At 65.1% G+C, this 57,671-nt stretch carries 39 protein-coding genes and 1 pseudogene (1 of these 40 running past the window's edge); 7 read left to right on the plus strand and 33 right to left on the minus strand.

From position 1 onward, the window contains the following. The 5 genes and pseudogenes from NFE57_RS13575 to cysD form a co-directional block, all read right to left on the minus strand. Positions 1–1,382 (minus strand): O-antigen ligase family protein (locus NFE57_RS13575; protein WP_252136132.1); only part of this gene is annotated, 1,382 nt, incomplete at its 3' end. Between the two features lie 106 nt (positions 1,383–1,488). Next, positions 1,489–1,827, minus strand: coding sequence for a hypothetical protein (locus tag NFE57_RS13580; RefSeq protein WP_252136133.1), 339 nt, complete (start codon positions 1,825–1,827; stop codon positions 1,489–1,491). A gap of 109 nt (positions 1,828–1,936) precedes the next feature. Continuing rightward, the gene (locus NFE57_RS13585; RefSeq protein ID WP_252136134.1) at positions 1,937–2,683 is read right to left on the minus strand and encodes a 3'(2'),5'-bisphosphate nucleotidase CysQ; all 747 of its coding nucleotides are present in this window, start codon (positions 2,681–2,683) and stop codon (positions 1,937–1,939) included. Further along, positions 2,680–4,605, minus strand: a complete 1,926-nt coding sequence (cysN, locus tag NFE57_RS13590; RefSeq protein WP_252136135.1) for a sulfate adenylyltransferase subunit CysN — start codon at positions 4,603–4,605, stop codon at positions 2,680–2,682. The genes NFE57_RS13585 and cysN overlap by 4 nt, the downstream gene beginning before the upstream one ends. Further along, positions 4,605–5,516 (minus strand): annotated as a pseudogene (gene cysD / locus NFE57_RS13595) (sulfate adenylyltransferase subunit CysD); the annotation flags it as partial. The pseudogene cysD and the gene cysN, both read right to left, overlap by 1 nt. A 319-nt stretch (positions 5,517–5,835) precedes the next feature. On the opposite strand from cysD, the gene NFE57_RS13600 reads away from it, so the two are divergent. Beyond that, positions 5,836–7,140, plus strand: coding sequence for an exopolysaccharide biosynthesis polyprenyl glycosylphosphotransferase (locus tag NFE57_RS13600; protein ID WP_252136137.1), 1,305 nt, complete (start codon positions 5,836–5,838; stop codon positions 7,138–7,140). A gap of 70 nt (positions 7,141–7,210) precedes the next feature. On the opposite strand, the gene NFE57_RS13605 is transcribed toward NFE57_RS13600, so the two are convergent. Then, entirely contained in the window at positions 7,211–8,521 is a 1,311-nt protein-coding gene (locus tag NFE57_RS13605) for an SLC13 family permease (RefSeq protein ID WP_252136138.1), read from the minus strand. 160 nt (positions 8,522–8,681) lie between these two features. Between NFE57_RS13605 and NFE57_RS13610 the strand changes: the two genes are divergently transcribed. Continuing rightward, on the plus strand, positions 8,682–9,545 hold the full coding sequence (locus NFE57_RS13610; RefSeq protein WP_252136139.1) for a hypothetical protein: 864 nt from the start codon (positions 8,682–8,684) through the stop codon (positions 9,543–9,545). Positions 9,546–9,737: 192 nt separating this feature from the next. Here the strand turns inward: NFE57_RS13610 and NFE57_RS13615 are convergent, their stop codons facing one another. Both NFE57_RS13615 and NFE57_RS13620 read right to left on the minus strand, forming a co-directional pair. Next, positions 9,738–10,376 carry a hydrolase gene (locus NFE57_RS13615; protein ID WP_252136140.1) on the minus strand — a complete coding sequence of 213 codons (639 nt, stop codon included), beginning with the start codon at positions 10,374–10,376 and terminating at the stop codon, positions 9,738–9,740. A gap of 136 nt (positions 10,377–10,512) precedes the next feature. Continuing rightward, positions 10,513–11,382, minus strand: coding sequence for a pirin family protein (locus tag NFE57_RS13620; protein ID WP_252136141.1), 870 nt, complete (start codon positions 11,380–11,382; stop codon positions 10,513–10,515). Between the two features lie 118 nt (positions 11,383–11,500). On the opposite strand from NFE57_RS13620, the gene NFE57_RS13625 reads away from it, so the two are divergent. Beyond that, positions 11,501–12,448 (plus strand): LysR substrate-binding domain-containing protein, encoded by a 948-nt coding sequence (locus NFE57_RS13625; protein WP_252136142.1) that lies wholly within the window; start codon positions 11,501–11,503, stop codon positions 12,446–12,448. A gap of 42 nt (positions 12,449–12,490) precedes the next feature. Here the strand turns inward: NFE57_RS13625 and NFE57_RS13630 are convergent, their stop codons facing one another. Together NFE57_RS13630 and NFE57_RS13635 are read right to left on the minus strand one after the other, a co-directional pair. Beyond that, entirely contained in the window at positions 12,491–15,127 is a 2,637-nt protein-coding gene (locus tag NFE57_RS13630) for a glycoside hydrolase family 3 C-terminal domain-containing protein (RefSeq protein WP_252136143.1), read from the minus strand. A 138-nt stretch (positions 15,128–15,265) separates the two neighbouring features. Further along, positions 15,266–18,127: a TonB-dependent receptor gene (locus NFE57_RS13635; RefSeq protein WP_252136144.1), complete on the minus strand. Its 2,862-nt coding sequence runs from the start codon at positions 18,125–18,127 to the stop codon at positions 15,266–15,268. A gap of 106 nt (positions 18,128–18,233) precedes the next feature. Here NFE57_RS13635 and NFE57_RS13640 point away from each other — a divergent pair, with 106 nt between their 5' ends. Next, positions 18,234–19,526, plus strand: a complete 1,293-nt coding sequence (locus NFE57_RS13640) for an MFS transporter (protein WP_252136145.1) — start codon at positions 18,234–18,236, stop codon at positions 19,524–19,526. Between the two features lie 12 nt (positions 19,527–19,538). On the opposite strand, the gene NFE57_RS13645 is transcribed toward NFE57_RS13640, so the two are convergent. The 9 genes from NFE57_RS13645 to NFE57_RS13685 all read right to left on the minus strand — a co-directional run bounded on the left by NFE57_RS13645 (position 19,539) and on the right by NFE57_RS13685 (position 36,692). Continuing rightward, positions 19,539–20,558, minus strand: a complete 1,020-nt coding sequence (locus NFE57_RS13645; protein WP_252136146.1) for an SMP-30/gluconolactonase/LRE family protein — start codon at positions 20,556–20,558, stop codon at positions 19,539–19,541. 264 nt (positions 20,559–20,822) lie between these two features. Continuing rightward, positions 20,823–25,904 carry a beta strand repeat-containing protein gene (locus NFE57_RS13650; protein WP_252136147.1) on the minus strand — a complete coding sequence of 1,694 codons (5,082 nt, stop codon included), beginning with the start codon at positions 25,902–25,904 and terminating at the stop codon, positions 20,823–20,825. A gap of 105 nt (positions 25,905–26,009) precedes the next feature. Continuing rightward, positions 26,010–27,359 carry an Ig-like domain-containing protein gene (locus NFE57_RS13655; RefSeq protein ID WP_252136148.1) on the minus strand — a complete coding sequence of 450 codons (1,350 nt, stop codon included), beginning with the start codon at positions 27,357–27,359 and terminating at the stop codon, positions 26,010–26,012. A gap of 237 nt (positions 27,360–27,596) precedes the next feature. Beyond that, positions 27,597–28,796, minus strand: coding sequence for an HlyD family type I secretion periplasmic adaptor subunit (locus NFE57_RS13660; RefSeq protein WP_252136149.1), 1,200 nt, complete (start codon positions 28,794–28,796; stop codon positions 27,597–27,599). Next, positions 28,793–30,895, minus strand: a complete 2,103-nt coding sequence (locus NFE57_RS13665; RefSeq protein ID WP_252136150.1) for an ATP-binding cassette domain-containing protein — start codon at positions 30,893–30,895, stop codon at positions 28,793–28,795. The genes NFE57_RS13660 and NFE57_RS13665 overlap by 4 nt, the downstream gene beginning before the upstream one ends. Then, positions 30,892–32,280 carry a TolC family protein gene (locus NFE57_RS13670; protein ID WP_252136151.1) on the minus strand — a complete coding sequence of 463 codons (1,389 nt, stop codon included), beginning with the start codon at positions 32,278–32,280 and terminating at the stop codon, positions 30,892–30,894. The genes NFE57_RS13665 and NFE57_RS13670 overlap by 4 nt, the downstream gene beginning before the upstream one ends. Next, the gene (locus NFE57_RS13675; protein ID WP_252136152.1) at positions 32,281–33,582 is read right to left on the minus strand and encodes an HlyD family type I secretion periplasmic adaptor subunit; all 1,302 of its coding nucleotides are present in this window, start codon (positions 33,580–33,582) and stop codon (positions 32,281–32,283) included. Positions 33,583–33,585: 3 nt separating this feature from the next. After that, positions 33,586–35,310: a type I secretion system permease/ATPase gene (locus NFE57_RS13680; protein WP_252136153.1), complete on the minus strand. Its 1,725-nt coding sequence runs from the start codon at positions 35,308–35,310 to the stop codon at positions 33,586–33,588. After that, positions 35,307–36,692: a TolC family protein gene (locus tag NFE57_RS13685; RefSeq protein WP_252136154.1), complete on the minus strand. Its 1,386-nt coding sequence runs from the start codon at positions 36,690–36,692 to the stop codon at positions 35,307–35,309. The genes NFE57_RS13680 and NFE57_RS13685 overlap by 4 nt, the downstream gene beginning before the upstream one ends. A gap of 400 nt (positions 36,693–37,092) precedes the next feature. Between NFE57_RS13685 and NFE57_RS13690 the strand changes: the two genes are divergently transcribed. Together NFE57_RS13690 and NFE57_RS13695 are read left to right on the plus strand one after the other, a co-directional pair. Beyond that, on the plus strand, positions 37,093–39,162 hold the full coding sequence (locus NFE57_RS13690) for an NAD(+) synthase (RefSeq protein ID WP_252136155.1): 2,070 nt from the start codon (positions 37,093–37,095) through the stop codon (positions 39,160–39,162). Between the two features lie 74 nt (positions 39,163–39,236). Beyond that, a complete protein-coding gene (locus tag NFE57_RS13695; protein WP_252136156.1) occupies positions 39,237–40,610 on the plus strand; it encodes a M28 family metallopeptidase in 1,374 nt (457 codons plus the stop codon). Positions 40,611–40,665: 55 nt separating this feature from the next. Here NFE57_RS13695 and NFE57_RS13700 read toward each other — a convergent pair whose 3' ends face one another. Genes NFE57_RS13700 through cyoA form a run of 7 tightly spaced genes read right to left on the minus strand, consistent with a single transcriptional unit; the run spans position 40,666 to position 47,432 of the window. Beyond that, a complete protein-coding gene (locus NFE57_RS13700; protein WP_252136157.1) occupies positions 40,666–41,199 on the minus strand; it encodes a response regulator transcription factor in 534 nt (177 codons plus the stop codon). Further along, complete coding sequence (locus NFE57_RS13705; protein WP_252136158.1) at positions 41,189–42,508, minus strand: ATP-binding protein; 1,320 nt, start codon at positions 42,506–42,508, stop codon at positions 41,189–41,191. The genes NFE57_RS13700 and NFE57_RS13705 overlap by 11 nt, the downstream gene beginning before the upstream one ends. Further along, positions 42,508–43,290, minus strand: a complete 783-nt coding sequence (locus NFE57_RS13710) for an SURF1 family protein (RefSeq protein ID WP_382280701.1) — start codon at positions 43,288–43,290, stop codon at positions 42,508–42,510. Before NFE57_RS13710 ends, NFE57_RS13705 begins: the two co-directional genes overlap by 1 nt. Then, positions 43,287–43,673 carry a cytochrome o ubiquinol oxidase subunit IV gene (cyoD, locus tag NFE57_RS13715; RefSeq protein WP_252136159.1) on the minus strand — a complete coding sequence of 129 codons (387 nt, stop codon included), beginning with the start codon at positions 43,671–43,673 and terminating at the stop codon, positions 43,287–43,289. The genes NFE57_RS13710 and cyoD overlap by 4 nt, the downstream gene beginning before the upstream one ends. Beyond that, the gene (cyoC, locus tag NFE57_RS13720) at positions 43,673–44,302 is read right to left on the minus strand and encodes a cytochrome o ubiquinol oxidase subunit III (RefSeq protein ID WP_252136160.1); all 630 of its coding nucleotides are present in this window, start codon (positions 44,300–44,302) and stop codon (positions 43,673–43,675) included. The genes cyoD and cyoC overlap by 1 nt, the downstream gene beginning before the upstream one ends. A 5-nt stretch (positions 44,303–44,307) precedes the next feature. Continuing rightward, a complete protein-coding gene (gene cyoB, locus NFE57_RS13725) occupies positions 44,308–46,311 on the minus strand; it encodes a cytochrome o ubiquinol oxidase subunit I (RefSeq protein ID WP_252136161.1) in 2,004 nt (667 codons plus the stop codon). A gap of 11 nt (positions 46,312–46,322) precedes the next feature. Then, on the minus strand, positions 46,323–47,432 hold the full coding sequence (gene cyoA / locus NFE57_RS13730; RefSeq protein WP_252136162.1) for a ubiquinol oxidase subunit II: 1,110 nt from the start codon (positions 47,430–47,432) through the stop codon (positions 46,323–46,325). Positions 47,433–47,594: 162 nt separating this feature from the next. On the opposite strand from cyoA, the gene NFE57_RS13735 reads away from it, so the two are divergent. Continuing rightward, positions 47,595–48,935, plus strand: coding sequence for an MFS transporter (locus NFE57_RS13735; RefSeq protein WP_252136163.1), 1,341 nt, complete (start codon positions 47,595–47,597; stop codon positions 48,933–48,935). Positions 48,936–48,938: 3 nt separating this feature from the next. On the opposite strand, the gene NFE57_RS13740 is transcribed toward NFE57_RS13735, so the two are convergent. From NFE57_RS13740 to NFE57_RS13770, 7 genes are all read right to left on the minus strand, one after another. After that, the gene (locus tag NFE57_RS13740; protein WP_252136164.1) at positions 48,939–50,342 is read right to left on the minus strand and encodes an efflux transporter outer membrane subunit; all 1,404 of its coding nucleotides are present in this window, start codon (positions 50,340–50,342) and stop codon (positions 48,939–48,941) included. Between the two features lie 8 nt (positions 50,343–50,350). Continuing rightward, on the minus strand, positions 50,351–53,530 hold the full coding sequence (locus NFE57_RS13745) for an efflux RND transporter permease subunit (RefSeq protein ID WP_252136165.1): 3,180 nt from the start codon (positions 53,528–53,530) through the stop codon (positions 50,351–50,353). Between the two features lie 115 nt (positions 53,531–53,645). After that, a complete protein-coding gene (locus tag NFE57_RS13750; protein ID WP_252136166.1) occupies positions 53,646–54,911 on the minus strand; it encodes an efflux RND transporter periplasmic adaptor subunit in 1,266 nt (421 codons plus the stop codon). Between the two features lie 152 nt (positions 54,912–55,063). Further along, positions 55,064–55,456 (minus strand): hypothetical protein, encoded by a 393-nt coding sequence (locus NFE57_RS13755; protein WP_252136167.1) that lies wholly within the window; start codon positions 55,454–55,456, stop codon positions 55,064–55,066. A gap of 357 nt (positions 55,457–55,813) precedes the next feature. Continuing rightward, entirely contained in the window at positions 55,814–56,413 is a 600-nt protein-coding gene (locus tag NFE57_RS13760) for a TetR/AcrR family transcriptional regulator (protein WP_252136168.1), read from the minus strand. A 93-nt stretch (positions 56,414–56,506) separates the two neighbouring features. After that, complete coding sequence (locus tag NFE57_RS13765; RefSeq protein ID WP_252136169.1) at positions 56,507–57,046, minus strand: DUF4286 family protein; 540 nt, start codon at positions 57,044–57,046, stop codon at positions 56,507–56,509. Positions 57,047–57,059: 13 nt separating this feature from the next. Beyond that, on the minus strand, positions 57,060–57,671 hold the 3' portion of the coding sequence (locus tag NFE57_RS13770) for an amidohydrolase family protein (protein WP_252136170.1). 375 nt of this gene lie beyond the right edge of the window; the window shows 612 of its 987 coding nt (coding positions 376–987); its start codon lies beyond the right edge, outside the window; it ends in the stop codon at positions 57,060–57,062.

Here is a 57,671-nt window from a genome sequence, read left to right on the forward strand (position 1 = left end):
TCCGCAGAGCGCCGTACCCGCAAAGCCCGTCCCCGAACCCCACCCGACAGCAGACCGCCAAACAGCCCGGCCATCACACCCAGCGACAGCGACCGCATCGGATAATCAACCAACGAATGCAACAGCAAGACTGTCAGCACCCCAAGCACACAAAGCGCCTGAACGCGCGCTCGCCGGTCATCATTCCGACGAAGCGTCGTCCAAATACGATAGAGCGCGAAGACGAGAGCGATCGCCAACGCCAGCACGCCCACAACGCCCGCCTCGAGCGAATACTCGAGATAATCATTATGCGCCCGGTTCGCATAACTCGGGCGAACCACTTCGAGGCGTTCGGACGCATCGAAGACGGGTCGAAACGTCCCTACCCCCGTCCCCGCCGGCCAATGCTGCCCGATCGCATACCAAGTATCCGACCAAATTTCTGGCCGCACATCCTTCAAATCGTCGAAGCGCGCCAAAGTGCGCTCCACCCGCACATTGTCATGCAGGACGACGCCGGCGCCCCCCAACAGTAACAATGCACCGACCGCGAGCACCGCCATCCGGCGGCCGGGCAGGCGCACTCGCCGAACTACCATGACAAGACAGGCGATAAGTGCGATGGGAATCATCGCGAAGCCCGAGCGTGATCCCGTGACGACAATCGCCAACCACAGCACGACGAGCACAGAACCCACTGCAATCCAGCCCTGCCGCGATTCCGCGATCCGCCGGCTGGTTGCCGCCCAGGCAGCGAAAGCCATCGACGCGACGAGCAGCACATCGGCCTGCGCATTGCGTGACGCCTGGAACCCCGTTGCGAAACCGTAATTCGTCATATCGTAGAACCGCAACCAATTGCCGTTGCCGCTCGCCAACTGAACCACTCCAACGACGACCGACAGCAGCCCGAGTGCTGCCACCAGACCCAGCAGCCGTGACCGTTCGCGTAGGGTCAGCCTCGTCGTAAAATAGAGCATCGCCATCGGCGGGAGGAGCGATAGCAGCGACGCAAGCGTACGCGTCGGCGATACCGAAAGCGGCATCCACACCTGTTCGGCGCCCACCAAGGCCAGTGCCTGACGCTCCACCTCGCGCCCCGGAAGCTGGTGCCAGATCGCTGGCGGCAGCGGCACGAGTTGGAGCAACGGGATCGCAACGAACAACGCCGCCAGCATAAACAAAGGCCAATCGGTCAGCGCGTGTGCCTCGGCGCGATCGCGATTACCGGGTCGGACCCAAGCCCACACCCAGACGACAATCGCGCTCAGCGCCGCGATCTGCACGACGAGTTCGGCACGAGGGGCTGGTGTCCCGCCGCCCCCGAACACGATCGCAACGATCAGGAGGAAAGCTGCAATCAGCCAACGGGTGCTGACGGGTGCATGTCCGGTTCGCATTATAGCGGCATTCTCCTGAATTAGGGTTCGCCCTGATAGGAGTGATGTCGCCATGCCGTCCAGTTAAGGCTTCCACGCGAGGGCATGGCGGCGGCCAGACGGCAGCTCACACTCGTCGCCAGCGCCGCGTGAAGCGCAGGCAGATGAGGATGACGGTCGGGAGGAACATGGTGTTGAGGATATCGTGCATCGACGCGTGGAGTGAGTTCTCGCCGCCGATGGGGGTACTCAGATCGAGCGCTTCATTGGCGATTTCCAGCACCAGCACGCTTAACCAGGGCAGCGGATGATCCATCCGCCGACGCCACAACACCGCGCCCGTCAACATGGCGAGAATGCTGACGTGAACGTGCAACGCGTCGGGGCTCAACCCCGTCGCATCGGACAGCCAAAGCTTGGCCTGACCCCACGATCGTGCAATATCGGCAAGATACGGAAAAATCATCGTAAAATATCGACTCCGGGAGCGGTCCCGGCGCTGCCGATCGCAACCCGGAGTTCCGCGCTACCGACTGAACCTGCATACGTCACGACTTTTTTGCCCGGCGAGTGACCTAGTCTCGCTCCACTGCCGTCACCGCCCGGATCGCCGCCAATACCGGCCCTGCCCAAGTGGCGCTACAGATCAGGATGTCGGGCAGCAGCGGATTCTCGCAATTATAGACGAGTGAACTACCATCGAGGCGCGAGGCGTGGAGTCCGGCACCGAGCGCGACCGCGGCAGGCGCGCAATTGTCCCATTCATACTGGCCGCCGGCGTGGAGATAAATATCCGCGCGGCCATCGACCACCGCCATCGCCTTGGCACCCGCCGACCCCATCGGCAGCAGGTCGGCCCCGATCGCCTCCGCCACCTTGATCGCGATCTCGGGTGGGCGCGTGCGGCTGACGACCATGACCGGCCGTTCGCGCGGCGCGCGTGGCGTGGCGATCGCGTCACTCACGAATACAGCATCACAATCGGGGATGGCGACCGCGCCCAGCGCGGGCCGGCCGTCGATCGCCAGCCCGACATGCACCGCCCAATCGCCGCGGCATTCGCTATATTCGCGCGTGCCGTCGAGCGGATCGATCACCCAGACGCGTGCCACCGCACACCGCGAGCGATCGTCCTTGGCCTCTTCGGACAGGACCGCATCGTCGGGACGTTCGGCGGCAAGCCGCGCTAGGATCAGCGCATTGGCCTCGCGATCCCCGCGCTGGCCGAGCGCCTTGCCCTCGTCGGTGCCCTCATCGCGGATGCGGCGCAGCAGATCGCCCGCCTCGACCGCGAGCGATCGCGCCAGTTCGGCGTCGGTCATCGGTCGCCATTCCCCAGCGCGAGCACATAATCGACGATCCGCTCGGCTGCTTCTTCAGAGGTGAGCCTGGTGGTGTCGATATGGATGTCAGGCGCTTCGGGCGGTTCGTACGGGCTGTCGATGCCGGTGAAATTCTTGAGCTCACCGCTGCGTGCCTTCTTGTAGAGCCCCTTCACATCGCGCGCCTCGGCGACGCCCAGCGGCGTATCGACGAAGATTTCGACAAACTCGCCGTCGGGGATCATCGCGCGCGCCATCGCGCGTTCGGCGCGGAATGGCGAGATGAACGCGGTGAGCACGATCAGCCCCGCATCGGTCATCAGCTTGGCGACCTCGCCCACACGCCGGATATTCTCGATTCGGTCGGTGTCGGTGAAACCCAGATCCTTGTTGAGCCCGTGGCGAATGTTGTCGCCATCGAGCAGGAAGCTGTGCTTGCCGAGCGTGTGTAGGCGCTTTTCAACCAGATTGGCGATGGTCGACTTGCCCGAGCCCGACAGGCCGGTGAACCACAGCACGCGCGGCCGCTGGCTCTTCTGCGCGGCGTGCGCTTCGCGGCTGATATCGATCGCCTGCCAATGGACATTCTGAGAGCGCCGGAGCGCGAAGTGGATCAACCCCGCCCCGGCGGTGGCATTGGTCGCCTTGTCGATCAGGATGAACCCACCCAGATCGCGATCATCGCCATAAGATTCGAACACGACGCCGCGATCGGTATAGACCTCCGCGACGCCGATATCGTTCAGTTCGAGCGTCTTTGCGGACAGTTCGGCCATCGTGTTGACGTCGATCGTATATTTGGGCGGCTGCACGGTCGCGCTGACATTCTGCGTGCCGAGCTTGAGCCAATAGGCCCGCCCCGGCTGGAGCGCTTCCTCGGCCATCCAGACGATCGTCGCCTCGAACTGGTCGGCGACCTGCGGCGGTGCGTCGGCCGCGGCGAGCACATCGCCGCGCGAACAATCGATCTCGTCAGCGAGGCAGAGTGTCACCGACTGCCCCGCCACCGCCTCGTCGAGATCGCCATCCAGGGTAACGATCCGCGCGATCCTGGACGTGTGCCCCGAGGGCACGACGCGAACCGCATCGCCCGGCCGCACCGATCCACGCGCGATCAGCCCCGAAAAGCCCCGAAAATCGAGATTGGGCCGATTGACCCATTGCACCGGCATCCGAAACGGCCCGCCGCGCGCGCTATCGCTATCGACCTCGACGTTTTCGAGATGTTCGATCAGCGTCGGGCCGGTATACCAGGGCATCGCCTCGGAGCGTTGCGCGATATTATCGCCGCACAGCCCCGACAAGGGAATCGCGGTGAAATCATTGATCCCGATGCTGCTCGCAAAATCGCGATAATCGGCGACAATCGCGTCGAACACCCCGCGATCGTAGCCGATGAGGTCCATCTTGTTCACCGCCAGCACGATGTGGCGAATGCCCAACAATTGCGCGAGGAAACTGTGCCGCCGGGTCTGCGTCAGCATCCCCTTGCGCGCATCGATCAGGATGACCGCGAGATCGGCGGTCGACGCGCCGGTCACCATGTTACGCGTATATTGCTCGTGACCGGGGGTATCGGCGACGATGAACTTGCGCTTTTCGGTGGCGAAGAAGCGATAGGCGACGTCGATCGTGATCCCCTGCTCGCGCTCAGCGGCGAGGCCATCGACGAGCAACGCGAAATCGATCTCCTGCCCTTGCGTGCCCACACGCTTCGAATCGTCCTCGAGCGCGGCAAGCTGATCCTCGAAGATCATCTTCGAATCGTAGAGCAACCGCCCGATCAGCGTCGACTTGCCGTCGTCCACCGAGCCGCAAGTCAGGAACCGCAGCATCGATTTGGTCTGGTGAAGCGCCAGATAGGCGTCGATATCCTCGGCGATCAGCGCATCGGTTTCATACACGGGTGATGTGGCGGTCATCAGAAATAGCCCTCGCGCTTCTTCTTCTCCATGCTCGCGGCGCTGTCATGGTCGATCGCGCGGCCCTGCCGCTCGGACGTCGTCGTCAACAGCATTTCCTGGATCACCTCGGACAAGGTCGCCGCCTCGCTCTCGACCGCCCCGGTCAGCGGGTAGCAGCCAAGCGTGCGGAAGCGGATCGAGCGCGTCACCGGCTTTTCGCCCGGCGCCAGCCGGAAGCGCTCGTCATCGACCATCAGGATCAGCCCGTCGCGCTCCACCGTCGGGCGCGGTGCCGCGAAATAGAGCGGCACGATCTCGATCTGTTCAAGCTGGATATATTGCCAGATGTCGAGCTCGGTCCAATTCGAGAGCGGGAAGACGCGGATGCTCTCGCCCTTCGCCTTGCGCGCATTGTACAACCGCCAGAGTTCGGGGCGCTGGTGCTTGGGATCCCAGCCGTGGCTGGTCGAGCGGAACGAGAAGATGCGCTCCTTGGCGCGGGCCTTCTCCTCGTCGCGCCGCGCGCCGCCGAAGGCGGCATCGAAGCCGTGGAGCGTCAGCGCCTGCTTGAGCCCCTCGGTCTTCCACATATCGGTGTGGCGGCTGCCGTGATCGAACGGATTGATCCCCTGCGCCTTGGCCTCGGGGTTCTGATAGACGAGCAATTCCATGCCCGCGTCACGCGCGGCGCGATCGCGCAACTCGTACATCGCCTGGAACTTCCACGTCGTATCGACATGAAGCAGTGGAAATGGCGGCGGCGCGGGATAGAAAGCCTTGCGCGCCAGATGCAGCATCACGGCTGAATCCTTGCCGACCGAATAGAGCATCACCGGCCGCTCCGCCTCGGCGGCGACCTCGCGCATGATATGGATGCTTTCGGCCTCAAGCCGTTGAAGATGGGTCAGCGTCGTCTTCATGTCCGGCGCGCCCCGGCCAGTGTTCCGGGTAACGTGCCGGCAAGCCGGTTCGTCGCGTTTTGCATTTGAGCGCCTTTACTCCTGCGGCTGCTGACCGTTGTGAAACTAGCGTGTTATCCACCCGCCGCCACAAGTCAGTTCTTGGCTGCTGCAATGCAAAAAGAAGTTGCGCGACGGAATGGATGAACGCTAAGCCGCTCGTCAGGGGCGGGGCATACAACTCCCGCACAGGGTGGGCATGAACCTCCAGCTTGTCAGCTCAGTCACCACATCTACAGCGTCGCCATCCATCAGTGCGCGCCCTCGACCCAAGCGCCTTCGCGTTCGGTTGTTCACCTATCTGATCCTGCTTGACGTCGCGTGCATCCTGGCCGGCTACGGGCTCGTGCCGTTGCTCAACGACATCCCCTATTCGGACAACCGCCTCCAGCTAGTGATCGCGGCACTGTTACCGGTCTATCTTTTCACCGCGGCCAATGCCGGTGCCTACTCACCCGAACTGATCCAGCACCGCCTCCGCGCGATCAGGCTTGCAGTGCAGGCGATGGCACTTGCGGTAGGATTCCTGCTGCTCGTCGCATTCGCGCTCAAGACGAGCGCGCAATTCTCCCGCTTCGCCTTCTTCGTCGGCGCGGTCGTGAGCGTGGCGCTGCTCGCGGCATCGCGTTATTGGTTCATGAAGCATGCGACGCGGATCATCGGGGGCAATCCGTTCGGCGTCGTGCTGCTGGTCGATGGCGATCGACCGTTGCCGCGCGGCGATTATGCAGCGCAAATATCGACCGAAGGCTATTTCGACCCCGATGGCGATGATCCCGACATGTACGATCGCCTCGCGCAGGTACTCGATGGCGCCAACCGCGTCGTCGTTGCGTGCGATCCCAGCCGTCGGCTAAGCTGGGCCAATGCGCTGCGCGGCGCCAACATCCAGGGCGAGATCGTCGCGCCCGAACTCGATCAACTCGTCCCGCTCGGCATCGGGCGGCAAGGCGGGCGCGCGACGGTCATTGTCTCGACCGGGCCGCTGGGTCTGTTCGACCGTGCAGTCAAGCGCGCGTTCGACGTTGCCGTCGCGGCGGTCGTTCTAATCCTGCTCTCACCGCTGCTGCTGCTCATCGCCATCGCAATCAAGCTCGACAGTCCGGGGCCGCTCTTGTTCAGGCAAGTCCGGATCGGCCGCGCCAACAAAATGTTCGAAATGCTCAAATTCCGCAGCATGCGCGCCGACAATTGTGACGCGCTCGGCGATCAATCGACGCAGCGCGGCGATACGCGGATCACGCGCGTCGGCGCCATTATCCGCAAGACCAGTATCGATGAACTGCCGCAGCTCTTCAACGTCCTCAAGGGCGACATGAGCGTCGTCGGCCCACGCCCCCATGCGCTTGGATCACGCGCGGCGGACAAATTGTTCTGGGAAATCGACAGCCGCTATTGGTCGCGCCACGCGATCAAACCGGGGCTGACCGGCCTGGCGCAGGTTCGCGGCTATCGCGGTGCCACGCACCACGAAGACGACCTCCTCAACCGCCTCCATTCGGATCTCGAATATCTCGACCATTGGTCGATCTGGCGCGACATCAAAATCATCCTGCAAACCTTCCGCGTCCTGTTTCACCGCAACGCTTATTAGGCGCGAAACGAGGTTCGCCGCACCGTGACTCGAACAGGCGACGCCGAACCGCCACCTTGTAGCTTGGCGGTCAGAACGGGAACGCCATGTGGATCGCCGCAATCGCCACCGCGAACGTGATGAAGTTGAGCGGCAAGCCGATCCTCACAAAATCGAGATACCGATACCCCGCCATCTGATAAACGATGACGTTGGTCTGATAACCGAACGGTGTGGCGAACGCCGCGCTCGCCGCCATCATCACCGCCACCAGAAAGGGGCGTGGACTGACGCCGAGGCTCTCGGCGAGCGCCACCGCGACCGGCGTCACCAGCACCGCAACGGTCGCGTTGGAGAGCAACTCGGTCAGCACCATCGTGACGATGTAGAGTACCATCATCGCGACGAGCGGGCTGAGCCCGTCCACGCCGACGATCAGCATCCGCGACGCTTCGGTCGCAAGCCCGCTCTGTTCCATCGCAATGCCGATCACCACCATGCCCGCGATCAGGATCAGGATTTCCGGCCGGAGCCCGCTATACGCCTCGTCGGCGCTGATGACGCGCAGCAGGATCAGCACAACCGCGCCGGCAAAGGCAGTCGCCGCGATCGGGGCGACGTGCAGCGTGGCGAGCACGACCGCCCCGACAAAGGTCGCAAGCGCGATCGCCGCCTTGGCCGGCCGAAACCGGCGTGGTTCGGCGAAGACCTGCACATCGCCCACCTGCGCATTGTTGATATGCGCCTGATCGATCGGGCCGGGGCTCCCCTTTCTGGCGTCCCCCTCATACCGTCCGCCGAGCAACCGCCCGCTGACGAGAAACAGATAGAGCCCGCCCGCCAGCGCGATCGGGAGGCCGACCGGCGTGATCTCGAAGATACCGAAACGCGGCTGCCCGGCGATGCTCGCCATGTCATCGACCAGCAAATTGGTCGACGTGCCGATCAGCGTACAGCATCCGGTGAGGATGGTGATGTACGACAAGGGGATCAGAAAGCGTTTGGGCGACAGGTTGAGCCGGGTGGCGACGTCGCGCACCACCGGCGCGCCCAGCACGACGATCGGCGTCGAATTGAGGAAGCACGACAGCAAGCCGATCATCGTCAGGAGCAGCCAGACGCCGGCCGCCCCCAGACGCACGCACATCCGCACCGCCAGCGCGATCGCCCGATCGAGCAGCCCCGACAGTTCGAGCGCATAGGCGATCACGAACAGCGACGCGAGCGCGATGATCGCCGGGCTGGCGAACGCGCCCTGCACGTCGACGGGCCGCACCACGCCGGTCATCAGCAACACCGCCGCGCCGGTCAGCGCGACAACGTCCGACCGGACCTTGTCCCAAATAAGCGCGGCGATTACGGCTGCCAGGACGAGCAGCGTCAGAATCTGGTCGATCGTCATGCTACCCCTGCCTCGAATGCCGGGGCGCGTCTGTCAACGACGCGATGGCGATAAAATATCGATCCGGTCTGGAGGATGGCGCAGGATTTGCTATCACTTCCCCATGCAGGAACCCAGCGTCAGGACGAGCCGGCTTGCCATTGCGGGCGGCCTCGCCGCGGTGATCGTGGTGGGCGGGGCCGGCTTCGTGCTTGGTCGCGGCACGGCACCAGCCGTTCCCGAACCCGTGACACCGGTGGTGATTGCGCCCCCGGCCCCCGCCCCGACACCAAAACCGGAGCCCCCCGGTTCGCTCGATCGCGGCGCCATCATCTCGCTCGCCGATCGGGCGGCCGACGCCTTCGCATCGGGCGACCCGATCCCCGCAGCGGTGACTGACGCCGCCGACCGGCGTTTCGATCTGCTGCTGCCGTTCGGCTGTGCTGGCCCCAGTGCCGAGGACAGCACGCAATCCATGCGCTGGCGCTATGACGAGGCCAAACAGACGCTGCGTGTGCACGTCGCACCAACGACGTGGCAACCGCAAGCGTGGAACGTTGACCCGGCAACCGGCATCGACGCGATCGAAGGGTTCTGGATTGCCCGTCCCTGGTCTTCAACCGTCGCCTGTCCATCGCAGGCCGGCCAGGCGACCGCACGAGGCATCGAGGCGATCACGCTCCCCGGACAGACTCTCGCCATCGGGCAGTTTTTCACCAGCACCGATCGGCGCAACGACCACAATTTTACCGTCGTCCGACGCATACCCGCCGAATCGTTCGACGCGTCGCGCGGCTTTCGCGTCCGGTTGACCGGGCGTATCGCGCGGCGCTCGGGCGGTGATCCGGTTCGATGTGTGCAACCGGGAGGAATCGAACAGCGACCGATCTGCGTGATCGCGGCGTCGGTGGATGAAGTGCGGATCGAAAATGCCGCGACCGGCGCAATTCTGGCGACCTGGAACCAGCGCTCGCAATCGGGCAGCGATGGTGTCGCGCCACCAGACGCCCCCTCCAGCAAGCCATCCGCGCCATCCCCAAACTAGAGTCGATCCGGTTCTAACAGAACCGGATCGACTCTGGATTATCTTTTGTTTACCGCGGCTTCCGAGTCGTCAGACGATTCCATCTGAATCGAAATCACTCTAGAACAAGGCGTCGCCGGTCCGCACGCGAGCGTATCCGGCTCCCGGACGTGCGGCGACTGCCAGCGGCGGCCGCCGTGTCCCGCAGTCGGCTTATCCAGCCTTTTCTGCTGCCTTCTCGGCGTTGAAGCCGTCGAAATTGTCGAAGACGTCCAGAAAGCCCGGAACCGTGCCGGCCCGGTTCCAGTCACGCTGAAGCTCGCAATAAAGCTGGACCCGACTGATCAGCTTGACACCGGCCTGTTCCATGCGCCGCAAGGCCGCTTCATGCGCTGTGACCGACGTGCCGCCGACCGCATCGACCACGACATAGACCTCATAGCCTTCCTTGATCGCGTCGAGCGCGGGGAAGGTCAGACACGCTTCGGTCCAGAGCGCCGTCATGATCAGCTTCTTACGGCCGGTCGCCTCGACAGCCCTGCGGAATTCGACATCCTCCCAACTGTTGATCGTCGTACGATCATAGGTCGGGAAATCCCCGAGTACGTCCTGCAGTTGCTGGATCGGCGGCTTGTTATTGCCGGTCGCGACATTCACGGTCGAATGGACGATCGGCAGGCCGTAGGTGACCGCAGCCTTCGCGGTGCTGACGATGTTGAACACCATTTCCCCGGCGTTCATCGACCGAATGGAGCTGACCTGGACCGGCTGATAGTCGATGATGATAAAGGCTGCATTCTCCGGCGTGAGCAGTTGGTCGGAGACGGGATCGCGCCGTGGTTCGCTGGACATGGTGACATTCCTTTCTATTCACGCGCTCGTCGTGATACCGCGCGGCATCCTGCGCACGGGGAACGATGCGAGCACCTCTCGCTCCCAAATCAATAAAGAGGAAATGGGGTCAGCCCGCGCTGGCCGGCCCCATCCCTCAAGCGGCGGCGTGGATGAAACGGCCGCTGTTGAAATCCGCAATCGCCTGACGGATTTCGGCCTCACTGTTCATCACGAACGGGCCATGGCCGACGATCGGCTCGTCGATGGGCTCGCCGGTCAGCACCAGCAGCGTCGCGTCGCCATCGGCGTGGACGGCGACACGGCTGCCTTCGCGATCCAGCAACACCATCTCCGCCTCACCCGCGGCCTGAACGCCATTGACCGTAATATGGCCGGTGAGCATCACGAGCATCGCATTATGGCCTTCGGGCAGTTCGAGCGTGACATCGGCATCGCGCGTCAACGCCACGTCCCAGACATTGATCGGCGTGAACGTCCGGGCTGGCCCTTTGACGCCGGCGAACGCGCCGGCGATGATCCGCGCCTTGCCTGCCCCATCGCCAAATTCGACGACCGGGATATCGGCGGAAACGATGCTCTGGTAACCACCCGGCGCCATCTTGTCCCTGGCGGGCAGGTTCACCCACAACTGGATCATGCGGAACGGCCCGCCGGTCTTCGCAAAGGCCGGGGAATGATATTCCTCATGGATGATGCCGCCTGCCGCCGTCATCCACTGGACATCGCCGGGGCCGATGACGCCGCCATTGCCGGTGGAATCATGGTGCTCGACCTCGCCGTCATAGACGATCGTGACGGTTTCGAAGCCGCGATGCGGATGCTGGCCGACGCCGCGCCGTTCGTTCGTCGGCTCGAAATAGTGCGGGCCGGCATAATCTAGCAGCAGGAACGGGCTGATGTGCGCGCCCAGATTGTTGTAGGAAAAAAGCGATCGGACGGGAAAGCCGTCGCCCACCCAATGGCCGCGATTATTGCCGTAGCGGCCGAGAATCTGCTTGATCATGGTCTGCCTCCGATAGGATCGGCGAGCTACCGGCCGATCACTGTTGCCATGAAGCTAATATCGGAACGACGACACCGGAAGATTGCGGCACCCGACGCAGCGTCCTATCAGTGGGACGATGCACGATCTCAACGACCTTTATTATTTCGTCGCCGTCGTCGATCATGGTGGTTTTGCCGCCGCTGGCCGCGCGCTCGGCATCCAGAAGTCCAAGCTCAGTCGTCGCCTCCAGAATCTGGAGGACCGGCTCGGCGTCCGGCTGCTCAACCGCTCGTCGCGCCGGTTCTCGGTGACCGAAATCGGGCGGGCGTTCTACGATCGCTGCCGCGCCATGCTGGTCGAGGCCGAGGCCGCCGAGCAGATCATTGCCCAGGTCAGCGCTGAGCCGCGTGGCGTGGTCCGGATCAGTTGCCCGGTCGCGCTCATCAACTTTCAGTTCGGCGCCCTGATCGCGCGGTTCATGTCGGCCAATCCTGCCGTCGAGGTACATCTCGAAGGGACCAACCGCAGCGTCGACGTCATCGCCGAAGGGGTCGACATCGCCATCCGTGTGCGCTTCCCGCCGCTCGCGCCCACCGATCTCGTCATGCGGCGTCTCGACGAAAGCACGCAGACCCTCGTCGCGAGCCCCGGCCTGGTCGGAACCGCGCTTGCATCACCCGCCGATCTGAGTGCGCTGCCCAGCCTCGACCTCGGACCCGCGCATCGCGACCATGCATGGTGCCTTGAAAATCGCGATGGCGAGGAAGCGTTGATTCCGCATCGCCCCCGCCTGGTCAGCGACGATATGGCGGCGCTGCGCGAGGCGGCGCTTGCCGGTGTCGGCTTGGTCCAACTCCCGACCCTGATGATCCGGGATGACATCCGCACCGGCAGGCTGATGCAAATCCTGCCTGCATGGCGGCCACGCAGTGCCATCGTGCACGCCGTGTTTCCGTCGCGCAGGGGCCTGCTGCCATCGGTACGGGCGCTGCTCGATTACCTCGCGCTCGAATGCGGCGCACAGCGCCGGCAAACCGAGCAATTCATGGATGGATCGGGAACGACCGCCGACGACCCGGTGTGAATTCAGCCTTCGATCGGAGCGGGATGGAACCGCCCTGAACGCCTAATTCGGCAACGCTTTGTCCCCCGTCACCCGGAAGCTGCCGGCAATCCCCGGCGCGCCTGTGCTGGGCTGACCGCCACCGACCCAGAGCTTATATTCTGCGGCCGCAACGCGCATCACGCCCTTGTCGTCGGCAAAGGCCAGATCGCGCGGCGCAAGGGCAAAGCTGATCGTCTTCGCTTCGCCGGGTGCGAGATGGACGCGCTCATAGCCCTTCAGCGAACGGATCGGCGTGCCCGCGCGGCCCGGTGTCGCCAGATAGAGTTGTGCAACCTCGTCGCCTGCCCGCGCGCCGGTGTTGCGCACCGTCACCCGCACCGTCTGCCCCTTGCCCGCGGCTACGCTGGCGGCATCGGGCTTGAGATCCGAATAAACGAAACGCGTGTAGCTGAGCCCGTGGCCGAACGCATATTCGGGCTTGCCATCGAAATAGCGATAGGTGCGGTTCGCCATCGTATAATCGGTGAACGGCGGCAACTGATCGGTCGAGGCGTAGAAGGTGACCGGCAGCCGTCCGCTGGGATTGACGGTACCGCGCAGCACCTCGGCGATCGCCTGTCCGCCACGCTCGCCCGGATACCACGCCGCGAGGACCGCGTTCGCTTTCTCCCCGTGGGCGCCCAGCGCCACCGCCGAACCGCTCTGAAGCACGATCGCCACCGGCTTGCCGGTCGCCTCCAGCGCGTCGAGCAAATCGAGTTGCGCCTTGGGCAGCGCGATGCTGGTGCGATCCCCTCCGTCGAACCCCGGCACCTTGAGCGGCATTTCCTCGCCTTCGAGCCAGGCATTGAGCCCGACGAACGCGACGATGACATCGGCATCCGCCGCCGCCTTGACCGCCTGATCGCGCAGCGCCGCGACCGGCGCCTGCCAGGTGAAGGTCACATCACCCGCGCGCGCCGATTGATGCGCCAGTTCGAGCGTAAAGGCTCGCGGGCGCGTATCGTCGAAATGCACACGCATCGGTTCGCGCTTGGTCTCGCGCTCGTTGCAGGGGGCGGAGAAGACCTGATCGGCGCTGCCCTCGATACGGATCGTGTATGTCTCGCTGCCGCCCGCGTCGCAGCCACGCCGCGTTTCGAGCTGGAACAGATAATCGCCCGCCGCGGGCACCGCGAGCGTCCCCGTCCAGCGCACCGAGAAGGTCTTGCGATCGACGCCGGGCGCGGGATCGATCCCCGCCCAATTGGTGTCGATATCCTTCTCGGCGCGCGTCGCCACCACCGGCCCCGAGAAGTCGGCGCTGTTGTAGAAACGCGCGGTCAGCCCGCCGGGAAAGGCGGTGCGCGGGACGGCGACCGGCAGTTCGGCGACGAAGGGCGCGCCTTGTGCATAGGTGACGCGATCGGCACCGAAAACGGTTTCCATCGCGTCGAGCGGTCGCACCGGCGTCGTCGGCGTACCGTTGTAATTGCCTTCGAGCGCGATCAGCGAGGTGGCGCTTGGCCCGATCACCGCGATTTTCTGACCGGTCTTGTCGAGCGGCAGCAGGCCATCGTTCTTGAGCAGCACGATCGATTCACGCGCCGCGCGCAGCGCGATCTGCTGGTGCGCGTCGGAATGATTCTCGCTGATCGGGATCGCCGTGAACGGCACCTGCGCGGGCGGATCGAACATCCCCAACCGGATGCGCGCGGCGAACACCCGTTCGAGCGCGACATCCATCTGCGCCTCGGTGAGATAGCCCTTCTGGACCGCCTCGGGCAGATCGAGCATCTCGTCCTTGAAGTCGCAGCCGGTATCGGTGCCGGCCTTCACCGCCAGCGCGGCGCCCTCGGCATTGGTCCTGGTGTTGTGATGCCCGGTGGTGATGTCGTCGATCGCCCCGCAATCGGAAGTGACGAAACCGGTGAACCCCCAATCGTTGCGCAGGACATCCTGAAGGAGCCATTTGTTGGCGCACGCCGCGGTGCCGAACACCGCATTGTACGCGCACATCAGCGATTCGGCCTTGCCCTCGATGATCGTGCGACGAAACGCAGGCAGATAGGTTTCCGAAAGATCGCGCTGCGACGGATCGACGTTGAAGCCGTGCCTGAGCGGCTCGGGCCCCGAGTGCACGGCATAATGTTTGGGGGTCGCAACCGCCTTCAGATAGCGCGGATCGTCGCCCTGCAGACCGGTGATGAACTCGGTCGCGAGCGTCCCCGTCAGATAGGGGTCTTCGCCCAACGTCTCCTGGCCGCGGCCCCAGCGCGGATCACGGAAGATGTTGATATTGGGGGACCAGAAGGTCAGCCCATAATAACGATCGTAATTTTTCTCACGCTGCGCCTGATTGTATTTGGCCCGCCCCTCGGTGGCGATCACCTGCCCCTCAAGGTGGAACAGCTCGCGGTCGAAGGTCGCGGCCATGCCGATCGCCTGCGGGAAGATCGTCGCTTCACCCGCACGCGCGACGCCGTGCAGCGCCTCGTTCCAATAATCATAGGGCAGGATGCCGAGCCGCTCGATTCCGGGCGCCTCGTTCTGCATCTGCGCGGCTTTCTCGGTGAGCGTCATCCGACCCACGAGATCGGCAGCCCGCTGATCGACCGGCAAATCGGGATTGAGGTAATCCTGCGCCGCCACCGGCCCCGCCGCCACCATCGCCAGCGCCAGCGCCGATGCACCGACCAGCCGAGCCTTGAGACCCATCATTCCTCTCCCAAACCTTCTTCTTGTCGGGCGAGTGTGGCCTGTTCGGCATCACGCTGTCAATGTAGCGCTACCAGCGCGTCGATATAGTGCAAATCCATGGCCAGCCGAACAAGCTGGTAGCGCTACGAAACGCGATCAGTTGAACAGCTTCCGGATACTCAACCGCACCGTGCGCCCCATCGGGTCGAGATAATCGGGCTGGTAACTGATCGGCGTCATCCCGGCGCCGTCACGGACGCGCTGGCGCTGGTCGAGCAGATTGTCGATCGAGAAACTGATACGCATGCCGCGCGCCCAGCGGTGTTTGCGAACGAAATCGCGCTGCTGGCCCAGATCGGCGAACAGCCGGAGGTTGAAGGTCGCGAGCGCCCCGAAATGAAGCTGCTGCGGCGCGCCCGCGGTGCCGGCATTGACGACGGTCGCACTCTTCCAGTCGCTGTTGAGACGCACCCCGAGCCCATTGTTGGTATAGCCCGCGCGCAGTTCGACCTCGTGGCGCGATTGCCCGCCCGAACTTCCCGACGCATCGCCATCGAGCAGATCGAGGATCGGCAAGCCATCGCGGATGTTGACCCGGCTTTCGAGATGCCAGGTGTGATAGACCGAAAACTGGAGGCGCCCGCCGCCCTGCCCGCGACCACCGCCGCCACCGAAGCGCCCGAAACCACCGCCACCGCCGGGACCACGCCCACCCGGCGTGCGCGCCGCTTCCGGCGGGGCGGTCCGTTCGCCGTCGCCCGCAGGCGGTTGTCGATCACCGCGCGCGGCATCGGGCGCGCGGCCTTCCCCGACGGCACGCCGCGCGCCGCGCACGTCTTCGCCGCGCTGGCGCTGCCTCCCCTCGAACGGGTTGGGCCCGGTGCCGTTGCGATATGCTTCCATCTCGCGCTGGATTTTCGACTTGACCGGCAGCGACAGGTTGAACCCCCAGCGGATGCGCTTGTTCTCGCGCCGTGCGAAATTGATCGGACGCGTATCGACGCTGATCAATTCGCCCGCACCGTCGCGCACGAAACGCTGAGGGAACGCCGCCTCGATCGCCGCGGTCGCCGCGGGAAAGCTCGCGATGTCGTTATCGGTGCGCCGGTTGATATAATCCGCACGCAGGTTGAAATCGGTCTCGCCGAACGGCTTGACGTTGAACCCTGCCTTGAAGCCGTGCCGCTTCTGTGCGCCGAGACCGGGGTTGCCGCCGCTGATCTGGGTAACATCCACCGTTTCGCCGCGCACATAATCGAAGATCCGGCTGTTGGGGGTCGAGATCGTCGGATCGCCGAGCTGGTTGGCGCTCGGTGCCTGCTCGGCCTCGTCGAACGAGACTTGCACGCGCAGCGCATCGAACGGGCGCCAATTGGCACCGTAGCCGATCGTGGTCAGCGTGCCGAAATCCGACAGATGATCGATCGCGACATTGGCGTTGACCGACAGATCGCCGGCAAAGGCCAGTACGTGGTTCCGCCTGCTGGTGATCGGCAGGTCGACATTGAGCCGCCCGTTGACGATATCGCGCGAAATATCGCCGTCGCGGATCACCCCGCTTCGGAATGACCGGCTCGAAAAATCATTGGTTTCCGCGCCCAGCTTGAGCGAGGTCGCGATCTCGCCCGCGGGCAGCTTGGCCAGATTGCCGTTGAGCAACGCATCGGCGGCGCCGGTGGTCGAGGTCGACGCGGCGTAATTGCCAGCGATCGGACCGATCAGCGGCGGCAACAACGGGCCGAACGGATTGATGCCGGGATTGCCCGCCGCCAGCGCCGCCTCCAGCCCCGACGGATCGACACCGAGATCGGTGAACGACCGGCTGTCGACGCGGTCGTATTTGCCCGTCACCGTCCACCGCCAATTGGTGCCGATCGACCCGTTGAGCGTTACCCCGGCGTGGCTGGTGATCGAACGACTGGTCTGTTCGAGCGGCATGCCCTCGACATAGCGGCTGAGCGTCACCTCCTCGTCGAACGGCGAAAACGGATTGTCCGCGGGCAGCGTGATGCTGATCCCCGGCAGCCCCTGGAGCGCGCGGCTGTGATTGTATTCAAGACTGCCGTTGATCGTCGCCTGCACGTCGCCCAGCGTGCGCGCATAGACCGCATTCGCCTGGAACTGCCGCGTCTGGGGCCGCAGCGTGCGATACCGGCCCAGATCGCTGACATTCGCGCGGTTGGCGGTACCGGCGAAATCGCCGAGTGACGGCGCACCGCCCGCCGCCGACGTCGGCACCCCCGCGATCATCACCGGCGCCCCCGCGATCGCCGACAGCGCGGGATCGATCTCCCCCGTCACGCCCCCCGGCCCGGCGGTGATATTGCCGGCGAGATCGAACAGCGCGTCGCGCGTTTCGGGAAGGATGTCGCGCTCGCTTTCGAGCAGCGGCGATTGCCGTTCATATTCGAGATTGAGGCTGAACCGGCCGGTGGGGGTAATGGTGACAAGCCCCAATTCGGCCTCGGGTCTGGACGTGCCGCCCGCGGTCGGCATCCGATTGTTCAATTCGACCGAGGTCGAACGGAAGCGCGGGCGCAGCACGATGTTCACCACGCGCTGATCGGCCGCATAGCCGTATTTCAGGGCCACTTCCTCAGGCAGGATATCGACGCGCAGGATCGCCTCGGTCGGCAAATCCCGCAATTCGCGGAAGTCGGCGATCCGGCGCCCGTTGAGCAAGACCACCGGCCGACCACCGCTCGCGCTCTGCGTCTGGGGCCCGAGTTCGGTCAGCAGGTCCGAGATCGAACTGACCCCATAAGCGCGAATGTCGGCCGGGCCCAATTGCTGATCGGGCGGGATATCACCGATCACCGCCCCCGGAAGACTGCGGCTCGCCTGAACGACGATCGCATCGCCCACATCGATGCCGTCCTCGTCCGTCTCGTCGTCGCTCGCGACCTGCCCGGTGACGTCCGAACCGGACGATGCGACCTCCTGCGCCCACGCCATCGCGGGAAACACACTCAACGCCACACCCGCTGCCAACACCGCCAACCGCATCAAACGCCTCATTTACCGAATCAATTCCGGCTAGACGGATATCGGGCAAATGTCGCAAGAATATCCCAGCCGCGACTCTCGGGGCAAAAAATAGTCGAAAATAGACGGGGGGATGCCGATGCCGGGCAGCGACATGGCCGATATCGGCCGGATCACGACGCGACGGATCATGCTCCGGCTCGTGCCCTTGCTCGGCCTCATCTACATGATCGCCTATATCGATCGGCAAAACGTCGCTTATGCCAAGCTGCAGATGGTCGACGCGCTGGGGATGAGCGAGGCGGCCTATGGGCTTGGCGCGGGGTTGTTCTTTCTCGGCTATTTCCTCTTCGAGGTACCGTCGAACCTGATCCTCGAACGCGTCGGCGCGCGCGCCTGGTTCGCGCGGATCATGGCGACCTGGGGCACCGTGACCATCCTGCTCGGCTTCGTCGAGAGCGCGACCTCCTTCTACGTGCTGCGTTTCCTGCTCGGGGCCGCCGAAGCCGGCTTCTTTCCCGGCGTACTCTACGTGCTGACGCTGTGGTTCCCGCAGGAACACCGCGCTCGCGCGGTCGGCGCATTCATGCTGTCGAGCGCGGTCGCCAACGCGATCGGTGCGGCGATCGGCGGCGCGCTGCTCGACGCCGATGGCACGCTGGGGCTCGCCGGCTGGCAATGGGTGTTCGTCGCGACCGGCATTCCCGCGGTCGTGCTCGCGCCCGTCGTCCTGTTCGTGCTGCCGCGCGGCCCCGAAGAAGCACGCTGGCTGACCGCCGAGCAAAAGGCATGGCTGGCCAAGGCGCTCGCCCCGTCCGATACGGATACCGCCGACGAGGGCAGTGCATGGCGCACGCTCGCCGATCCGCGCGTGCTGCTATTGTGCCTCGTCTATATCGGATTCCCGCTCGCGGCGTACGGGCTGAGCTATTGGCTGCCGACGATCGTCGCCGGGTTCGGGGTGTCGAATACGGCTAACGGGATGCTTAATATCATTCCATGGATGTTGGTGGCGGTCGCACTCTGGGCGGTGCCGCGCCATGCCGCGCGTTATGCCAACCAGACCTGGCACGCCGCCGGCCCCGCACTGATCGGCGCGCTGTTCCTCGTGCTCAGCGTGGTCGTGCCGGGGCCGGTGCTCAAATTCACCATGCTCTCGATCGCGGCGGCGGCGATCTTCTCCGGCCAGCCGGTATTCTGGACCCTGCCGCCGCGTTTCCTGTCGGGCGCGCGCGCCGCGGCCGGGTTCGCCGCGATCAATTCGGTCGGCAATCTCGGCGGGCTGATCGCGCAGACGACGGTGCCTGCGATCCACGATTATACGGGGAGTAACCTCGCACCGATGCTGTTCCTCGCGATCTGCCTCGCTGCCGCCGGTCTGGGCGTGCTCGCGATCGAGCGCCGCCTACCGCGTCCCCAGCGACGCCCCTGAGCCGATCGCCGCTTACGCACGCCATCCGTTCAGCCGCAGCGCCACGCGCAGCACGCGATCCGTCGCGGCCATGAACAGCGTGCGCCCATCTTCGCCGAAGCAGCAATTGGCTATCGCCCGCCCCCCGGAGATCAGCCCCAGCATTTCGCCCTCGGGGGTCATGACCAGCACGCCCCCCGGCGCCGAGCAGAACAGCGTGCCATCGGCGGCGACCTTCATCCCGTCGGTCATCCCCGGCGCATCGTCGGCGAGCATCGGCCGCGCGTCGAGCAGCAAGCGTCGTGTGCCGACATCGCCACGCGCGTCGAGCGGATAGGCATAAACGCCCGCGACCTCCTTGTCCGAGACGGTAACATACAAGGTGCGTTCGTCGGGCGAGAGCGCGATCCCGTTGGGGCGGGTCAGCGTGCCGTCGAGCAGCACCGCCTCCCCTCCCGGAGCCCAGCGATAGACGCCGTTGTGGTCGAGTTCCTTGAGCGATGATGTGTCGCCCTGCGCAAGCCCATAGGGCGGATCGGTAAAATAGATCGTGCCTGCGCGCGCGATCGCGAGATCGTTGGGGCTGTTGAAACGCTTGCCGCGATAGCGATCGACCAATGTCGTCCGCTGCTTGCTCGCCAGATCGACCCGCACCAGCGCACGGCTGCCGCTATCGGCGAGCCTGAGCGCGCCATCGACACCCAGCGCAAGGCCGTTCGCTCCCGGCTCGCGGACCAGCGCGGGATCGGTATCGGCGGCCCCCGACGGGTTCAGGAACGGCGCCACGCCCTTCCCGGCCTGCCAGCGCCGGATGATGTTGGCCGGCGGATCGGTGAACAGCAGCGCGTTCTGATCGGGCAGCCATAAGGGGCCTTCCGCCCATTGGATGCCGGTCGCGATCGTCTCGATCGTCGCGTCGGGAGCAATGACGCGATCGAGCCCCGGCGACAGTCGTCGGACCGCGGTCGGCGGCGGCATCCGCGCCATCCCCACTTTCGCCCCGAGCGCCGCCACCAACGCACCGCTTATGACCGTCCGTCGACCGATCGTCATCGCGCTGCCCTCTCTCCCTAGCATCGTTACGCTGTCAGGTTAGCGGTCACACGGGTCGCGATGCAATGGCCCGATGGAAACCGGTGCAAAGCTGCCGGCGCGTTGGTGTGGCGTCCGGTGCCCAGGACGGCTGTTTCCCCGACAGCACACGCGATCATCGCCATACCACCTGGGGTCAGCGTACTTTGCTCAACAAGAAAGGGCCCCGACCTTGCGGTCGGAGCCCTTCTTTTTCGCTACGGCCGAGGCCGTGCCTGTCCGCTTTTACGCCGACAGACCCAGCGACGTCGCGCTGAAGCCGCCATCGAGCACCAGTTCGCTCATGCCGGTCACGCCAGCGAGCTGGACGATATCGGTGAACGACGCTGCGTTGAAGACGCCGCCAGTCCCCGTATCGGTGATCTCACCGATATAGGTGCTGCCGTGCCATTCGAACGCGAGCACACCGCTGTTATCGCCCGTATCCGAGTTGAGCATCTGCTCGACCATCTGAAGCGCCGCCGTAAAGGTGGTCTGCGCTTCGACGTCCACACCGATCGACGACCCCTGCTGGAGGAAGCCATCGACGACCGAGACAGCGGTGGTGGTAAGCACTGCCGACCCGAAATCGATCGAGTCGTTCGCCGTGCCCTGGAGCCCGGCAGCAGCGTCACTATCGACCTGGAAGCCCGAGATGACGTCGAACGCCCCCGTAGTGGAGTCGCCGTCATTGATCACGACCACATCGATATCCTCATCGGCACCGAGGTTGATCGTATCCTTGCCCAGGCCACCTTCGACATAGTCGGCGCCGGCACCGAGGTTGATCGTGTCGTTGCCTGCGCCACCATAGACGGTGTCAGTGCTATCGCCCGTCGTAATGACGTCGTTGCCGGCACCACCGGAGATGTCGCTTTCGCCGAAAGCGCCGGTGTTGACGTAATGCAGCGCATGACCGGCGGTGAATGCCGATGCGTCAATGGTCACATACTCGATGTCTTCGCTGCCGTTATCGCCAGCGTTCACCGTGAGCACGCCCGACGCGCCGACGTTCAGGTCGCCGAAGGTCAGATCGTAATCATGCCAGCCGGCCAGCGCATCCGCGTCGTAGCCCGACGTCAGTTGGATCGTCTCGACATTGGTCAGATTGCCCACCGAGAAGTCGATTGTCGAGGTCGTCATCAAACTATCATTGGCATAGCCGAGCACCAGCGTATCGTTGCCGGCGCCGCCATTGATCACATCCAGGGCGTCAACATTGTTACCGCCGTAGATGATGTCATCGCCATCACCGGCATTGATCGTCTGCAGGCCAGCGGCGCCATCGTCGTTGAGGTGGATGGTGTCGTTTCCGGCACCAGCGTTGACGATGTTGTCGCCTTCACCGGTGTAGAAAATGTCGGCAAAGGCCGAGCCGGTGAAGGTATCGTTGCCATCGGCACCGATCAGCGTCGTCCCATCGTGCGTGAAGTTGATGAGCGAGATGTTGCCGACCGAGCCGGTGTCGATCTCGATGGTCTCGACGCCTGCATCTTCCGAGTAGCTACCCGCCACCCAGTTGAAGGTGCCATTCGACAGCAGCACGTTGGTGACATCGTGATAGCGGCCGTTGAAGCCGACATCCGCGACATCTGCCGCCGCCGATCCACCACCGTCGATCGCGAGCGTGTTGGTGCCCTCGCCGCCGAAGACCTCATCGCGCTCGCTGTTGAACTGGGTGAGCGTGACCGCAAAGGTGTCGTCACCCGCGCCGCCGTACATGATATCCGCGCCGTCGCCGCCGACGATCCAATCGTCGCCGTCGCCGCCGTAGATGGTGTCATCACCCGCGCCGCCGAAGATCACATCATCGCCAGCGCCACCATTGAGCACATCGGCCCGGGCACCGCCCCACATGATGTCGTTGCCGGCACCAGCCGTGATGTCCACGCTGCCGCCCGTAACCGCGCTGGCATCGATCAACATCGCTTCGTGGCCCACCGTGTCGTCGCCGCCACCCAGAACGCCGTCGCCACCGAAGTTGGTAACCACATCGCCCCGCAGTGCCGACCCATCGACCTTCAGCGTACCGCCGGCGGTGACGTTGGCATCAACGAAAGACAGGAAGTAGCTATTGGCGGTCCCCGGCGTGGCATCGACCGCCTTGCCGGCGAGCAAGTCGATCTGCTCGAAGTTCTTGAAGTTGGCGTTTAAGCCGATGCCAACCACGCCGTTGAGCTCGAGCGTATCGTAGCCGGTACCACCATCCAGCTTGTCGGCGGCATCAACCACGGCGCCGCCGTGAATGATATCGTTGCCCGCACCAAGCTCGATCGTGAGCGTCCCCGTCGCCGTCGAAGCGAGATTGACGACATCGTCGCCAGCATTGGTCTTGATCGTCGCGTTGGCATTGCCCCGGAAGTTGACCGTATCGCCGCCCGAACCGGTGGTGATATTGCCCGCACCGCCGACCGTCAGCCCCTCGGTAAAGGCGCTCGCATCAAGGTCTTCAAGGCCCAGGAGTTCGACCGTACGGATCCCCGACGCCTGAGCATTGGCACCAAGCGTGACCTCGACACCCGCACCGGTCGTGACGCTGGCTTCGAGCACCTCGATCCCGCTCTTGTTGGCGAACAAGGCATCGGTCAGCGCCGTCGCGCTCGTGATCCCGACGGTATCGACGTCGTCAGCGCCGGTGCCGCTGTCGTTGATCGTGTCGCCAGCGACAAACTCACCGTTATTGAACAGATAATAGTCGCTGCCTTCACCGCCATCGAGCGTGTCGTTGCCAGCACCGCCGAGGAGCATGTCATCCCCTGCACCGCCGGTCAGCGTATCGTTGCCGGCGCCGCCGATCAGGATATCGTCTCCGGCGCCGCCGGTGCCTACGAGCGACTGCCCTGCACCGAGCGCGCTGCCATCAAGGACCAGCCTCTCATCATCGGTAACGTCGTCGGCCGTGCCCAGCGTGCCATCGGCACCGACATAGGTCACCAACCCGGCCTGAAGCGCGCTGCCATCAACGATCAGCGAACCGCCAGCCGCCACCGATGCCGCGCTGACATTGATGTTGTAGCTTTGCGCGAAACCATCGACATCGCCCCCAGCGGGATCGGCAACCGCCTGGAACCCCGTTTCGAGCACGATCGCTTCGATACCCGTCATGTTGGTGGTGCTGTAGTTCCGCGTAAGCGCCCCGTCATAACCGTTCATCGCAGCCGTTTCGGCGTCGACACCGAGGATCAGCGTATCGTAACCGGCGCCACCGCTGATGACGTCGGCACTCTTGATCTCATTATCGCCGGATTCGGCAATCGTATCGTCGCCGTCACCCAGATCGAAGGTACGAGCGCCTCCGGTCGAATTGATGACCATGACGTGGTCGTCACCGGCGCCGGTCTTGATGTTACCGTAACCGAAAACCGTCAGATCGGTCGTGAACGCGCCCGCATCGAGGCTGGCGCCCGACGCACCGCCCCACCCAAGCTCGACGATGTTGATCCCCGCGGCTTCGGCATTGGCACCAAGCGTAACCAGCGTCATGCCCCACGCATCCAGCGCCTCGAACCCGGATTTGTTCGCGAACTGCGCGTCGGTCAGATTGCTGCTGCTGTAGACCTCAAGCGTATCGATATCGTCCGCGCCGGTCCCCGTATCGGTAATCGCCTCGGCCGCGACGAATTCGCCATTGTCGAAGTAATAGGTATCGGAGCCCTCGCCGCCGTCCATGACGTCGAGCCCGGCACCGCCGTCGAGATAATCGTCGCCGGCACCACCGTAGAGGTGATCGACACCGCCTCTCCCCTCGAGATAATCGTCGCCGGCACCGCCGACGAGCCAATCGTTGCCGCTGCTGCCACTGATGTAATCGTCGCCGTCGCCGCCATTGGCATAGCCGCTGACAGTCACCGAATCATCGAGGGCCGTGCCGAGCACCACCTGGTCGAACGTCCCGATCACGGTATCGCCATCGTTGACGGTGATCCCCGCAGCGGTGACCAGCGCCAGGCCCTCGTCATCGGCATAAGTGATCGCGCCGACCGGATTGCCAGCCGCGTCGAGCGACTGGATCGCTACGCCCAGATTGCCATCGGCATCCGGCGCCACGCCGTCACCAACCGCGTTACCATCGATGGTAACGCTGATGCCGGTTACCTGGTTGGCGAAGTAGATCGCATCGATCGTTCCATAGCCGTAATAGCCACCGCCGACGGCATTGACGCCGGTGTTGATCACATCGCCGCCGATCGCGAGATCGGTGATGACGACATCCGCCTCCTCATCCGACATCTTGACGTTCAGCGAATTCGTCATCCCGGCCGAGCTGATATCGAGGATGGTCCCATTCGATTCGGACGTATCGACCGAGATGATCCCCGCTGCCGCCGCCTTGGCGCCGAGCGTCACGTTGTCATAATTGGTCTTGATCGCCTCGACGTTCGAGACATTCGTCAGATCGACGTCATCAAGCTTGTTGTCGAAGCCGGCGCCCGCGTTGATCAGGATCAACGTATCGATCCCGTCACCGCCATCAATGATGTCGGCCGACGACAGCAGCTTGCCCGGCAGCGTGGTGTTCTGGACGCCGCTGATGCGATCGTTGCCCGCGCCACCGTCAATCGTGTCGGCGCCCGTCGTCAGGATGAACGACTGCGGCGTGACCGGGGGCTCCGCGCCCAGGCTGTCAAGAATGTTGCCCGTGGCGGTCGCGACCGTCGTGGTGCCATCGGCCGACGTCACCTGGAGCACGACCGTCTCGGTCGACTCGCGAATCGCGTCGTTGCTCACCTTGACGATCACGTACTGGGTCGTCTGACCCGCCGCGAAGGTCACCTGCTGCGCGACAGGCGTATAATCCTGACCCGCGGTTGCGGTGCCGCCGACCGTGGCGACATTGAGCGTGATCTCGCCCTGCCCCGCCGGCCGGTCGAACCGGAACACCAGATCGCCCGCACCCTCGACGACATCGGCCACCGCGGCAACGGTGATATTGAAGATGTCGCCATCGCCGCCACTGCTGCTGCCGCCTTCGACCGGCGCCGGCGTGGTCGTGATCACCTGATCACCGATCACGACCTGGCCGCCATCAAGGCCGACATCGAACGTGCCGTCGGCGAAGACCACCTCGGTGCTGCCGGTGAGGCTCACCGGCAGCCGTACCGACGTGCCCGCCGCATCGGTGAAGACGACCGTCGAGCCGTCGCGCACGACGTTGTAATCGTCAGCATTGCCGCTGAACCGGATGGTGTCACCGCCGAGCTCGAAACCGCTCAGAAGCGTAACCTTGGCGCCCGCAAAAATCGTGAGATCTTCGTGACCGCTGGTCCCGAAGACCGACACGGTACCCGCGGCGACATTGGACTCATTGTCCAGAACGAGAATTGCCATGTAATCGTACTCCCCAGATAGTACTTAACGTTGCATTCGATGGTTATGTTAGTTCAGCAGTGAGGCGTCAGCGCCCTCCATTTTCCGAATTTCGACCCAGCACCTTTACGCGTACTGGAAAAAATCAAAGCCGAGCGCAGCTTCAGCCGTCGCCTCGTCACCGACAAACGGGCTATCCGCAGTCAACACATCCTTGAGAACGATGACATTGGTCGCGTTGGCATCACCGGTGAACGACAGGATGATGTCCGTCGTGGTGGACGTGAACGAATATTTCTCGCCCGCATCGACACCGCTGGCGACGATCACATCGCCCGCGCCGAAACCGCTGATCTCGACCGAACTCGCCACGTTGCCGTCATCCGTGAACGTCACATCAGCGCCCGACGCGTCGAAAGCCGTCGGCGTGTTCAGGCTGCTGTCGCTATCGACATCCAGATTGACCGTCACCGATTCGTCGACATCGGTCACACCGACCGTCAGCGCGAGCGAGTCGGTCGCGCCCGCGGAATCGGTGGCAATCACGGTGACGCTGTAGCTGTCCTGCGCTTCGAAATCGGGCGAGTTCACGAAGTGAATCTCACCGGTCGCGCCATCGATCGTGAAGGCCGCGGCATCGTCACCGCCAAGGCTGTACGTGATCGTGTCGCCGGCATCCACGTCGGTAGCGTGAGCGGTGTACACTGCGGTCGCGACATCCGAATTCTCCGCGACGGACACAGTGTGCGTTTCCGCATCGAAGGTCGGCGCATCGTTGACCGGATTGACGGTGATGTTGACCGTCTGCGTCGTGCTCGCCTTGCCGTCGGACGCCGTCACGGTGAAGCTGTCCGCACCGTTGTAATCGGCATTGGGCGTGTAGGTGAACGTACCCGCCGTCTGACCCGCCGCCACGGTGCCGTGCGCGGCGCCCGCGAAGGTGTAGGTCAGCGCATCACCATTGGCGTCGGTCGCGGTCGCGGTAACGGTGATCACCGTATCCTCGTCACCTGCCACCGCCTGCGTCGCACTGGAAAAAGCCGGCGGCGTATTGGTCGGCGTGGGGGTAGGAGTAGGGGTCGGGGTTGGCGTCGGCGTATTACTGTCGTCATCACCACCCGAGAGCGCCGCGACGCCCACGGCGCCCGCGAGCAACAAGCCGCCACCGACATAATAAGGCGTATTGTCGCTGCCGCCATCGCCCGTGTCGGCCGACGCATCGGTCGACCCGCTGTCCTGACCTGCCACGAACATCGCCGGCGCCGCATCCCCAGATGCGACCATCGCCAGCTCGGCAGTAACAACATCGGCATGCGCCGCGTCGGCGAGCACCTTGCCCGCAACAACCGCGGCATCGGCCTGCACCGGCGTCACGACGTGGGCGGCGGAAACCGCGGCCTCAACGGCGTTCGCATCGAGCGCGACCTTAGCCTGGTCAGCATGCGTGACGTTGTTAACGGAGATACGCTTCGTCATGTGGAGCCCCTTCAATTGACGCGTTCTTGAAGCACAGCCTCCCTGCCATACCCCAGATGGCCGCGACCAAAGCGGAATTAGGGCGAGATTGCAATAGCCAAGTGCGGCGGCGCCGCGGATTATTGGCGAAGACACCATCCCGCAGCATCACTGCAACAAAAGCGACGCCACCGGCGATCGACGAAGCACCGGATTTCAGGATATTGGGCGCCTGCGCGCGCGCCACACACCAACCGCTCAACGTTCGCCGAACGACTCGGAGGTCGTCTTGAGGATCGGCTTGGTGAGATAGCGGAACAGCGTGTTCTCGCCGGTCTTGATCTCGGCCACCACGGTCATGCCCGGCTGAATTTCGATCTTTTCACCGGGATGATGCGGACGCATCGTGCTGGTGTCGACCGTCAGATGGACACGGTAGAACACGTTTTCCGCGCCATCGGAGCCGCGTTCTGCCATCGTATCGGGGCTGACGAAGGTCACCGTGCCTTCGCTGGTGCCATAGATCGATGAATCATAGGCGTCGAACTTGACGCTCGCGGTTTGCCCGGTGCGGATGAAGGCGATGTCGCTCGGCGCCACCTTCGCCTCGACGATCAGGTCGTCACCGGTCGGCACGATCTGCATCGCCTCATCGCCCGCCCCCAGCACGCCGCCCACCGTGGTCAGCCGGATATTCTTGACGATGCCGTTCACGGGCGAGACGAGGTTGGTCGCCGACAGCACTTCGCGGCGCTGCGTCAGCTCCTGCTCGGCACCGGTCAAATCCTGCTGCGTCTTGGTGTATTCGGCCTGGAGCTGTTCGAGATATTTGTTGCGCGCACCGATGATCTGGCCCTCGACATCGGCCACGTTGCGCTGCATCCGCAGGACCTCGGACTGGCTGACGTCGCCGCTCTTGACCAGCGGCAGGTTCATGTCGAGTTCCTGCCGCGCGAGCGTCCGCATCTCACCCAGCGTCTTGAGCTGGGCATCGAGCGCCTGCACGCGCTGCTGGTACAGCGACGTCTGGTTGCGCACGATATCGGGATAGGCCCTGACGTCGGCCGGGAACGTCAGCGGCTTGTGGAACAGTTCGGCCTCGATCCGCGTCATCGTGCCCTTCAGGGCCGCAACGCGCGCGCGGGTTTCCTCGACCGCCGATTCAACCTTGACCGAATCGAGCGTCATCAGCAGCTGGCCGCGCGTGACGTGATCGCCCTCGTTGACCGCGATCCGCGAGATGACGCCGCCGTCGCTCGACTGGATCACCTGCACCCGGCCGCTCGGGATCACCTGGCCGCGCGCCCGCGAAATCTGATCGAGCTCGGCCCAGAGCGACCAGATCACGAACAGCACGATCGCCAGAAACGCCACGACGAGGATGACCAGCGCCGGCCGGTTGCGACGGCTGCGCATCACGCTTTTGCCGTCGGCGGGGAGCGATGGCATCACGTTCATGCGACCCCCCGGATCTCGGCTGGCGCATCCGCGCGCTTGATCTGGGCAATCCCCGACGCCTGCAGGCGCTGGAGCACCTCGGCGGTCGGCCCGTCGATCGTCACCCGCCCGTTGGCAAGCACGATGACGCGGTTGACGAGTTTGAGCAGCGACAATTTGTGCGTCACCATCACGAACGTACTGTCGTCGCGCATCTTGGCCTGGATCGCGGCGAGCACGGTTTTCTCGGTGCCGGCATCGAGGTTCGAGGTCGGCTCGTCGAGCAGCCACAATCCCGGATCGCTGAGCAGCAGCCGCGTCAACCCGGTCAGCGTGCGCTGCCCGCCCGAAAGCCCGCGCCCACCCTCGGCGATCGGCAGATCGAGCCCCCAGGGATGGCGCGCGATGAGGTGCGACAAGCCCGTGGTCGCCGCCGCGTCGAGCAGCACCTTGTCGCCCGGATCGGGCAAGCCGAGCAGGATGTTGTCGCGCAGCGATCCGTTGATCAGCCGGAATTCCTGCGGGAGATAGCCGACGTGCTGGCGCAGCAGATCATCCGCAACCTGCGCCATATCGAGCCCGTTGATCGTGACGCTGCCGTGTTGCGGGGCGTAAAGCCCGGCGATGAGGCGCAACAGGGTCGACTTGCCCGAGCCGATCCCCCCGATCACGCCGACGCGCTCGCCGGGGTCGATCCGCAACCGCTCGATATCGAGCCCGTCCTTGGCGCCGGGATAGACGAAGGTCACGCGCTCGAGCCGGATCTGGCCGTCGAGGCTTTCGGGGCGAAGATTGGCGGTCTCCGCGGGGTGATCCTGCGGCAGATCGAGGATCGCATCGAGCTGGATCAGCGACGAGCGCGCATAGCCCCATTGGATGATGAAATTGGGGAGCTGCGCGATCAGCGGCCCGTTGACGCGCCCGGCGATGATCGCACAGGCGACGAGCGCGCCGGTCGTCATCCTGCCGGCCGCAACCTCGACCGCGCCGAACGCGACCAGCACGACATAGGTCATCTGCTGGAGCGTGGTGAACACCGAGCTCGATACCGCCGACCAGCGCTTCACCGGATATTCGTGGGCATGCACTTCCTGGAGCAGCCGGTTCCAGCGACCAAGCATGTACCAGCCGCCGCGATTGGCCTTCACCGTTTCCGCCGAATCGAGCGATTCGACCAGCAGGCCATTCTTGCGGTTGCCGCTGATCTGGGCACGATCGGTGCTGCGCCGGATGCCGCGCGCAAGGATGAACGCGAGCCCGATCGCGATCGGGAAGCTGATCATCGGCACCAGCGCCAGCGGGCCGCCGAGCCAGAAGATCACCAGCACGAACAGCACCGCGAACGGCATATCGGCGATCAGGAACAGCGAGCTTGCCGACATGACGCCGCGCACCTGCTCGAGCCCGCGCAACTGCGAGGCCATCGTCCCCACCCCCATCGACCGGGCATCGAGCCGGACCGACTGCGCGCGGGCAAAGAAGAATTCGGAGGTTTCGGTATCGATCTTCTGCGCCTCGCGCTCGACCAGCAGCGCGCGCGTGATCTTGAGCGCGAGATCGATGAGCAGCGCGACGAACACGCCGATCACGAGCACGATCAGCGTCGAGAAACTCGAGCGCGGGATAACGCGGTCATAGACCTGCATCGAGAAGAGCGAGGTGACGAGCGCGATCGCGTTGGACAGCAGCGTCGCGACCATACCCGCAACGAACAGATCCTTGCGCTGAAGCAACGCGTCGCGAAAAATCGAAATCGCGCTTACCCGACGCCCGCCACGCAGCGGATCGGGAAAGCGGACCTGGAAGAAACTGAGATCGCCGCTGTACGGCAGCACCGCTTCCTGCCCCAGTCCGCGCACGCGGAAGGTGTCGCCGGTTTCCCATTGCTCGGCGATCCACCAACCCGCGGTCGGCGAATGGACAAGCATCGGGAAGGCATGCGCGCGCGGCTTGCCGCGCACCGGCTGGGGCTGATCCCAGCCGAGGCCGGTGCACAGCCGGACGACCGCGTCGCGATCCTCGCCGGTATCGCCGGTCGCGCGGTCGATCCAGTCGGGCGCGAGATCGACCGAATAGATTCGCGCCAGTTCCTTGACGAGTTCGCCGATCCGCTCGCTCATTGCGCCATGCCCCCACTGTCGCCCTGCGGCTGCCAGCGGCAGGTTCGCAGAAGGATCCGTGCTGCCGACGCCATCGCGCTGATTTCAGCATCGGCTTCGGTCAACTCGGCCTGATTGGCTTCACGCACCGCGTTCATCACGTCGAGCCAGGTCCGTCGGCCGGTGATGAACTGGCGCTTGAACGAATCGGTCACTTCAGCCGCCGATCGCGCGGCGGCGAGGCTCGAAGCGATCTGGTCGCGCGCGGCACCGTTTTCGATCAGATCGCCGTTGAGCTGTTCGGTCAGTTCGCGATCCGCCGTGGTAACGTCGATCGCCGCCGAATCCGCGCGCAGACGAGCCGCGTCGGCCGAGGCGAACGCCGATAGCCCGCCCCCCGTCTGTGCCGTCACCGCGAGCCCCGCGCGGGTACCGATGATCTGGTTGTAGCTCATCTGCGCCGAAAGCTGAGGCAAGGCCGATGCCTTGGCAACCTTGGCCTCGGCGCGTGCGGCCTCGGCCTCGGCGAGCAAGCGCTTGCGCCGCGGACTGCACGCAATCGCCTGTTCAAACGCACCGTCCGGACTGGGGTGGTACACCCCGGTTTCATAGACGGGCACATTGCCCGGATCGAAACTGGTGTCGCCGACATATTGGTAGACCCGCATCAGCGCCGACTGACGCTCGGCCCTGGTGGTCGCGAGTTGCTGGCGCACCTGCGCGGCACGCGACCGCGCCAGTTCGAGATCGGAGCGCGGGCTGACTTCCTGCTCGACACGCCGCTGGATCGATTCGACAAGCAGATCCTGTTCCTCGACGCCCTTGGCGAGAATCGCCGAGCGCCGCGCCGAACGCGCGAGATCGAAATAGGCGTCGGTCAGATCGAGCGCGATCTGCATCGCATTTTCATCGACCTTGGCGATGGTCGCCTCGCGGCGCGCCTTGGCGGCGTCAATCCCCGAACTGATCCGGCCCCAGGAGAAAATCGGCTGATCGGCGACTACCGTCGTGCCGAGATCGCCCTTGCCGGTGCCGATCGCGACGCCCTGCAACCCCAGGCTGGGCAAGCCCATGTTCTTCGCCGCGCGCAGATCCGCCCTCGAGGCACGCACGCTGACGCGGCTCGATGCAATCGCGGGATATTCGTCCATCGCCCGCTCCACCGCGGCGAACAAGGCAGGCGTGATCGCCGCCGGTCGTTCGCCGCTGGGGGTGGGCGCGATCGCGATCGACGGGCCATAGACGAGCGGCGCTGTTGCCGGGTCCGGCCCATCCGCCGGGCGCAGGGCGATGTCGGCTGCCGGGGAAGCGGGTGGCGTCTCCTGCATCCCAACGGGCGCGACCAGCGGCAGCGGCGCAAGCAACGCGAACCACGCCGCAGCGGCCGGCAGAGCGGGAGCCGCCATCTATTCGCGGAAGGCCTGCTCGCTCAGCCGGGTGATCGGCGTGAGCAGATATTTGAGCACCGAGCGCTTGTCGCCGAGCAGGTTGACATCGGCGGTCATGCCTGGGCCGATCGGCAACGGACGCCCGCTATGATCGGTGAGCGACTTGGCGTTGCCCCGCACGCGGACGATGTAGAAGCTCTCGCCGCTCTTCTCGTCGACGGTCGCATCGGGCGAGATCGAAACGACCTTGCCGCGCATCGAGCCATAGACCGCCGTGTCATACGCCGAAATGTTGATCCGCGCGTCCTGTTCGGGGCGAATGAAGGCGATGTCCTTGGGCACCACGCGCGCCTCGATCAGCAGATTGTCCTCGCCCGGCACCACTTCGACCAGCGGCTCCCCGGCGCGCACCACGCCGCCCACCGTCGTCACCAGCACGCGATTGACGCGACCGCTGAGCGGCGACAACACCGACGTCCGCGCGACCTTGTCGGCCAGCGCGGTGTTGGCGCTCGACCGCGCGGTCAATTCGGCCTGCGCCGCGGCAAGCTCGGTCGCGGCCTGCGCGCGCCAGTCTTCCTGCACCTGCGCCAACGCCGACCGCGCTTCCGCCACCGCCGCTTTGCTGCGCGCCACGCCCGCTGCCGCCGAGGCGGCGTCAGTCGTCGCCACCGCCGCACTGCTTTCCATCTGAACGAGCATCATCCGCGGCTCGATGCCGTGTTCGACGAGCGGGCGGATCATCTCGAGCTGCGTCCGGGCGCTGTCGCGCGCCGACACACGCGATTGATAGGCGGCCTCGCCCTCGTGCACCGCACGTTCGGTCTGCTGGAGCCGCGCCCGCGCCGCCGACGTCAGACCCGACAATTCACCCATCCGGGCCGCGTGGAGCGATGTCTCGATCCGAAGCTGTTCTTCCTCGGCCGCGTTCTGCGCCGCGGGATAGGCCGGCACCCGCCCGGCGATCTCGGCTTCGAGCCGGGCAATCTTCATGCGCAACGCGTTGACGTTCGCCTGATTGGTGCCGAGGTCGGCGCCGAGCAGCGTCTTGTCCATCCGCACCAGCGGCTGGCCCTGCTTCACCATATCGCCGCTCTTGACCAGGATGTCGCGGATGATGCCGCCTTCGAGGTTCGAGACGACCTGGAGCCGTGCGCTCGGGATAACGCGCCCCTGCGCGTGGACGGTCCGGTCGAGTTCGGTCAGCGCGGCCCAGGCGACGAAGATCACGAAAAACGCAATGATCGCCCACAACAGGATGTTCGATGCCTGACGCGGCTTCATCCGGGTCGCGAAATCTTCGAGATAGGTGTCGGTCATGGATCAGGCGGCCCGCCGGTTGATCTGCTGGAGGACCTTGTCGCGCGGTCCGTCGCCCGCGACCTTGCCCTTGTCGATGATGATGACGCGATCGACCAGTTTGAGCAGCGACGGGCGATGCGTGATGAGCAGCATGGTCTTCCCCTGCAACTCGCCCTGCAACCGATCGATCAGTTGCGATTCGCTCATCTGGTCCATCGCGCTGGTCGGCTCGTCGAACACCAGGATCGGCGGCCCGCCGGCAAGCGCGCGCGCAATCGCGATCGACTGGCGCTGGCCGCCCGACAGGCCGTCGCCGCGATCGGCGAGCTTGAGATCGTAGCCGTTGGCGAGCTGCCCCATGAAGTGGTGCGTGCCCGAAAGATGCGACGCCCGCAGCATCTCGGCATCGTCGATCCCGGGGCGTTCGAGCGCGATATTTTCCCGCACCGACCCCGACAGCAGCACGCTGTCCTGCATCGCGACCCCCATATGCCGGCGCATCGCGGCGGGATCGAACTGGCGGATGTCGGTGCCGTCGATCATCACCAGCCCTTCCTGGGCGGTGTAGAGCCCGAGAATCAGCCGCGCGATCGTCGACTTGCCCGAGCCGACGCGTCCGATGAGCGCAACGCGCTCGCCCGGCGCGATCGAGAAACTGATGCCGTCGAGCGCCTTCTCCGCCGCATCGGGATAACGGAACTCGACATTGCGCAGGTCGATCCGGCCCTCGAACCGTGCGGGCTGGAGCGCTTCGCCCTGCGGCCCTTCGGAGGGCTGCTCCATCATCCCGTTGATCTGGCGATACGCGGTGCGCGCCTGCGTCATCCGCGCCAGCAACTGCGCGATCGACGCGAGCGGTGCCACCGCGCGGCCCGACAGGATCGAACAGGCGACCAGGCCGCCGGTCGTCAGTTCGCGATCGTTGATCAGGAACACCCCGGCGACAATCACCCCGGCGTAGCTGATCGAATTGGCGCTGGTCGATACCGTGATCGCAATCGTCGAGACGAGGCGCTGGCGCAGCGAGCTATCCGAATGCGCGCTGATCGCGCGGCGCCAGCGATTGCCGAGCAAGCCGCCCGCGCCGCTCGTCTTGACCGTCTCGAGCGCGCCGATCGCCTCGACGAGCACGGTCTGCTTGAGCAGCCCCTCGTTCATCGCCCGCGCCGCCAGCCGGTCCATCGCCGGCTGGGTGGCCCAGGCGGTGAGGATCACGATCGGCACCAGCACCAGCGGCACCAGCACCAGCTTGCCGCCGATGGCCGCGATAAAGGCGAGCGTCACGAAAATGAACGGCACGTCGACGATCGCCGACATCGTCGCACTCGCGAAGAAATCGCGCAGCGTCTCGAGTTCACGCATCAACCCGGCGAGCGCGCCCACCGAACCCCGCTTCATATCGAGCCGGATCGCCATCAGCCGCTCGAACACCGATGCGCCGACATCATGGTCGATGTCCGCGCCGGCCATGTCGACGAAATAGGAGCGCAGGATACGCAGCACGAAATCGAACACGATCACGACGACGAAGCCGATCGAGAGCGCCGCCAGCGACGTCATCGCATGATTGGGGATAACGCGATCGTAGACCGTCATCGAAAACAGCGAGGTGACGAGCCCGAAGATATTGATCAGCGCAGCGGCGGCCGCCACCTTGAGGTAGGTGCGCTTGTTGCGCAGCATCGGCGCGGTGAGCCAGCGGGCAAAGCGCGGCTTTCGCTCCTCGGCGATACTGTGGTCGGTCATTGCATCCCCCCAGCCGCCTCGGCGATGTCGAGCGTGTCGAGCAATCCGCCGGTGCGCGCCAATAATACATAGCGTGCCGTATCGAGTTGAGTCACGGCCACGATGTACTGGCCCGCGACCTGAAAATAATTATTCTCGGACTGGAGCACATCGAACAATGTTCCGCGCGAGACACGAAAGCGTTCGGCAAGGACGTCGCGCGAGCGCCGGCTCGAGATATAATTGGCGCGCAGTGCAGCAACTTCCTGCTGGAGCGCATCGACATCGGACCAGGCGATCGCGGCATCGCGCACCGCCTTTTCGCGCGTGCCATCATATTGCGCCTGCGCGACACGCTCGCGCGCCGCGGCCTGATTGGCGCGCTGGACGCCCCCGCCCCCGATCCGCATCGTCAGCGCGATATTGGCGCGGACGTCGTAATCGCGATCGGTCTCGATCAGGCCGTAGCGGCCGGCGTTGATCCCGCCCACAACCTTGGGAAGCTGATCCGCGCGCGCCGCCTTGGCATCGTAGCGCGCGGCTTCGGCAAGCTTCTTCTGCACCAGCACCGCCGGAATTCTGATCGCCTGCGCCTTGGCGGCGTCGAGCGTCAGCGTGGGCGCATCGAGGATCGGTGCGCGGCCCAACGCCTCGGGCGCCGGCTGCCCGGTCAGTTGCTCGAAGCGCGCGCGCGCATTGGCAAGCGAACGGCGATAATGCGCGAGCTGGCTGTTCGCCGAGGCGATATAGCTCTCGACCTGCGCGACATCGCCCGGCGCCGAGGCTCCCTGCGCGACGCGCTCGTCGATCTGTTCGCGCAGCACGCCCTGCGCGTCGACGAAGCCTTCGCCAAGCTGCACCAACGCGCCATAGCCGAACACGTCGTACCACGCGCTGATCGCCTCGATCGCGACCTGCGACGCCGAATCGTCGATATTCTCGGTGGCGGCATCGAGCCGGCGATGCGCCGCCTTGATCCGGTTTTCGACCGCGCCGAAATCCCACAACGATTGCTGGACGTTGAGCTGCAAATCGGTGCGATGGTCGGGCCGCGAGCGTTCGATCACATTGCCCGGATCGTTCGAGAAGTCGCGCGAGAGCGTCTGAAAATTGGTGAGGGCGAGGTCGGCCACCGGAAACCGGTTCCAGCTTGCTTCGGCCCGCGCGGCGCGCGCCTGATACCGCTGGGCGAGCGCGGAATCGAGCTCGGGATTACGCCGCACGGCATCGGCGATTGCTGCGCGGAAAAAATCGGGCGCGACCGACGATTGCGCGAGCCGCAGGATCGGATCCTCGTCGGGATCGATCGCCATCGGCTGCTGGGTCGGCGCGGGCAATGCCTGCGGGAAGGGTATGGGGGTCTGCTGCGGCACCGTCTGGATGATCGGTGGTACACCTGGCACAACTCCGTCCGGGCCGACCTGTGTCGCCTGCCCGGCTATCTCACCATCAGAGAAAGTGGTGGGTGCGGTAATCGCAACGGTGCTGACACTCAACACCAGCGCGCCTGCCCCCAGCCGGCAAATCGTGCCCACACGCAAACTCAGGATACCCCAGAAACCCGAGCACCCGCCTCTACAGGCTCGTCGCATCAACGCAACGTGAATCTTCCATTAAGGCGGCGCAAAGCGATTGGGGATACAGGCGAAATGCCAGCAGCCGCGCGCCCGCCGTCGCGAGACCATTATCCCGAACGACGCCGAACTCCGCGGGTTCCTCTGCAAACCTCGACCGGGATTGCCAATGCCGATGGTGCACCGGCAAGCGTGGCGCTTCGTCGCAAAGCACGGTAAGCGAGGCGCCATGGCCGACGGCAAGATGCACCGCTTCCACGCGATCCACGCGCACGAAATGCTCCGAGTCGGCGCATGCTCGCCGCTCGCGACCGCCGGCGATCCGGCCGCCAACGCCGAGGCCACGATCGCGCTCGCGCTCGCGGGGCATGACGCGGGTGCGGACCTGCTGGTCTTTCCCGAACTCAACCTTACCTCCTACGCGATCGACGATCTGCACCTTCAGGCCGGGCTGCAACGCGCGACGCGCGACGCGCTCGCGACGATCGTCGCGGCGAGCCGCGAACTGAAGCCGGTGCTGCTCGTCGGTGCCGCGCTGGAACGCAACGGCCGGCTGTACAATTGCGCGGTCGCGGTCGCGCGCGGACGCGTGCTCGGGGTCGTCCCCAAGAGTTTCCTGCCCAATTACCGCGAATATTATGAGAAGCGCTGGTTCGCGCCGGGCGCGGGGCTGACGGGCCTCACGATCGAGATCGGCGGCGAGCCGATCCCGTTCGGCACCGACCTGATCTTCGCGGCCCGCGACCTGCCCCATTTCGTCTTCCATGCCGAAATCTGCGAAGATTATTGGGCTGCAATCCCGCCTTCGACCTATGGCGCGCTCGCGGGTGCCTATGTCTGCTGCAACCTGTCGGCGTCGAACATCGTCATCGGCAAGGCACGCGAACGCGAACTGCTCGCCGCCGCGCAATCGGTGCGCAGCGTGAGCGCCTATGTCTATTCGGCGGCCGGGCCGGGCGAGAGCACCACCGATCTCGCGTGGGACGGTCAGGGGCAGATCCACGAACTCGGCGAGCTGATCGCCGAATCGCAGCGCTTCGATCGCACGCCAGAACTGCTCGTCGCCGATGTCGATATCGGCCGTATCCGGCTCGAACGCGAACGGATGGGTACGTTCAACGATGCCGCCGCCGCCGCCGGCCATCCCGAAACGCGCTTCCGCCGGATCGGCTTCGACCACCAGCCCGATTATGCCGACGTGGGACTCCGCCGGACGATCCGCCGTTTCCCGTTCGTACCCGACACGCCCTCGCAGCTCGATGCCGATTGCTACGAGGCGTTCAACATCCAGGTCGAGGGGCTGCTCCAGCGCGTCACCGCGACGGGCACCCGAAAGCTGGTGATCGGGATTTCGGGCGGGCTCGATTCGAGCCATGCGCTGCTCGTCGCGGCCAAGGCCATGGATCGGCTCGGTCGCCCGCGTACCGACATCCTCGGTTACACCATGCCCGGCTTCGCGACCGGCGCGGCGAGCAAGGATCAGGCGTGGCGGCTGATGCGCGCGCTGGGCATCGCGGGCGAGGAAATCGATATCCAGCCCGCCGCCCGCCAGATGCTCGCCGATATGGGCCACCCCTTCGCACGCGGCGAACAGGCGTACGACACGACCTTCGAGAATGTGCAGGCGGGGCTGCGCACCGATTATCTGTTCCGGCTCGCCAACCAGCACCACGGGCTGGTGGTCGGCACCGGCGACCTGTCCGAACTCGCGCTCGGCTGGTGCACCTACGGCGTCGGTGACCAGATGAGCCATTACGGCGTCAACGGCGGCGTCCCCAAGACGCTGATCCAGTTCCTGATCCGCTGGGCGATCAAGACCGACCAATATGACGCCGAAACCGACGCGGTGCTGGCCGATATTCTCGCCGCCGAGATTAGCCCCGAACTGGTGCCCGCGGGCGCCGACGGCGCGGTACAATCGACCGAGAGCCTGATCGGACCCTACGCGCTGCACGATTTTTTCCTGCATTACATCGTCCGTCACGGGCTCGCGCCGTCGACGGTCGCGTTCCTCGCCTGGCACGCGTGGCGCGATATCGAGGCCGGGCGCTGGCCGATCGATTTCCCGCAGGCGGGCCGCCGCGCCTATGATCTCGATACGATCCGCGGCTGGCTCGAGGTTTTCCTCAAGCGCTTCTTCGGCTTCAGCCAGTTCAAGCGCTCGGCCATGCCCAACGGCCCCAAGGTCTCGGCAGGCGGCGCGCTGTCACCGCGCGGCGACTGGCGCGCGCCATCGGACGGGGTCGCGACGCCGTGGCTCGCCGAACTCGATCGGAATCTGCCGCCGCGCGCATCGTGATCGCGGCCACGCAGCATTCTTGACGCGTCCGGCAATTCGCGCGCAACATCGCCGCCGATTTCAAAGGGGTTCGCATGATGTTGGCACGTTCCACGCTGTTCGCCGCGCTCGCGCTCGCGTCGTCCACCGCGCTCGCCCCCGCCGCGTTCGCGCAGGACAATTGGACCGTGCAGGAGCGCTGGGTGCGCGCACACGAGGCGTTCCTTGCCAGCGAGACGCTTCAGGGCCGCGGCAGCGCGACGCGCGACGAGGCGATCGCCGCTGCCTATGTCGCCTCGCAATTCGAAGGCTATGGGCTCAGCCACGCGCCGGGGATGGACAGCTATTTCCAGAAGGCGACGATCGTCCGGCCCCACGCAACCGGCCCGGCGCAATTGTCGATCAACGGCAAGGCGATCGCGACGGCGCCGACGGTGCTCAGTGCACCGGGCACCCATGTCGCGGGCAAGATGGCGGTCGCCAAATCGGCCGATCCCACCGCGCTTCCCCAGGCCGATGTCGTGCTGGTCGGCGCCGCCGATGCCGAACCGATGGCGCTCTACCGCGCGGCGATGCAAAACAAGGTCAAGCTGCTGATCTTGCGCGAGAGCGAGGCGAGCCGCGACCTCTATTCCAAAATGGGTGGCGCACCGCGCCTGCCCGCCTATCTCGAAGGCGAGGCGCCGCGCGCCCGTACCGCGATCGCGACCCTGCCCGGCACCGCCTTCGATGCGCTCGCGAAGCAGCGCAGCGCAACCGTCGAGCTCAGCCTGCCCTCGAAAGAGGACAAGGCCATCACCACCAACGCGATCGGCTATCTCGTGGGCAGCGATCCCGGCGCGGGCACTTTGCTGTTCACCGCGCATCTCGATCATCTCGGCGTCCAGCCCGACGGCACGGTGATGTACGGCGCCAATGACGACGCGTCGGGCACCACCGCGGTGCTCGAAATCGCGCGCGCGCTCGCGTCGGGCAAACAGCCGAAGCGCAGCATCCTGTTCGTGTGCTACGGCAGCGAAGAGATCGGGCTCTACGGCTCCAAATATTTCGCCGAGCACCCGCCGGTCCCGCTCGATCAGATCATCGCCAATATCGAATTCGAGATGATCGGCGCGCAGGACCCCAAGCTGCCCAAGGACACGCTGATGATGACGGGCTATGAACGCTCGAACCTCGGCGAGACGATCAAGGCGCATGGTGGGCTGGTGGCGGCCGATCCCTATCCCGAGCAGAACTTCTTCCAGCGCTCGGACAATTACTCGCTCGCGCTCAAGGGCATCGTTGCCCACACTTTCTCGGGCTGGGCGGTGACGCCGACCTATCACGATAGGAGCGATACGTTCGAGAATATCGACTTCGATTTCATGACCAAGGCGATCCAGTCCTTGATCGAACCGATGCGCTGGCTCGCCGACGGCGATTTCAAGCCCGAATGGAAGCCCGGCGGGCAGCCGAAAGCGGGGGAATAATCCCTACCCCCTCATCGTCATGCCTGCCGGAGCTGTTCCGGGGGTGACGGCGCCCTCAGGGCACCTGCTGCTTCTCCAGCTTGCGCGCGAGCGTGCGGCGGTGCATCCCCAGCCGCCGCGCGGTCTCCGAGATGTTGAAATCGGTCTCGACCAGCACCTCGTGAATCCGCTCCCATTCGAGCGTCTTGATCGAGGTGGTACGCGACGCGAGCGGTGCGCCGGCATCACCCTCCGCCTTGGCGAACGCCTGTTCGATATCGTCGGTGTTCGACGGCTTGACCAGATAATGCGAGGCGCCCAGCTTGATCGCCTCAACCGCGGTGGCAATGCTCGCATAGCCCGTCAGCACCACGATCCGCATCGCCCGCGAATGCGCGTGCAACCGCTCGACGCACGGCAGCCCCGAACGCGTGCCGAGCTTGAGATCGACCACCGCATAGCCCGGCGTCGCGCGCGCGAGGATCGCCTCCATCGCCTGCGCATCGGCGGCATGATCGACGCGATAGCCGCGCCGCTGGAACGACCGCGTCAGCGCGCGGGCGAAATCCATATCGTCCTCGACGATCAGCAGATGGCGTTCATCGGACATCCTCGGCCTCCTTGGCGAGTTCGATCGCGGCAATCGGCAGATCGAGCCTGACCACCGCGCCGCCGCGTGCGCGATTATGCGCACTCACCCGGCCACCAAGCTTACGCATCACGTTGGTGACAAGAAACAGCCCCAGCCCGCCGCCGGGGCGCCCCTTGGTCGAATGGTACGGCCGCCCGATATTGGCAAGCATCTCGGGCGTAAAGCCCGGTCCTTCGTCGAGTATCTCGAACGCGAGCCGGCTGTCGTCGCGCTCGACCGCGAGCACGATCGCCTTGCGCGACGCATCGCGCGCATTGTCGAGCACGTTCCAGATCACCTGTTTGAGCGCGGCATCGGACACGATCCGCAGATCGGCCTGCACAACCGCCTGATCGCGCAGCAGCAGCGGGCGCCCCACATTCTGCGCGCGCCATTCGTCGGCCAGCTCGCCAACGAACGCCGACAGCGTCGTCACCTTGGGGTTTTCGCCACGCGCCTCGCCCGCCGAAGTCAGGATGCCAGTCAGGATCGTCTTGCAGCGCGCGAGCGCACCCTGCATCTCGCGCAGATCCTCCGCGCGCTCGGCGTCGGCGAAATCGGCCATCTTCGCCCAATCGTTGAGCACCACCGACACCAGGGCGAGCGGCGTGCCGAGTTCATGTGCCGCCCCCGACGCGAGCAGCCCCATCCGCACGATATGATCCTCCTCCGCCGCCTGCTGGCGCATTGCCGCGAGCCGCGCATCGCGCGCGCGCAGATTGGCGTTGATCCGCGTCACGAAGAACACCAGCAGCACCGCGACCAGCACGAAACTGACGAGCGCACCGAGAATGTAGAGATCGATCCGCCCGATGCGAAAATATTCGGGCACGACCAGCGGGTGATAGGTCACCACCAGCAACACGAAACACCCGGCCGTCGCCGCCACCAGCACCCAGGCCGAGCGCGTATCGAGCAGGATCGCGCCCAGCACGACCTGGAGCAGGAACAGCGAGACGAAGGGATTGGTCGCGCCCCCGCTCAGATAGAGCAGCCCGGTCAGCGCGGCCATGTCGAGCAGCAGCCCGCCCAGCACCTCGGCATTGCGGATCGCCCCGGCACGCGCAAGCCGCGCGGTGCTGACGAGGTTGAGCGCCACCAACCCGCCAATGATCGCCACCATCGGCACCACCGGCACCACGACCTTCATGCCCAGCGTCACGATCAGGATCGTCGCGAGCTGGCCCGATACGGCGATCCAGCGCAGCATGATGAGCTGGCGGAAATTCTCGCGCCCTGCCCGATGCGGGGGACGCCCCACCGGGCCGGTCGCGCTCGTCACTGTCATCACCGTCCCCGCCGCAATCGCCATTCGGATCGGAACAGGATGAACGCTCCACCCACACTCAGCAAGCCAAGCGCGAACCAGGTGAGCGCATAGATCAGGTGCGCGTTGCGGAAATGGACGACGGTCAGCCCGCCAACGGGAACCGCCGTCGGATCGGCCGCGCGATCGACATCGATGAAATAGGGCGCGACCGTACCCAATCGCTGCGCCTGCGCGATCGCGGCCACGTCACGCGAATACCAGCGATCGCCGGCGGGATCGTTGCGGCGCAGGAACGCACCGCCCGGTTCGGACATGCGCAGCAGACCGGTGACGCGGTGGATGCCCGCAGGCGGCGCGAGCAGCGTGGGGTTCTCCGCCTGCGCCTGGCTGACGAAACCGCGATTGACGAGCAGTGTAAAACCCCGCGTCGCGAACGGGCTCAGCACCCAGAAGCCCGGCCCGCGTTCGGTGTTCGCGAGCACCAACGTGGCGCCGGGGCGATACTGCCCTTCAACCGCGACATGGCGATACGCCGCGCTTTGATCGGTAACCGATCCCCATTGCGCGGGCCCCGGCGCGGCCACCGGCGGCGCGTGAACGCGCGCCTCGACCCGCGCGATCAGATCGAGCTTCCAGTGCAAACGCTCGACCTGCCATATGCCAAGCGCAACGAACCCGGCGATCAGCGTAGCGAAACCCGCCGCCAGCAACGCCAGCACGACCGGCGATCGCGGGCCGCGCGCGGCGCGGTCGCGCGGGGGAGACGGCGGCGCCCGATCGGGGCGGCCGCCCCTGCTCACGGCAAGGCGCTCGCGGCTTCGGCGGTCATCGGCATCATGTTGATGTTCAGATGATGCATCACCCAGATCGACCCCGCCAGCGCGATGACAACGAGCACGATCGTGAAGATCAGCGCCAGCATCGTCCAGCCGCCTTCCGATCTGGTGTTCATGTGGAGGAAGTAGACCATGTGGACGATGATCTGGACGAAGGCGAAGGCAAGGATGACCAGCGCCGCGACGGCGCGATCGGCAATCGCCCCCGTCATCACGATCCAGAACGGGATCGCCGTCAGCACCACCGACAGGCCGAAACCGGTCAGGTAACTGCGCAAACTGCCCTGCGCGGCGCCGCCATGTTCGTCATAGGCCGCCTTGCGGGCGGGGGCGGTGTCGGTGCGCATCACAGCACTCCCATCAGATAAACGAAGGTGAAGACGCCGATCCAGACCACATCGAGGAAATGCCAGAACATCGACAGGCACAAGACGCGGCGCCGGTTGGCAGGCATCAGCCCGTGGCGCGCGATCTGGATCATCAATGTCACCATCCAGATGATCCCGAAGGTGACGTGCAGCCCGTGGGTGCCGACCAGCGTGAAGAATGCCGACAGGAAGCCGCTGGTCGACGGCCCCGCGCCGATCGAGATCAGATGCGCGAATTCGTAAAGTTCGATCCCCAGAAACGCGAGCCCGAACAGCCCCGTCACCGCGAGCCAGCCCTGCGTCGCACCCTGCCGCCCCTTCTCCATCGCGAGCACCGCGAAGCCATAGGTAATCGACGAGAACAACAGCATCGCGGTGTTGAGCGCGATCAGTGGCAACTCGAACAATTCGCGCGGCCCCGGCCCACCGGCAAAACTGGTGCCGAGCACAGCATAGGTCGCGAACAGGACGGCAAAGATGAAGCAATCGCTCATCAGATACAGCCAGAAGCCGAGCAGCGTGCTGCCGCCTTCGGCACTATGTTCCTCGTCGCGAACGTAGAATTCGGGAACGTCCGCGCTCGGTGCAGAGATCGCCTGGGTGGTCATACGGATCAGCCTTGCGTCGCGAGTTGCGCGGTGCGTGCGGCTTCGATGCGCACCACCTCGTCTTCGGGAATGTGGAAATCGCGGGCGTAATTGAACGTGTGTACGATCGCCGTGCCGATCAGCCCTGCGAAACTCACCGCCGCGAGCCACCAGATGTGCCACACCAGCGCGAACCCGATGACGAGGCTGAGCATCGCGAGCACGAATCCGGCCGCCGTATTCCTGGGCATGTGGATCGCGCGGAAGCCCTCGGTCGGCCGCTGGTAGCCGCGATTCTTCATATCCCACCACGCATCATGATCGTAGACCACCGGCGTGAACGCGAAATTGTAATCGGGCGGCGGCGACGAGGTCGACCATTCGAGCGTCCGGCCGCCCCAGGGATCACCGGTCGGATCGCGTAGTTTGTCGCGGTTCCTGATGCTGACCGCGAACTGGATCAACATGCAGGCGATGCCGCCCGCGATCAGCACCGCGCCCACCGCGGCGATCTCGAACCAAATTTGCAGCCCTGCATCCTGAAAATGGCGCAGGCGACGCGTGATGCCCATCAGGCCGAGCACGTAGAGCGGCATGAAGGCGAGGTAGAAACCCGACACCCACAACCAGAACGAGCGCTTGCCCCATTTGGTATCGAGCTTGAAACCGGTCGCCTTGGGCCACCAATAATTGATCGCCGCGAACAGCCCGAACAGCACGCCGCCGATGATAACGTTGTGGAAATGCGCGATCAGGAACAGCGAATTGTGGAGCACGAAATCGGCCGGTGGCACCGCGAGCATCACCCCCGTCATTCCGCCGATCACGAAGGTCAGCATGAAGGCGATCGTCCACATCATCGGCAGTTCGAACCGGATCCGGCCACGATACATCGTGAACAGCCAGTTGAAGATCTTGGCGCCGGTCGGGATCGAGATGATCATCGTCGTGATCCCGAAGAACGAGTTCACGCTCGCGCCCGAGCCCATCGTGAAGAAGTGGTGGAGCCAGACGAGGTACGACAGGATCGTGATGACGATCGTGGCGTAGACCATCGACGAATAGCCGAACAGCCGCTTGCCCGTGAAGGTCGGCACAACCTCCGAATAGACGCCGAACAGCGGCAGGACGAGGATGTACACCTCCGGATGGCCCCAGATCCAGATCAGGTTCACGTACATCATGGGGTTGCCGCCCAGGGTGTTGGTGAAGAAGTGGAAATCGAGATAGCGATCGAGGCTCAAGAGCACGAGCGTCGCGGTCAGCACCGGGAAGACGGCGACGATCAGAACGTTGGTGCACAGCGCGGTCCAGGTGAAGACGGGCATCTTCATCAGCGCCATGCCCGGCGCGCGCATCTTGACGATCGTGGCGAGCAGATTGATCCCCGACAGCAAGGTGCCGACGCCGGCTATCTGGAGCCCCCAGATGTAATAATCGACACCGACATCGGGCGAGAATTCGAGCCCCGACAGCGGCGGATAGGCCAACCAGCCGGTGCGCGCATATTCGCCGACGAACAGCGAGATCATCGTCAGCACCGCGCCCGATGCGGTCATCCAGAAGCTGAAATTGTTGAGGAACGGAAACGCGACATCGCGCGCGCCGATCTGCAGGGGGACGATATAGTTCATCAACCCCGTGATGAGCGGCATCGCGACGAAGAAGATCATGATCACGCCGTGCGCGGTGAAGATCTGGTCATAATGTTCGGCGGGCAGATAGCCCTGGTTGCTGCCGAACGCGATCGCCTGTTGCGCGCGCATCATCAGCGCGTCGGAAAAACCGCGCAGCAGCATGATGATGCCCAGCACCATGTACATGATGCCGATCTTCTTGTGATCGATCGTGGTGATCCAGTCGCGCCACAGCATCCCCCACCAGCGCATCCAGGTGATGACGCCCACCACAGCCAACCCGCCGAGCACGACGCCGATGAAGGTGACGACGAGGATCGGCTCGTGAAACGGCAGCGCGTCAAGCGTGAGACGACCGAAAATCGGGCTGTCGACGGGGGGAAGCTGAATCATGGCACTCGGGCTCACAAAGGCTGACGATCTTGCGCGGAAAGCGCTTTCGCGGAACGGGCGATGCGCGCCTGTTCAGCAGGCGGGACAAGCCCCGCACCGGCGATCGGCTGCGTCGTGCTGAGCGCGGGCGCCGAGAAACGGACCGTCGGCGGCGGCGCATGATGGTCCGCCGTGACGTGTCCGGCGGCGGCGCGCATATCCTTCGCCATGATATCGTTCATGCAGGGCGCGCCCGGCGCAACGCACATGTTGAGTGCGGCGGTGTAGAGCCCCGGCTCGACGTCCGCAAAGCGCGTCACCGGCACATTTTCGCTCGGCTTGAGCAGATCGAGATAGGTCGCGCTGTCGAGGGTCCGGTCGCTGGCGCGCGCCTCGGCGATCCACCGATCGAACCCGCCGCCGGACAGGCCATGGAACTTGAAGCGCATCCCCGAGAAGCCCGCGCCCGAATAATTGGCCGAGAAGCCGTCATAGACACCGGGCGCGTTGATCACCGCGTGGAGCTTGGTTTCCATCCCCGGCATCGCGTAAATCTGGCCGGCGAGCGCGGGGATATAGAAGGAGTTCATCACCGACGAGGCGGTGATCTTGAACACGATCGGCCGATCGACCGGCGCGGCCATGTCGTTGACCGTCGCGACGCCATATTCGGGATAGAGGAACAGCCATTTCCAGTCGAGCGCGACCACCTCGACCTCAAGCGGCTTGACCGCGGGGTTGACCGCACGATCGCTCGCGATGCGCGAAATCGGGCGATACGGATCGAGCATATGCGTGCCCAGCCAGGTCACCGCCCCCAGACAGATGATGATCAGCAGCGGCACCGCCCAGATCACGAGTTCGAGCTTGGTCGAATGATCCCAATCGGGCGCGTAGGTCGCTTCCTTGTTCGACTCGCGATAGCGCCAGGCGAACCAGACGATCAGCACCATCACCGGGATGATGATTAGCAGCATCAGCACAACCGAGATGACAAGCAGGTCACGTTGCTGCGCCGCAACATCACCCGCAGGGGCGAGCACCACTGCACTACAGCCCGCGAGCAATGCTGAAACTCCGGTGATCGTCAGGGCTTTTGCGCAGGATTCCAGCCGGCGCGCGATAGCACATATCCGAATCATAGCTGCCGCTTACGCTCCTTCCTGTCACGTGCCCATTGGACAGTTTGTCCAATCCTGTTGCGAGTGCGAAGGTGGTATTCCGCCGCCCAATGGATCGTATTGCCCGCGCCGCGCGCTTGTGACCGTCGCCCGCGCGACCGAGTTGATGTAGAGGGTTATAGCATGAGCGCAGCCGCTTCCGATTCGCCATCGCTTGAGCGCGGCGGCCAGGTCGCCAACGCACGAGGCGCGCAGATCGCCCCGAGCGAGATCGCGATCGGCGTCATTATCGGGCGAACCTCCGAATTTTTCGATTTTTTCGTCTACGCGATCGCCTCGGTGCTGGTGTTCCCGGCCTATATCTTTCCGTTCGCCGATCCGCTGACGGGGACGCTCTATTCGTTCGCCTTGTTCGCGCTCGCCTTCGTCGCGCGGCCGTTCGGCACGCTGATCTTCATGTGGGTCGATCGCCATCACGGCCGCGGCACCAAGCTGACGATCGCGCTGTTCCTGCTTGGCGTGTCGACGGTGTCGGTGGCCTTCCTGCCGAGCTATGCCAACGCCGGGATAGCGACGATCATCCTGCTCGGGCTGCTCAGGATCGGCCAGGGCGTTGCGCTGGGCGGCGCGTGGGACGGGCTCGCCTCGTTGCTCGCGCTCAACGCGCCCGAAAACAAGCGCGGCTGGTATGCGATGGTGCCGCAACTGGGTGCGCCGCTCGGGCTGATCGTGGCCAGCGCATTGTTCGCCTATTTCGCGATGAACCTGTCGGCGGCCGATTTCCTGTCGTGGGGCTGGCGCTACCCGTTCTTCTGCGCGTTCGCGATCAACGTGGTCGCGCTGTTCGCGCGGCTGCGGATCGTCTCGACCCCCGATTTCGAGCGGCTGTTCGAGAGTCGCGAACTCCAGCCGTCGCGGGTGCGCGATACCGTCGCCAGGCAGGGCCGCACGATCGTGATCGGAGCGTTCGCGCCGCTCGCGAGCTTCGCGATGTTCCATATGGTGACGGTGTTCCCGCTGTCGTGGGTGTTCCTGTTCACCGGCGAGTCGCCCGCGCGCTTCCTGGTGATCGAGTCGGTCGCGGCCGCGTTCGGCGTGGTCGCGATCGTCGCCTCGGGCTACCTCGCCGATCGGTTCGGGCGGCGCAACCTGCTGGGCGCATCGGCGGCAGCGATCGCGGTGTTCAGCGGCTTCGCTCCCCAGTTGCTCGACATGGGCGACGTGGGCGAGATCACCTATATGATCGTCGGTTTCGTGCTGCTCGGACTATCGTTCGGCCAGTCCTCGGGGGTCGTCGCCTCGCACTTCGCGACGCCGTTCCGCTATACCGGCTCAGCGCTGACCTCGGACATCGCATGGCTGTTCGGCGCCGGGTTCGCGCCGTTCTGGGCGCTGGTGCTCGCGGCCTATTTCGGCATCCTCGCCGCCGGCCTCTATCTGCTCTCGGGCGCGATCGCGACGCTGGCGGTGCTGTGGATCAGCAAGACGCTGGCGGTCGACAACTTCCAGAAGAGTCAGGACTAAGCTCTAGGCTTCCCAGCCGCCGCCCAGCGCCTCGAACAGATCGATCTGATCGTCGGCAACCCGCGCATCGGCATCGGCGAGCGCGGCGCGCGCGTCGGCCAGCGTGCGTTCGGCATCGAGCAGATCGAGCGAATCGACCGAGCCCTGACGTTGCTGTGCGCGCGTGATCGTGGCGGCGCGTTCGGCCTGATCGTGCGCGGCCTTGAGCGACGCGCGCCGATCGAGATCATGGCCATAAGCCGATAACGCGGTCTCCGTCTCGCGCAGCGCGGTCAGCACGATGCCGTCGAAGCGCGCGAGCGCCGCCTGCGTCTCGGCCTCGGCCCCCGCGATCCGCGCGCGCGCGGCGCTCTGATTGGGAAACGACCAGTTGATCAACGGCCCCAGCAACCAGCGCAGCGGCCCGCCGCCGAAAACGTCACCCAGCGCATTGCCCGTCGAACCGAGCGACCCGCCGAGCGAGATGTGCGGATAGAGATCGGCGGTCGCGATCCCGATCCGCGCGGTTGCCGCCGCCAGCCGCCGCTCGGCGGCACGCACGTCGGGCCGCCGCGCGAGCAGTGCCTGACCGTCGCCGACCGGGATCGGCTGCGCGATGTCGAGCATCGTATCGCGCGCGCCGGCGATCGGCGGCAGCGCGGCCGGCGGCCGGCCGGTGAGCGTCGCGAGGCGAAACAGCGCCGCATCGCGCTGGGCCGCGATCGCGGGCACTTCGGCGGCACGCTGATCGCGCAACGCAGCGATCCGCGCGGTATCCAGCCCCGTCGCCAACCCGGCCGCATGGCGCGCCTGTGTCAGCGTCAGCGACTTGTCGAGCAGTTCGACCGTGTGCCGCGCGACCGCCAGCCGCGCCGCCGCCGAGGCGGCATCGGCATAAGCGCGCGTGGTATCGGCAACGACGAGCACGCGCACCGCATCGGCATCGGCGCGTGCGGCATCGACATCGCCCGACGCTGCCTCGACCCCGCGTGCGACGCGGCCGAAAAGATCGACCTCATAGGCCACGTCGAGCCCGGTATCGATCGCCCAATCCTCGCGCCTGGCGCCCGCCGCGCGCTGGCCTGCGGGCAACCGGCCATAGGTGCTGCTCGCGCCGATATTGGTCTGCGGCAGCAGGTCGACACGCGCGGCCTTCAGCCCGGCACGCGCGCGGGCGATGTTGGCGATCGCGACGCGCAGATCGGTGTTGGCAGCGAGCGCATCGCCGACCAGCCCGTCGAGCACCGGATCGTCGTAGAGTCGCCACCAATGCCCGGCCACCGGTGCAGTCGAGACCGCGGGGCTGGCGGTGGTGATGAAGGGGCCGGACGCCGTCGCGGGTGGGTGGGGTGCGACATAGTCCGGCCCCACCGCGCACGCGGCAAGCGCGAGCGCGGATAGCGAGGTCGTGAAACTTCGGATCATCATCGATACTCCTATTCGGCCGGGAGCAGTGCCGGATCGACGTCGTGGCGCGGGCGCCGGCGTGCCATCCGGTCGCCGAGCGCGCGGCAGACGACGTAGAAGGTGGGGGTGAAGATCAGCCCGAAGCCGGTGACACCGAGCATCCCGAAGAACACCGCGGTGCCCAGCGCCTGACGCAGTTCCGCCCCTGCCCCGCTGGCGATCAGCAACGGCACCGATCCGAGGACGAACGCAAAGCTCGTCATCAGGATCGGCCGCAACCGATCGCGCGCGGCGCGCACCGCCGCCTCGATCGGCGACAGCCCGTCGTCCTGCTCGGCCTGCCGGGCGAACTCGACCACCAGGATCGCGTTCTTGGCCGCGAGCGCGATCAACACGACCAGCCCGATCTGGGTCAGGACATTATTGTCCATCCCCCGCAGGTTGACGCCGATCATCGCCGCCAACAGGCACATCGGCACGATCAGGATGATCGCCAGCGGCAGCACGACACTTTCATATTGTGCGGCGAGCACGAGGAAGACGAACACCACGGCCAGCGCGAACACGATTCCCGCGGTGTTGCCCGCCGATTTCTGCTGGAAGGCGATCCCGGTCCATTCGTGGCCATAGCCCGAGGGCAGGACCGTATCGGCGACCTTCTCCATCGTCGTCAGCGAGGCGCCCGACGAATAGCCCGGCGCGGTATCGCCATCGACCGCAACCGCCGGGTGCAGGTTGTAGCGCGTGACGCGATACGGCCCGGTCTTGCTGTCGAAGGTCGCGACCGACCCGATCGGCACCATCGCCCCTGTCGTCGAGCGCGTCTTGAGATCGGCGATATCGGCTTCGGTCGCGCGGTGCGCGGCATCGGCCTGCGCGGTGACGCGATAGGTGCGCCCGAGCAGGTTGAAATCGTTGACGTACGCCGAGCCGAGATAGACCTGGAGCGCCTCGAACACCTGGGCAGGCGGCACCCCCAGCATATCGGCCTTGCGGCGATCGATATCGGCGAAGATGCGCGGGGTCGCGGTGTTGAAGAAGGTGTAGACCTGTTGCAGCCCCGCGGTCTGATTGGCCTTGCCGATCACCCCGAACGCCTGCTTGCCGAGCGCCTCATAGCCCTGATCGCCGAGATCCTCGACCATCAGCCGATAGCCGCCCGCCGAGCCGATCCCCTGGATCAGCGGCGGCGGCACGATCATCAGCCGCGCTTCGTTGATGTCGGCGGTCGCCTTTTGCGCCGCGGCCATGATGTCGGCAAAGCTGACGCCGAGTTGTTCGCGCTTTTCAAACGATTCGAGCGGGATATAGGCAGCGGCCGCATTGGGGGCGAGCGTCTGCGACGGGCCGTCGAAGCCCGCGAGCATCACCGCGCCCTTGACACCGGGAATCGGCAGGATGCGCTTGGCCACCTTCTGCATCACCGCATCGGTGCGATCGAGCGACGAGCCCGGCGGCAATTGGATGACGGTGAGGAAATAGCCCTGATCCTGCGCCGGGATGAAGCCCGAGGGCGTCACCCAGAACAGCCCGATCGTCGCGGCGATGAGGCCGGCATAGGCCACCATCATCCGCTTGGGCCGCGTGACCAGCCGGCGCGTCAGCCGGGCATAGCCGTCGCTCAGCCGCTCGAAGCCGCGATTGAAGGCATCGCCGGCGCGATGCAGCGCGCGCACGATGGCGTGGCGTTCACCACGACGGTCGTTGGGCTTGAGCAGCAGCGCCGCGAGCGCGGGCGACAGCGTGAGCGACAGGATCAGCGAGATCACCGTCGCGGTCGCGATCGTTACCGCGAACTGCTGGTAGAACGCGCCCGAAAGCCCGGTAAGAAACAAGGTCGGCACGAACACCGCGCACAGCACCAGCACGATCGCGATCAACGCCGCCGACACCTCGTCCATCGACGCCTTGGCCGCCTCCAGCGCGGAAAGCCCGCGTTCGAGGTTGCGTTCGACATTCTCGACCACGACGATCGCGTCATCGACCACCACGCCGATTGCCAGCACCATGCCGAACAGCGACAGATTGTTGAGCGAGTAGCCGAAGGCCGCGAGCACGAGGCAGCTACCGATCAGCGAGACCGGAATCGCCACCACCGGGATCACCGCCGCGCGCCATTTCTGCAAGAAAACGATGATCACCAGCACGACGAGAAGCATCGCCTCGAACAGCGTGTGCATCACCGCGTCGACCGACTGCGAGATGAATTCGGTGGGGTTGTAGATGACCCGATAGCCAAGCCCCTTGGGGAAGGATTTGGCGAGGCTATCCATCTCGGCCTGCACCGCCTCGGCGGCGGCGAGCGCGTTCGATCCGGGGCGCTGGAACACCGCCATGATCACCGTCGGCTTGCCCGAGAGATAGGTATTCGAGGCGTAATCGTCAGCGCCGAGTTCGACGCGCGCCACATCCGACACGCGAACCTGATGGCCGTCCGCATCGGTGCGCACGATGATGTCGCCGAACTGCGCGGGATCGCTGAAGCGACCCTGCGCCTCGACGTTGAGCTGGAAGGCATTGCCCTGCGCATAAGGCGGCGCGCCGAGCGTGCCCGCCGCGACCTGCACATTCTGCGCGCGGAGTGCCGAGACGATGTCGCCCGCGGTCAGGTTCAGCGCGGCGGCACGGCCGGGATCGATCCACACCCGCATCGCATAATCGCGCGCACCGAACAGCCGCACGTCGCCCACCCCGTCGATCCGGGTCAGCCGGTCGCGGATCTGCGTCAGCGCGTAATTGGAGATGTAGCTGCGATCGAGCGACTCGTCGGACGAGACCAGATTGACCACCATCAGGAAGTCGGGCGACGTCTTCTGCGTCACCACCCCCATCCGGCGCACCTCCTCGGGCAGGGTCGGCAGCGCGATCGCGACGCGGTTCTGCACCAGCACCTGCGCCTCGTCGAGATCGGTGCCGATCTTGAACGTGACGGTGATCCTCAGCCTGCCGTCGCCGGTCGATTCGGACGACATGTAGAGCATGTTGTCGACGCCGTTGATCTGCTGCTCGATCGGCGCCGCCACCGTCTCGGCGACGGTCTGCGCGGTGGCGCCGGGATAGGTCGCCGACACCGTTACAGTCGGCGGTACAATATCCGGATATTGCGACACCGGCAGCCCGAGATAGGCGATGCCGCCGACGATCGTGATGAGAATCGCGATCACGCCAGCGAAGATCGGCCGCGTGATGAAGAAGCGTGAGAGGCGCATATGCCTGCTCCTGAACAAAGGGGCCTGTCAGCCCGCGTTTCGATCCCATTCCCGTTCGCTCGGAGGCTTGTCGAAGAGCCGTTTCAGCCCGAACGCAGAAGGGGGATGAAGATGCCTAGTTCGCCGCGAAGGTCGCCTGACCGGTCGTGGGATCGGCGCGCGGCGGCGGCGCCGGATCGGCGGCGGGAACGATCCTGCCCGGCTTGGTCAGCACCTTGCTGCCCGGCGGCGCGAGTTCGGGATCGCTGATGATCACGCGATCATGCTCGCCAAGGCCGGAGCGGATGACGCGCAACCCTTGCACCACCGGCCCCAGCTCGACCGGCCTGGCCTGCGCGGTGCCGTCCTTGCCGACCACGACCACCAGCTTGCGCGCCTGATCGGTCTTGATCGCGGCATCGGGGACGAGCAGCGCGCGCGTCGCGCCGCCGTTCGACAGCCGGGCATTGCCGAACATGCCGGGGGTGAGGAACAGCTCGGGATTGTCGACCACCGCGCGGACGCGGATCGTGCCCGAGCGCGGATCGAGTCCGTTGTCGGTGAAATCGAGCCGCCCCTTCCAGCGATAGGCGGGTTCGTCCTGCAGCTTGACCTCGACCGGCGAGCCGGCGTCGCCCGCCTGTTCGGCGCGCTTCGCCTTGAGGAACAGCGCTTCGGACGCGTCGAAGCTGAAATAGATCGGATCGAGCGCGTTGATCGTCGTCAGCAGCGTCGCGGCAGCCCCCTCACCGCCCGCGACCAGATTGCCCGCATCGATCCGCCGGTCGGAAACCCGCCCGCCGATCGGCGCGCGTACTTGGGTGAAACTCAGATCCAGCGCCCGCGCGCGGACGGCCGCCTCGGCCCCCGCCAGTGTGGCCAGCGCGGCCTGCTGTTTCGCGCGGAGTTGGTCGACGTCGCTCTGCGACACCGCATCAATATCAACGAGCGGCAGCGTCCGGTTGAGATTGGCGCGCGCGAGGTTCAGATCGCTTTTGGCACTTGCCAGCCGCGCATTCGCCTCGGCCAGCGCGGCGGCAAACGGCCGTGGATCGATCGTGAACAGCAAATCGCCCTTGCGGACCACCGCGCCGTCGCGGAAATGCACGCCGGTGATCGCCCCCGAGACGCGCGGGCGTACCTCGACCGTCTTCGACGCTTCGAAGCGCCCGACATAATCGTCCCACAGGTCGATCGAGCGTTCGAGCGGCGCCGCGATCGTAACGGTCGGCAGCGGCGGCGCGGCGAGCGCCGGATTGCCGCGATGCGTGATCGAATAACCGCCCCAGGCAACAATCGCCAACGGCACGCCGATCAGCAGGCCGCGGCGCCAGGGCCGAGCGGTGGCGGATGTCTCGAGCGCTTGCGCATCGGCGCGCCCGATCTTGGTCAACATGTTCATCGCGTGCCTCGCTGATAGGCGATTCGGGCGCCTGGTGAAGCGCCCGAAATCGACGCGAACGAACCCTCGCGATCGTCCGACCGATGGCTCGGCCGGGCCCCGCGGCATCCGTTCGAAAATTGAATTACTCGCGTGCGCGAGCCAGTCCCGTCCTAGCGGCCCTGTCGGTTCACCAGATCGCGACCACGACTGATGCTCGCGAGCACCAATTCATATTGCGGCATCGAAAAGCCGGCGCGTTTAAATGCCTGAATTTCTGAGGAATGGATCGCATATCCGCGATGCCAGGCGATCACCGCCAGCCGCCGCAGCGCCTCGAGCCGACCATCGGCAAGCGCGGGATTGCGCCGAGTGCCGAACAGCTTGCCCATCGCGGTCGCGACACGCCCCGGACGGCCGATGCTCGACAGCTTTTCCTTCTGCGCAAGCGCGACGACCGACCATTCGAGCGGCGACAACCGGGCCGGCACATCGTCCGCAACCGGCGCGATGCCGCGGCTTGCAAGCATGGCGTCATGTGGATCGGAGAAATTGAGATAGGCCATGGGGTGTCTCCCTGATCGAGCGTCAGCGGGCACAAATCCGCCGTGCACCAAAGCGGCCCGTTCACGGCCGCCCGGCGATAAAGTGCACAAATCTTCCGTCGCGGGCGCCACGCGCCCACGTCAGCATGTCGCAACTGTCGAATGCGATCGGCCGCTACATCGCCAATCGTGGCGTTACCGGAACGCGGACTCGCTTTCGCCGCCGCGTGTCCTCAGCACTGTCCACCTCCTATGACGGTGGCAATGCCGATACCCTAACCCCTTCGCTGTTCCATACTGACCGGTATATAAATCGGCGATGAACAGCGTCAAGGGGCTTTCTGTACCGATCGATAATTATTTTGTCGAGCGCCGTATTCAGCGCCCCGGCCACATCGCCAGGCTGGTCGCGACAACGCGTTCGAGATCGGCATGGCTCGCGCCTGCCCCGGCCTGGATCGTCATCCCCTGCATCACCGCGAACAAATGGCCGGTCAGCCCGGCGATATCGACCGACTCGGGAAGGTCACCTTCGGCCTTGGCGCGTTCGAACCGGGCGACCAGCGCCTTGTGCGACGAGGCGCGCCGCGAGATCACCTCGGCGCGGATCGGCTCGGCCTCGGTGCCGCACGCGACCGAACTGATCACGCCAAGGCAGCCCTTGGGGCCTTGCTCGCTGCATTGATTGGCCATCACACCGCGCAACAGCCGCTCCGCGACCCCGCGCGATGTCGGCGCATCGAGCGCGCAATGCATATAGGCGAGCTTTTCCTGTTCGTAGAGATCGAGCGCCTTGCAGAACAAGGCCTCCTTGTTGCCGAACGCGGCATAAAGGCTGGGGCGCGTGATCCCCATCGCCTCGGTCAGGTCGGTCAGCGAAGCGCCTTCATAGCCCTTGCTCCAGAACACGCCGAGCGCCGCGGCGAGCGCGTCGCCAACGTCGAATTCCCGGGGCCGTCCCTTGGTCGGCGTCGCCATCTCGATTTCCATAATGACCGGTATATAAGTATTCGGCGGCAGTCGTCCAGCCACCGCCTTCGTCCCTGAACATCCGGCCGCAACCGCGCAACCCTATGCCGGCACGAAACCGATCCGGATCAGGCCCGTACGATGCCGCCGCATCCGCGCCGTCCACGGCGTCGACGCCGCGGCCTTCCACGCTGCGCCGCGTACCACATCGAGGTCACGCAGATGATAGGTCGCAAGATAGCGGGGCGTATCCGCATCGCTGCGGAACCGCCGCGCCGCAATTACCCCGTCGACCGCGGCGATGCGGGGCAAATGCTCGGTATCGTACCAGTCGTTGAACTCATCCTCGTGCGCCGCGTCGATATCCATCTGGTTCAACAACAAACCCTGCGCCTCCACCGGCGCAAGCGCGGCACGGTCGCCCAGTTGCACACCCGCCCAGACACGCCCGGCGCCGGAGGTGCCCAAGTGCAGCCGCGACGCGGCATCGCACAGCAGCAATTGGCGCGGCGCATCCGCCGCCGCGCCCGGCGCCAGGCCCTGTTCGACCCAGCGCCTGGCGGCGAGGATTCGCGACCCGCCGGTGTCGACCGGCAGATGAGCGGCCCCTTCCGTCACGCCCAGCGCATAGGTCAGCCACATAGCGCTTCCCCGCTCAATCGGCGAAGGCGCGCGTGTAGAGCTTGCGGCAATTGCCTTCGTAGATCTTCGCCCGATCAGCGTCGCTCAGCCAGCCGATGCCGTCGATCACCTGCTTGAGATCATCAAGTTGATGCCCCCAGGCCGGGTTGAACACCGACGCCGTTCCCGGCCGCTCGGTGCCGAACAGGCAATTATCCGGCCCGCAGATGCGGAATAGCAGGTCGAGCCCTTCTTCTGAATAGATGCATGTATCGAAATAGAGCCGCTTGAGTTTGGCATCGAAATCCTGATCGCGGCGGATATGGCCCGCACGGAAGCGCCCGATCTGATACGGAATCGCGCCGCCGCCATGCGAAATGACGATCTTGAGCGTCGGAAAATCCTCGAACACGCGCGATCCCAGCAGCGACATGATCGCGATGCTGCCTTCGTTGATGAACTTCAGCGTGTACGATTCGCGCGGATGGCAACAGCCCGCCGAATGCACCAGCACGGGAATGTCGAGCGCGCAGATTTTCTCGTACAACGGATACCAGAATTCGTCGCCCAGCCCCGGCGGGGGCGGCCCATCGCCTTCCATCGGATCGGGATTGAGCAGGCAGCCGACGAAGCCCAGTTCGTTGAC

It is taken from the genome of Hephaestia sp. MAHUQ-44 (genome assembly GCF_023806085.1).
Classification (GTDB): Bacteria; Pseudomonadota; Alphaproteobacteria; order Sphingomonadales; family Sphingomonadaceae; genus Sphingomonas.

Excerpts from the sequence above, each read along its gene's own strand:
- NFE57_RS13580 (WP_252136133.1), bottom strand. The coding sequence starts at position 1,827 with ATGATTTTTCCGTATCTTGCCGATATTGCACGATCGTGGGGTCAGGCC.
- NFE57_RS13585 (WP_252136134.1), bottom strand. The coding sequence starts at position 2,683 with ATGACCGACGCCGAACTGGCGCGATCGCTCGCGGTCGAGGCGGGCGAT.
- cysN (WP_252136135.1), bottom strand. The coding sequence starts at position 4,605 with ATGACCGCCACATCACCCGTGTATGAAACCGATGCGCTGATCGCCGAG.
- NFE57_RS13605 (WP_252136138.1), bottom strand. The coding sequence starts at position 8,521 with ATGACGATCGACCAGATTCTGACGCTGCTCGTCCTGGCAGCCGTAATC.
- NFE57_RS13615 (WP_252136140.1), bottom strand. The coding sequence starts at position 10,376 with ATGTCCAGCGAACCACGGCGCGATCCCGTCTCCGACCAACTGCTCACG.
- NFE57_RS13620 (WP_252136141.1), bottom strand. The coding sequence starts at position 11,382 with ATGATCAAGCAGATTCTCGGCCGCTACGGCAATAATCGCGGCCATTGG.
- NFE57_RS13625 (WP_252136142.1), top strand. The coding sequence starts at position 11,501 with ATGCACGATCTCAACGACCTTTATTATTTCGTCGCCGTCGTCGATCAT.
- NFE57_RS13630 (WP_252136143.1), bottom strand. The coding sequence starts at position 15,127 with ATGGGTCTCAAGGCTCGGCTGGTCGGTGCATCGGCGCTGGCGCTGGCG.
- NFE57_RS13635 (WP_252136144.1), bottom strand. The coding sequence starts at position 18,127 with ATGAGGCGTTTGATGCGGTTGGCGGTGTTGGCAGCGGGTGTGGCGTTG.
- NFE57_RS13640 (WP_252136145.1), top strand. The coding sequence starts at position 18,234 with ATGCCGGGCAGCGACATGGCCGATATCGGCCGGATCACGACGCGACGG.
- NFE57_RS13645 (WP_252136146.1), bottom strand. The coding sequence starts at position 20,558 with ATGACGATCGGTCGACGGACGGTCATAAGCGGTGCGTTGGTGGCGGCG.
- NFE57_RS13650 (WP_252136147.1), bottom strand. The coding sequence starts at position 25,904 with ATGGCAATTCTCGTTCTGGACAATGAGTCCAATGTCGCCGCGGGTACC.
- NFE57_RS13655 (WP_252136148.1), bottom strand. The coding sequence starts at position 27,359 with ATGACGAAGCGTATCTCCGTTAACAACGTCACGCATGCTGACCAGGCT.
- NFE57_RS13660 (WP_252136149.1), bottom strand. The coding sequence starts at position 28,796 with ATGAACGTGATGCCATCGCTCCCCGCCGACGGCAAAAGCGTGATGCGC.
- NFE57_RS13665 (WP_252136150.1), bottom strand. The coding sequence starts at position 30,895 with ATGAGCGAGCGGATCGGCGAACTCGTCAAGGAACTGGCGCGAATCTAT.
- NFE57_RS13670 (WP_252136151.1), bottom strand. The coding sequence starts at position 32,280 with ATGGCGGCTCCCGCTCTGCCGGCCGCTGCGGCGTGGTTCGCGTTGCTT.
- NFE57_RS13675 (WP_252136152.1), bottom strand. The coding sequence starts at position 33,582 with ATGACCGACACCTATCTCGAAGATTTCGCGACCCGGATGAAGCCGCGT.
- NFE57_RS13680 (WP_252136153.1), bottom strand. The coding sequence starts at position 35,310 with ATGACCGACCACAGTATCGCCGAGGAGCGAAAGCCGCGCTTTGCCCGC.
- NFE57_RS13690 (WP_252136155.1), top strand. The coding sequence starts at position 37,093 with ATGGCCGACGGCAAGATGCACCGCTTCCACGCGATCCACGCGCACGAA.
- NFE57_RS13695 (WP_252136156.1), top strand. The coding sequence starts at position 39,237 with ATGATGTTGGCACGTTCCACGCTGTTCGCCGCGCTCGCGCTCGCGTCG.
- NFE57_RS13700 (WP_252136157.1), bottom strand. The coding sequence starts at position 41,199 with ATGTCCGATGAACGCCATCTGCTGATCGTCGAGGACGATATGGATTTC.
- NFE57_RS13705 (WP_252136158.1), bottom strand. The coding sequence starts at position 42,508 with ATGACAGTGACGAGCGCGACCGGCCCGGTGGGGCGTCCCCCGCATCGG.
- cyoD (WP_252136159.1), bottom strand. The coding sequence starts at position 43,673 with ATGCGCACCGACACCGCCCCCGCCCGCAAGGCGGCCTATGACGAACAT.
- cyoC (WP_252136160.1), bottom strand. The coding sequence starts at position 44,302 with ATGACCACCCAGGCGATCTCTGCACCGAGCGCGGACGTTCCCGAATTC.
- cyoB (WP_252136161.1), bottom strand. The coding sequence starts at position 46,311 with ATGATTCAGCTTCCCCCCGTCGACAGCCCGATTTTCGGTCGTCTCACG.
- cyoA (WP_252136162.1), bottom strand. The coding sequence starts at position 47,432 with ATGATTCGGATATGTGCTATCGCGCGCCGGCTGGAATCCTGCGCAAAA.
- NFE57_RS13735 (WP_252136163.1), top strand. The coding sequence starts at position 47,595 with ATGAGCGCAGCCGCTTCCGATTCGCCATCGCTTGAGCGCGGCGGCCAG.
- NFE57_RS13740 (WP_252136164.1), bottom strand. The coding sequence starts at position 50,342 with ATGATGATCCGAAGTTTCACGACCTCGCTATCCGCGCTCGCGCTTGCC.
- NFE57_RS13745 (WP_252136165.1), bottom strand. The coding sequence starts at position 53,530 with ATGCGCCTCTCACGCTTCTTCATCACGCGGCCGATCTTCGCTGGCGTG.
- NFE57_RS13750 (WP_252136166.1), bottom strand. The coding sequence starts at position 54,911 with ATGAACATGTTGACCAAGATCGGGCGCGCCGATGCGCAAGCGCTCGAG.
- NFE57_RS13755 (WP_252136167.1), bottom strand. The coding sequence starts at position 55,456 with ATGGCCTATCTCAATTTCTCCGATCCACATGACGCCATGCTTGCAAGC.
- NFE57_RS13760 (WP_252136168.1), bottom strand. The coding sequence starts at position 56,413 with ATGGCGACGCCGACCAAGGGACGGCCCCGGGAATTCGACGTTGGCGAC.
- NFE57_RS13765 (WP_252136169.1), bottom strand. The coding sequence starts at position 57,046 with ATGTGGCTGACCTATGCGCTGGGCGTGACGGAAGGGGCCGCTCATCTG.